This window comes from Bacteroidales bacterium (assembly GCA_035647615.1).
In the GTDB taxonomy this organism is placed as follows: domain Bacteria; phylum Bacteroidota; class Bacteroidia; order Bacteroidales; family 4484-276; genus SABY01.
This window is the reverse complement of sequence record DASRND010000026.1, coordinates 1-51,619: the sequence shown is the minus strand read 5'-3', so window position 1 is coordinate 51,619 and position 51,619 is coordinate 1. Positions and strand designations below refer to the sequence as shown.

At 43.6% G+C, this 51,619-nt stretch carries 29 protein-coding genes; 15 read left to right on the top strand and 14 right to left on the bottom strand.

The window, feature by feature from the left end; translation table 11 throughout:
- The 9 genes from VFC92_08625 to VFC92_08585 form a co-directional block, all read right to left on the bottom strand.
- The coding region (locus VFC92_08625; GenBank protein HZK08252.1) for a hypothetical protein at window positions 1–2,939 on the bottom strand (2,939 nt) is incomplete at its 3' end.
- A 434-nt stretch (window positions 2,940–3,373) separates the two neighbouring features.
- Complete coding sequence (locus VFC92_08620) at window positions 3,374–4,210, bottom strand: hypothetical protein (GenBank protein HZK08251.1); 837 nt, start codon at window positions 4,208–4,210, stop codon at window positions 3,374–3,376.
- A 608-nt stretch (window positions 4,211–4,818) separates the two neighbouring features.
- Complete coding sequence (locus tag VFC92_08615) at window positions 4,819–6,090, bottom strand: M23 family metallopeptidase (protein HZK08250.1); 1,272 nt, start codon at window positions 6,088–6,090, stop codon at window positions 4,819–4,821.
- Between the two features lie 230 nt (window positions 6,091–6,320).
- Window positions 6,321–7,775 (bottom strand): cardiolipin synthase, encoded by a 1,455-nt coding sequence (cls, locus tag VFC92_08610; protein ID HZK08249.1) that lies wholly within the window; start codon window positions 7,773–7,775, stop codon window positions 6,321–6,323.
- A gap of 241 nt (window positions 7,776–8,016) precedes the next feature.
- The gene (locus tag VFC92_08605; protein HZK08248.1) at window positions 8,017–8,787 is read right to left on the bottom strand and encodes a glucose 1-dehydrogenase; all 771 of its coding nucleotides are present in this window, start codon (window positions 8,785–8,787) and stop codon (window positions 8,017–8,019) included.
- Window positions 8,788–8,829: 42 nt separating this feature from the next.
- On the bottom strand, window positions 8,830–10,194 hold the full coding sequence (locus tag VFC92_08600; GenBank protein ID HZK08247.1) for an FAD-dependent oxidoreductase: 1,365 nt from the start codon (window positions 10,192–10,194) through the stop codon (window positions 8,830–8,832).
- A gap of 407 nt (window positions 10,195–10,601) precedes the next feature.
- On the bottom strand, window positions 10,602–11,240 hold the full coding sequence (locus tag VFC92_08595) for a DUF308 domain-containing protein (GenBank protein HZK08246.1): 639 nt from the start codon (window positions 11,238–11,240) through the stop codon (window positions 10,602–10,604).
- A gap of 179 nt (window positions 11,241–11,419) precedes the next feature.
- Window positions 11,420–12,010 carry an indolepyruvate oxidoreductase subunit beta gene (locus tag VFC92_08590; GenBank protein HZK08245.1) on the bottom strand — a complete coding sequence of 197 codons (591 nt, stop codon included), beginning with the start codon at window positions 12,008–12,010 and terminating at the stop codon, window positions 11,420–11,422.
- A gap of 12 nt (window positions 12,011–12,022) precedes the next feature.
- Complete coding sequence (locus tag VFC92_08585) at window positions 12,023–13,663, bottom strand: indolepyruvate ferredoxin oxidoreductase subunit alpha (protein HZK08244.1); 1,641 nt, start codon at window positions 13,661–13,663, stop codon at window positions 12,023–12,025.
- A gap of 264 nt (window positions 13,664–13,927) precedes the next feature.
- Between VFC92_08585 and VFC92_08580 the strand changes: the two genes are divergently transcribed.
- From VFC92_08580 to VFC92_08560, 5 genes are all read left to right on the top strand, one after another.
- Entirely contained in the window at window positions 13,928–15,430 is a 1,503-nt protein-coding gene (locus tag VFC92_08580; GenBank protein ID HZK08243.1) for a glutamine synthetase family protein, read from the top strand.
- 391 nt (window positions 15,431–15,821) lie between these two features.
- Window positions 15,822–19,406, top strand: a complete 3,585-nt coding sequence (locus VFC92_08575) for a M14 family zinc carboxypeptidase (protein HZK08242.1) — start codon at window positions 15,822–15,824, stop codon at window positions 19,404–19,406.
- Between the two features lie 99 nt (window positions 19,407–19,505).
- Complete coding sequence (locus VFC92_08570) at window positions 19,506–22,460, top strand: M14 family zinc carboxypeptidase (GenBank protein HZK08241.1); 2,955 nt, start codon at window positions 19,506–19,508, stop codon at window positions 22,458–22,460.
- A gap of 50 nt (window positions 22,461–22,510) precedes the next feature.
- A complete protein-coding gene (locus VFC92_08565; GenBank protein ID HZK08240.1) occupies window positions 22,511–26,047 on the top strand; it encodes a GEVED domain-containing protein in 3,537 nt (1,178 codons plus the stop codon).
- A gap of 242 nt (window positions 26,048–26,289) precedes the next feature.
- The gene (locus VFC92_08560) at window positions 26,290–28,491 is read left to right on the top strand and encodes a T9SS type A sorting domain-containing protein (protein HZK08239.1); all 2,202 of its coding nucleotides are present in this window, start codon (window positions 26,290–26,292) and stop codon (window positions 28,489–28,491) included.
- 96 nt (window positions 28,492–28,587) lie between these two features.
- On the opposite strand, the gene VFC92_08555 is transcribed toward VFC92_08560, so the two are convergent.
- From VFC92_08555 to tgt, 4 genes are all read right to left on the bottom strand, one after another.
- Entirely contained in the window at window positions 28,588–29,643 is a 1,056-nt protein-coding gene (locus VFC92_08555; protein HZK08238.1) for a linear amide C-N hydrolase, read from the bottom strand.
- 58 nt (window positions 29,644–29,701) lie between these two features.
- Window positions 29,702–30,823 carry an ROK family protein gene (locus VFC92_08550; protein ID HZK08237.1) on the bottom strand — a complete coding sequence of 374 codons (1,122 nt, stop codon included), beginning with the start codon at window positions 30,821–30,823 and terminating at the stop codon, window positions 29,702–29,704.
- Between the two features lie 224 nt (window positions 30,824–31,047).
- Complete coding sequence (gene polA / locus VFC92_08545; protein ID HZK08236.1) at window positions 31,048–33,834, bottom strand: DNA polymerase I; 2,787 nt, start codon at window positions 33,832–33,834, stop codon at window positions 31,048–31,050.
- 443 nt (window positions 33,835–34,277) lie between these two features.
- Window positions 34,278–35,408 (bottom strand): tRNA guanosine(34) transglycosylase Tgt, encoded by a 1,131-nt coding sequence (tgt, locus tag VFC92_08540; protein HZK08235.1) that lies wholly within the window; start codon window positions 35,406–35,408, stop codon window positions 34,278–34,280.
- Between the two features lie 383 nt (window positions 35,409–35,791).
- Here tgt and VFC92_08535 point away from each other — a divergent pair, with 383 nt between their 5' ends.
- From VFC92_08535 to VFC92_08490, 10 genes are all read left to right on the top strand, one after another.
- Window positions 35,792–36,271: a hypothetical protein gene (locus VFC92_08535; GenBank protein ID HZK08234.1), complete on the top strand. Its 480-nt coding sequence runs from the start codon at window positions 35,792–35,794 to the stop codon at window positions 36,269–36,271.
- A gap of 168 nt (window positions 36,272–36,439) precedes the next feature.
- Window positions 36,440–36,649 (top strand): hypothetical protein, encoded by a 210-nt coding sequence (locus tag VFC92_08530; GenBank protein ID HZK08233.1) that lies wholly within the window; start codon window positions 36,440–36,442, stop codon window positions 36,647–36,649.
- 89 nt (window positions 36,650–36,738) lie between these two features.
- Window positions 36,739–37,536 carry a hypothetical protein gene (locus tag VFC92_08525; protein HZK08232.1) on the top strand — a complete coding sequence of 266 codons (798 nt, stop codon included), beginning with the start codon at window positions 36,739–36,741 and terminating at the stop codon, window positions 37,534–37,536.
- Window positions 37,537–38,262: 726 nt separating this feature from the next.
- Window positions 38,263–40,974, top strand: coding sequence for a DNA methyltransferase (locus tag VFC92_08520; protein HZK08231.1), 2,712 nt, complete (start codon window positions 38,263–38,265; stop codon window positions 40,972–40,974).
- Window positions 40,975–41,001: 27 nt separating this feature from the next.
- Complete coding sequence (locus VFC92_08515; protein ID HZK08230.1) at window positions 41,002–42,960, top strand: DEAD/DEAH box helicase family protein; 1,959 nt, start codon at window positions 41,002–41,004, stop codon at window positions 42,958–42,960.
- Entirely contained in the window at window positions 42,953–44,191 is a 1,239-nt protein-coding gene (locus VFC92_08510) for a GIY-YIG nuclease family protein (GenBank protein ID HZK08229.1), read from the top strand. The genes VFC92_08515 and VFC92_08510 overlap by 8 nt, the downstream gene beginning before the upstream one ends.
- A 22-nt stretch (window positions 44,192–44,213) precedes the next feature.
- Window positions 44,214–44,504 carry a hypothetical protein gene (locus tag VFC92_08505; protein ID HZK08228.1) on the top strand — a complete coding sequence of 97 codons (291 nt, stop codon included), beginning with the start codon at window positions 44,214–44,216 and terminating at the stop codon, window positions 44,502–44,504.
- Between the two features lie 4 nt (window positions 44,505–44,508).
- Window positions 44,509–44,751 (top strand): DUF2442 domain-containing protein, encoded by a 243-nt coding sequence (locus VFC92_08500; protein HZK08227.1) that lies wholly within the window; start codon window positions 44,509–44,511, stop codon window positions 44,749–44,751.
- A 560-nt stretch (window positions 44,752–45,311) separates the two neighbouring features.
- The gene (locus VFC92_08495; protein ID HZK08226.1) at window positions 45,312–46,268 is read left to right on the top strand and encodes a hypothetical protein; all 957 of its coding nucleotides are present in this window, start codon (window positions 45,312–45,314) and stop codon (window positions 46,266–46,268) included.
- A 185-nt stretch (window positions 46,269–46,453) separates the two neighbouring features.
- Window positions 46,454–48,421: a hypothetical protein gene (locus VFC92_08490; GenBank protein HZK08225.1), complete on the top strand. Its 1,968-nt coding sequence runs from the start codon at window positions 46,454–46,456 to the stop codon at window positions 48,419–48,421.
- Window positions 48,422–48,663: 242 nt separating this feature from the next.
- Here the strand turns inward: VFC92_08490 and VFC92_08485 are convergent, their stop codons facing one another.
- A complete protein-coding gene (locus VFC92_08485) occupies window positions 48,664–51,180 on the bottom strand; it encodes a T9SS type A sorting domain-containing protein (protein HZK08224.1) in 2,517 nt (838 codons plus the stop codon).
- Between the last annotated feature and the right edge of the window lie 439 nt (window positions 51,181–51,619).

The window sequence follows — 51,619 nt, the reverse complement described above, 5'->3', positions numbered from 1 at the left end:
ATCGGCGTGGTTCCAATTCCCGGTTCTACGCAAAGGTCGATGGTTTCGTCGTAGCAATATTCATTTACTGCCAGAGGAGTAGCGTCATCCAGAGTAACAATAACGGTAGGCTCAGGATTTACCTGAATTTGGAAATTGTATTCTGATGGATTGTCATTTTCACAGAGTTTTCCATCTGTAATGCTTATCATTCTGAATTCATAGATACCTGCATCATAACCAATTAGTGAAATAGGAGGAGTTTGACAGTCCACGCCCACAAGATCAGTGATTGTTTTGGTATGAATCATAGCAGGATTGTTGCCAAGCTGCCATACTTCATAAGTTATTGTAAGCGGCGTGGTCCCAATTCCCGGTTCAACGCAAAGTTCGATGGTTGCGTCGTAGCAATATTCATTTACAGCCAAAGGAGTGGCACCATCCAATGTAACAATTACTGTAGGCTCCGGATTTACCTGAATTTGGAAATTGTATCCTGAAGGGTTGGCATTTTCACACTCATTTGCGTCCATAATGCTGATCATTCTGAATTCATAGAGACCTGCACCATAAGTATCGAATGAAATAGCAGGATCTACACATTCCTTAGCGGTAAGGGAAATGTTCTCTTTTTCAAAAAGCATCACATCAGGTGTATCAAGCCTCCATATTTGATAATGCATTACAATCGGCGTAGTCCCAATTTCCGGTTCAACGCAAAGTTCGATGGTTTCGTTGTAACAATATTCATTTAGAGCCAAAGGAGCGATATCATCCAATGTAACAATTACTGTAGGCTCCGGATTTACCTGAATGGTAAAACCATAATCGCTAAGATCAAGAGCTTCACATCCGTTGGCATCAACAAGTTTAGTAAGCTCGAAATCGTATTTTCCTGCTCCGTGAATATCATAGAAACCTTGGATTTCGATATTCATGTAGCAATCCTTTTCTGTCAATGTGCGATTAGTTTCGGGAAGTACAATGACACCGTCTTTTGTTACTTTATAGCTGACTTCCCATGGGGTTGCACCTTTAACCGGTTCAAGACACAGATCAAACTTACCATTGTAACAATAGGTTGGGATATGAGTATAAGGACTTCCATCATCAACAGTTACAATTACTGTTGGCGCTTCAGTAATGGTCAACGTTACCGTGGTTCTTTCTGTACTTACACAACCATCAGGAGTTTTGGACTCTGCATAATAAGTTACAGTTCCAACATTTTTCAAGTTGGGTGATTCAACCACAGTTCCGCCTGTTGGTGCAGAATACCAAATAACAATAGTATTTGCAGGTGCAGCAGGAGGAGTTGCTGTTGCGGTTAATTCCTGAATTGGATAATTCTCACATTCAATTTGATCACCACCACTAGTTGGTGCATCTGGTGTTGGAAGTTTTTCTCCTACCGTGAATCCAACTGATGCTGCTGAAACACAACCATCTTTTGTTGCCGTTACAGTGTATTCCTGAGTTAAGGTCAAACCAAGAATTTTGTATTCGGTACCAGTTACCAATTCATAGGTTACAGTAGCTGTTGGAGTATAAGTATAGGTGTTTGTAATATCGTAATTTGTCATGGTAGCAAATCCATCGATAAAACAATCCGGATTTGTTACTTCTACAGTTGGAATAGCAGGAGTTTGCGTAATGGTTAGCTCAACTGCGGTTCTGGTTAAACTTACACAGCCATCACCAGATACAGCCTCTGCATAATAAGTTACAGTACCAATAGCATTCAAAGTGGGTGATTCAACCACGCTTCCATCTACTAGGGCATCATACCAAACTATAGTACCTGCAGGAACTGTTGCTGTTGCAGTTAAGGTCTGAAGTGGAACAATAGAACATTCAGTTTGATTACCACCACTAACTGGTGCATCTGGTGTTAAAAGTTTTTTACCAACTGTGAATCCAACTGATGCTGCTGAACTACAACCATCTTTTGTTGCCGTTACAGTGTATTCCTGAGTTAAGGTCAAACCAAGAATTTTGTATTCGGTACCAGCTACCAATTCATAGGTTACAGTAGCTGTTGGAGTATAAGTATAGGTGTTTGTAATATCGTAATTTGTCATGGCAGCAAATCCATCGATAAAACAATCCGGATTTGTTACTTTTACAGTTGGAATAGCAGGAGTTTGCGTAATGGTCAATGTTACCTCAGTTCTACTGGTGCTATTACAGTTTGTCGTACCATTTACTGATTCTGCCCATGCGGTATAGACTCCCACAGCGGTTCCTGTAGGAGCGATTGCCGTAGTTGATCCTGTTTCAGCAGCAAACCAAGCGACAGTAGAACCAGCAGGTGCTGTTGCACTTGCTGAATGTGAACTTCCATCGTAGCAAACGGTTAAATCGTCAGCTGTAGGTGCAGCAGGTGCAGGATGCCACACATAATCTGTAACTAAAGCTGTTGTTGACTGAATCCAAAATTTTATCCTGTATGTACCCGCAACAGTAACGGTTGCTGGCAACACGAAATCTTTCAAAGTATTAGGCGGGGTAAGATCAAAATTAACAGTACCAGGTCCAGATATTTGTTGCCATCCAATTCCTGTTACACCGCAAGGCCCTGTTCCTGATGATTCTATAACTTCAAGGGTTATAGGGGAGCCAGACCCACAGGCTTCTAGATCTGAGGTAATAGAATATTTACATCCGGCATCTGTAGGTACATATCCGCCGCCTTTTTCGGAAACGAAATAGTAAACGGTTTCTCCTTTTGCAACATTCATTTGCAGATGTTCGTAGTATCCCTCCTGAAGAAGGATAATTGGGGCTTCACTGTTGTCAATTGCTCTAATCAAACTCTGATTATCGCTAACCTTAACAACGTCATAGCTCTGAGCCCAGACTGTTGAGAATCCAAAAAGCATCATCACCAGAAGTAGTGAGAGCTTTTGCAAGCCGCTGATGTAGCGACCATGATTTTGTTTTTTGTACATAATTTTCATAAAGTCTTGATTTTTAAATTAAAAATATGATGCGTTAAAAAATTTCTTGTTGTGCACCAGGCACGCAATGAGAAAAACCATCGCCACCCTAGGCAGCAACGATCGTGATTCGGGTTCCGCCTGCTGGCAGATCCCTGGTTTTAGGCTAAGGAATGTGTTTCATAGGCAGGTAGATTTTTTGTTTTTATGTCGATTAACTTTCATAATTTCAAAACTAAACAGATTAATAAAACTGCAATGAGCCGGGTTGATGCACCAGGAAGGGATTGCTCCTTTTGAATCTCATACTGTTACAGAACTCTCTCATTCTTTTTGGCTACTACGCCAAAATGCATCGTCAAAAATAGGTAAATACAAATGATAAGGATGATAGAACTTGATTATTTAACAAATCTTAACGGGAATGTCTTGCTTGTCAAATCTTTCAGTCGACGTTAAATCGGATGCCCGATGTTGAATATCAGCACATAGGCTATAATTGCCCCTACACTCAGCAGCACCGGCACCCACCGCACCCGAAAGCTGTCGTGGTGCCGCGTAAACCTGATCGACTGCTGTTTACCGATAGCAAAGATCACCCCGACCAGTATCAATCCCATGGTGAGCAGCACAAGGGTATCCAAATATTGGAACTTAGCCTGCAAGGGCCATTTAAGGAAAAAGATGATCGCATTGCCCACCACGAAAGGCACGAGCAACTGCGCCATCACATAAGGCCTGATCTGCGAGATGCTTGCTTTGCGCAGATAGATATTCAGGGAGATCACCACATTTTTGGCCGACACCCAGCCTACCACAAAAAGCATCACCAGCCCCCCTATACCAATGACAAGCCGCAAGAACATGGGTATAGCCATAAAATTGAAGAAAGCGCCCGGCATGTAGTTGAAGAAAGCGCCAAACACCAGATCGCCAAAAAAGATGGTGTAAGCAATCATGTAGCTCCACATGAAAAATATTTTCAGATGGCCGTTACCTTTGCGGGTTTTGATGTAGATCATCTGAAACCACACACCGAAAAGCATGGCTACCATCACGCCGATAAAAAATATCAGCACCACCGATTCGAGCGTCCAATGGAAGTTGGTTTTATCGATATCAAAGCCGTTTTGGGTCATTGTGCTGCCCACACCATAGAAAATTTTAGCCATCAGCATCGACACAAAGTTGATGAGGAGGATGATAAACAGATAGGCCAGCATGAAGTAAGCCAGCGAGTTGGCAGAAATAACGAGGTATTTCCGCAGGGTTGATGTTTCTTTTTCGGGCATAGCTCTCTGGAATTTTACAGGATTAATTGACAGGCAAATATAAAATGTTTTTGTAACGTAGCGCCAAAGCCAGGGAATTTTCTTTTTGGAACACCGTACTTCGACTTGGTTCGGCTCCGCTCACCAGCCTTCGCTCTGCACAAGTGACACGGATTAAACAGATTTACACGGATCCGCCAGTAGTCGGACAAGTTTTTTTTATCTGTGAGTATCCGTAAAATCTGTGTTATCAGCGTTCATGTCGTGTTAGAACACAGATGACACGGATTAAACAGATTTACACGGATCCGCCAGTTGTCGGACAAGTTTTTTTTATCTGTGAGTATCCGTAAAATCTGTGTTATCAGCGTTCATGTCGTATTAGAACACAGATGCTTCGACTTCGCTCTGCACAAGTGACACGGATCGGACAGATTAACGCGGATCCGCCAGTAGTCGGACGAGTTTTTTTATCTGTGATTATCCGTAAAATCTGTGTTATCAGCGTTCATGTCGGGTTAGAACACGGATGCTTCGACTTCGCTCTGCACAAGTGACACGGATCGAACGGATTAACACGGATTTTTTTTGGTTTTTATCTCAGCCTACACCTTATTAAATAGTAACATCTACAAAGCCGTCAGGAGGCTGTCGGATTCAGCAAACGGAATGTTGTGGAGTATGTGCATCCATTTTTCGCACTCGGCATAAAACTGCTGGCGATAGGCAGTATCGACGGGATGTGCCGGCGGCGATTCCATTTTTGTCGGGTCGATGGGCTTGCCATTGCGATAAACCCTAAAGTCGAGGTGCGGCCCCGTAGCCATCCCCGAAGAGCCAACGTAGCCAACTATCTGTCCCTGCTTTACACGGGTGCCCGCCTGTATGCCGGCACCATATTTAGAAAGGTGCATGTAAAGTGTGGTGTAGGTGCTGTTGTGTTTTATCTTTACGGCACGACCGCCACCGCCATTGTCCCATTTGGCAAACTCTACCACACCATCACCGATAGCAACTACGGGCGTTCCGTGGTCGGCAGCATAATCGACGCCGTGGTGCGGGCGCCGGATTTTCAGAATCGGATGCATCCGGCTATTCGAAAAACCAGAGCTGATGCGCTTGAATTTCAATGGCGCCTTCAGGAAAGCACGCCGCAAGCTGTTGGCCTTTTCATCAAAATAATCGCCTTGTTCGTTTTGCACGAAATAAAAAGCATGAATGTCTTTGCCATAATGGTTCATGTTGGCGGCAAGCACTCTGCCGATACCAATATTTTCGCCATCCACCAGCCGCCGCTCATAAATCGCCTTGTAGCTATCGCCTTTCTGGATTCCAAAAAAGTCGATAGTCCAGGCATAAATCTCCGAGAGTTCGTTGGCCAGGTTGGGATCGTCGCCATTAGCTATCAAAGCATTCCACAGCGAACTATTGATGATGCCACTGGCGGTGTCGATAACTACGGCCACCTCTTTGGCGCCAAGCCTTGCATGAATGGTGTCGCCCAGATCGTAGATGACAAAATCTACCGGCGAAATCTCATAGATAAAATAACGTGCCCTTGCCAGCGAGTCGTGGTTGAGCAAAAGCGTGTATTTGTTGCCATAGCGGATTTTGCGCACGTCGAACACCTCGCGCGTAGAATGCGCCAGACGGGTGATGGTGGGATAATCGACATGATGTTTCAAAAGGATATCAGCCAAAAACTCATTGTTGCCAATTTTGTCCTGCACCACATCAAACGAATCCACCGGAAGGCCGTACATGAAAAGCGGAGCAGCCACAGCTTCCGCTTTCATCAGCTTGCCGTTGCCAGAGGTAAAGCTGTCGGATAAGAAGTAAAAAATGCCTGCCGCTAAAACTGCAGCAGCAATAAGTAAAATGAGTATGGTACGCTTTTTCATAAAAAAAATGTCTTCTCCGGACTTTTCGTAAAAAACCCGGCCTGTTATTCTAAAAAGCTGCAAAGTTAAAAACGCTTTCGACAACGGGCAGGAAAGAAAGAAGAAGTTGTCGGGTTCGCGGAGGTTTTTGGGACCGTAAGCCAAGTGTAGCTTTTGTCACTTATAACAAACGGATTTTGGTTTTTTTGGAGATTTGTCACTTACAGATGACAAATTTAAAGTGGCGCACTTTACAACAACGGAGAGAGCAGACGCACCAGCTTTTCCCACAGAAAAACGTAAGCCGGCCTGTTCAGCCAGTCGATGGCATTAATCTCTGTCGAAAACTTTAGGTCATCGTCGAAGGCTTCCTGCAATTGCCGGGCGATGTCTTCGCTGTACAACATGGCATTCACCTCGAAGTTGAGGTCGAAACTCCGATAGTCCATATTGGCGGTGCCTACCACGGCCAGATGATGATCGACGATCATGGTCTTGGCATGCACAAAACCTTTTTGATAGGTAAATATCCGCACCCCGTGCCGCAGCAGCTCCGTATAATACGAACGGGCAGCAGCATTCACCATTTTGGAATCAGAAATGCCCGGAACCAGAATCTTTATCCCAACACCGCTTTTGGCGGAAATAATCAGGGCATCCATGAGGCTGTCGCCCGGGATAAAATAGGGGCTGGTAATAGATATACTTTGCCGCGCCGAAGCGATGGACTGCATCAAAGAGTAGAAAATGACCGGCAAGGTAGAATCGGGGCCTGAAGGTACAATCTGCAAGAGCGTGAGGGGTGTTTCTTTTAGACGGGGGGGCAAGTTGAAATAGGCTGCTCCGAAATTTAGTTTCCGTTCACTACAAAAATTCCAGTCGCAAATAAAAAGATATTGCAGATAAAAGGTCGCCGGACCATCAATCATCAGGTGGGTGTCACGCCAATAGAGGCCGTCTTTGGCTTTTGTATCGTTCCTATATTTATCGCTTATATTTATGCCGCCAATGAAGGATCTCCTACCATCGATAACGATAATTTTCCGGTGGTTGCGATAGTTGAGGCGGCTGGCCAGGGCGTACCATTTTATTTTATAAAAAGGCGCCGTCTCCACGCCGGCATCCTCCAGCCTTTTGATAAACTTCTTGCCCAGTCCATGGCTACCAAAATCATCGTACATGAAACGCACTTCTACACCCTGCCTGGCTTTATCTATCAAAACATCTGCAATGGAATTTCCGGTTTCATCATTTTCATAAATATAATATTCGAGATGGATGTGCGACGTTGCGCCCTGCAGCGCTCTCAACACTTCCGGAAATTTCTCCTCTCCATTCAAAAGCAACTTAACGGAACCGTTGCCGGTGAGCGGACTATTGGTTGAATTGGAAATAAAACGTGCCAATGTGTTGTGATCAGCAGAAATGCGTTCTGACTGCAACATCTGCTCTGTATGATTACGAAGGTATGTCCTGATTTTTTGTAGCGACACCTCATTTTCTACTATTTTCTTGCTGTACAATTTATGCTTTCGGTAATTAACACCAAAAGAAAAATAGAATAACATGCCGATCCCCGGCAACAGGATAATAAAAAGAATGTAGGCCAGAGCTTTGGCACCGCTTCGCGTATCGTAGAGCACCCGCATAATGACCAGGAGCACGATGGCAAAATAAATAATTTCGATGGTTAATAACCAATTCATGCTTTACCTAAAACCCTCCTAATTTTTTTTGTCCATAAAGTCGATACTTCTACAAGAGAAAAATAAATTCCAAAGGTCAAATGACAAATAAATTCCAAAAAAACAAAATTAAAACATTCGTAACGATTTTACTCATTGAGATTTATCTGTGATGATTACTCCGACTTCCGGCGGATGTTTTATTGTCGTATGATATTTATTAGTAAAGTACGGTAGTAAAGTAAAAAAAGGTAGATAATATTTATAAGGTTTGTTCGCCGCCACCGTTTACAAATAAGGTTTGGCCACTCACCCACTCTGAGACCGGCGAAGCAAAATATAGCATTGCGCCGGCGATATCATCGGGCGTACCCAAACGTCTGATGGGTGTGTTGGCCAGCATTTTAGCTTCAATCTCCGACGTTAAAACGCTTTCCAAAGCAGCAGTTCGGGTTGCCCCCGGACCTACGGCATTTATCCTCACTTCAGGACCAAAATCATGGGCAAGATTTGCTACCATGTGATTAACCGATGCCTTGGAGGCCGCATAAGCGCTCATGTTTGGGCTTTTATCGATGCTCGCCATCGAAGTGGTAATTACGATGGAGCCGTAGCCCGCTTTCTTCATGTGGGGCACACATAGCTGGCATAAGCGCCATGCACTAAAAACGTTTAAATTAAAAACCCGCATAAATTCCTCTACAGAAATTTTAAACGGGTTTTCACTATTGCCACCGCCGCCACCGGCATTGCTTATCAAAATATGTATGCTACCAAGTTCTGCAACGGTGGTCTCCACCAGATTAACCAAATCTTCATCTTTCAACACATTACAGCGAACTGCAATGGCTTTCACGCCCAGCTCCCGGATTTCCCGGGCGGCCGTTTCAGCGTCTTCCGGTTTAAAATCAGCTATGGCAATATTGGCACCGGCTTTGGCTAAAAGCATCGCAGCAGCCTTGCCTATCCCGTTGGCACCACCGGTAACGATAGCGGTTTTTCCTGCAAGGTCAAATAATGCATCAAATTTCATAGTGCTTGCCTTTTAAAACCGCTATCGTTCAGTGGATTGAATTTAGAACCGGCGTTTTAATTTTTTTGCTACAATTTCAGCGGCTTTAATCAACGGATAAGCTGCTGGAGAACCCGTAAGCAACGGATGAGTACCAATTTGTGCCGTTAGCAACGACTTTATGTTCGTGTGGCTTTGAATTAAAAAACCAATAGAGTTGGTTAATTCCCCAACACTACAGCCGCCGTAAACTTCACCACCGATGATCATACCGCAATCGGAAGCCACGATTAATTTTACAGTTTGTTCGTGCATGCCCTCGAGGGTGCCGGGATGCCTGTCCATTCCTGTAAAGCTCCCAACAATTACACTGAAGTCGTCCTCGTTGGCTTTCGTTTCGGTAACACCTGCAGTACCAAATGCAGTATCGCCGATGGCAGTATCATAAATTGCAATGGTTCCGCCAAATGATTTACAAGGACTTAATCCGTATAAACTCATGCCGGCTACTCTGGCTTCGGCACAGGCGGTAGATGCGAGCATTGTAGTGTTTAGTTTTCCTGTTAAGAAATCTCTTTTTTCGGCGCAATCGCCAACAGCAAAGAAATCGCTGGAGCAATTATGAACACGCATGTATTCACACGTTTTGATAAATCCGTATTCGTTTAATTCGATACCGGATTTTTTGGCCAATTCAGTATTTGGAACATAGCCCATCGAAAGAACAACTGCATCAGCTTCGAGCTCTTCACCGGTGGTCAAGATGATCTTTTTAACTTTTCCTTCTTTACCAACAATTTCTTTTACCCCTTTGCCAGTAATAACTTTCACACCACGCGATTTTAACAAGTCTTCGGCTTTGTCGCCAAATTCCTTATCAAAAGCTCTGGCTAATATAGAAGGCGCGATTTCTATCAGCGTAACATCCCACCCTGCCTTGTTCATTTCATCCGACATCTCTACGCCAATAAAGCCGGCACCGATGGTGATGACTTTTTTCAAAGGCTTCAATCGGGTGTACATCTCATCGAGATACTTTTTATTTTTTGGAATCGTGAAAACGTTTTCCAAATCAGCACCTTTGAGCCATTTTGGTTTTGTAGGGATTGAACCAGTTGCGAAAATTATTTTTTCAAAGTAAATCTTCTCGTTATTTGATAAAGTAACAATGTTGTTTTCTTTATCAACAAGCTCCACTTCTGCAATCTTTATTTCCACTCCAATATCGGTCAGCATTTTGTCGGGCATAACATTTTTGTCGCTTGTATGCAACGAACCGAAGATGTAGGGAATTCCGCAAGGAACCAAAACTTTTTCCTCTTTTCTTACCACCACCACTGATTTGTCAGGGTAGTTCGTTTTTGCGGTTATAGCGGCCTGGAGTCCGGATGCTCCGCCTCCAATAATTAAAACATTGATTTTTTCCATAATTATGTGATTATTTATTAAAAAGAACCTGCAAAAGTATCTTGTTAGGGTTATAAAAGCAAGACATCAAATGCAGAAATGTAGATACTTTAAAGATTATCAAAAATTGTAAGATTTCGATAACGAAAAATCAGGCCTGCTAACCTGATAGTTTTTTCGAAAAAGTTATAGATGCTTAGTGATAAATCGCATTGTTGCAGAATAATTTCTTACCAAATGTGCGGCATCGAAATGACACGACCAGCATAAACAAAAAGGTGTGGGAGGTTTGGACGCTGCGCCCAAACCTCCCACACCTAATCCCTAATATCTTGTGTTATTTCTACTGGAAAATTTGCGTAGTAAATTTGTATGAGGAAATCTACAAATCGCGACATGATAATTACGCTGGATCAAGAGCTCTGAAATTAATCACTCCACTCTTCGCGGATAGCTTCCTGGAGTTCCTCGAACCGCGTCTGTAATTTTGCCGAAAGCACTTTCGATTTTTTGTGCAGCTTGCGCAACTGAAATGAGAAACAAATGCTAAAAAGCCCTGTAAATAAAAAGCTCAGCGCAATGAGAATAACCACACTCAATCCGGCAAAAAGAGGGTTCCAAATGAGAATGAAAGAGGCTATGGTACCAAGAATACCAAATGCCAACAACCAACCCCAATTGGGACCGCCATATTTTTTTACGTCCATCGAAAAGCTGATGGCTCCTATGGAACGGAACAGGATAACAAACCCTACATAAAAAGCCAGCACATCTAAAGAAAGACCCGGGTTTAGAAACAACAAAACACCCACTACTAGAGTAACGATACCAAAAGCCAGAGACCAGCCCCAGTTCTCTATCTGGTCGCGGTTAGCCACTGAAAATATAATTTCGGAAAGGCCTCCAAACAATAAAGAAAGGCTGAAGAAAATGGCCAGTGCAAGAAGCGAACTTGCCGGAGAGACAAAGACTACTACACTTACTATTATAAATAGCAATCCTACTATTAAGGGAATGTACCAGTGCCGAATGGCTTTTTTCAACGATTTTAAAAAGATAGGTTCCATAAGTTTTTAAATTAAGATGTGAATATTTAGTTATGAATGTTTTCACGAAAAATCATACCCCACAAACATAGCTTAAGTTTTCGACAATCCTGGCATTATAGCCACCAGAGCTAACCAAATCAGCAGTTTCCCGCTCACCGCTCATCTCTCACTACTCACCGCTTATCTCTTACCGCTCACTACACTTTTGCCAACTCGCGGTTGGTAAACTCGAAGCCGGCTTTCATTGCCTGTTGGTTAAGCTCAACAACTGCTGCACCTTTGTTTCCAAAGAGTTTGGTGATGGCTTTTTCGATTTGTTCGAATGGTAATTCAAGAAATGGAACTGCTGCACCCAGCATCACCATATTTGCCGATCTTATGGAGCCCAGCTCTTTGGCGATGGCTTCAGCGTCGATGAAGATATGGTTTTTTATCCTTCTAATTTCAGCTTCAACAGCTTCCTTCTCGGGATAGTTGGGAATATTAACAAAGGCGTTGGAGCTGGTGATGACCCAACCGTCGCGGTGGAGCCACGGCAGATAACGCAACGACTCGAGTGGTTCTATCGAGATGATCAGGTCGGCCTGTCCATAAGGGATCAGATCGGAGGCTATTACCTTATCGCTCAGGCGCAGGTTGGATTGCACGGCGCCGCCACGTTGGCTCATGCCGTGTACTTCGGCCTGTTTTAGAAACAAACCATTATCCACTGCAGCAAGTCCGATACAAGCTGCTATCGATAAAATTCCTTGTCCACCGACACCTGCCAGAATAATGTCTTTTTTCATGTTCTGTTTATTTTATTGTTGTGATGCCTTTTGTTGTTCGGCTTCTTTGGCTTTTTCTGCGGCCTTTTGACGCATGCGCTTGTTTAGTGTTTGAATGCACTCACGCCGTGATATTATCACCGAAGGACCTTCGTACTGCAGCTCTTCGAGAAGTACCTGCACGTTTTCGTCGTGGTTCTTTCTCAGCGGCGTAATCAAACGGAGATGTTCGTCAGGAATACCGATACCACGACAGATATCTTCAATTTTTCCGGTGGCAGCCGATTTCTGTCCGCCGGTCATGCCGGTAGTGGAGTTATCGTTGATAATAACGGTAACGTTGGAGTTGTTGTTGACAACATCGAGCAAGCCGGTCATGCCGGAATGGGTAAAAGTAGAATCGCCGATGACAGCAATGGACGGCGAAAAGCCAACATCAGCAGCTCCTTTGGCCATGGTGATGGAAGCACCCATATCCACACAGGAGTTGATGGCGTTGAAAGGTGCCAACGCTCCGAGGGTATAGCAACCAATATCTGAAAAGACGCGCCCTTTGCTATAATTTTCCATTGCACCATTCAGTGCGTTGTAGGTATCAATATGGCCACAACCTGCACACATCGAAGGCGGGCGACCCACGACAAGCTCGGGGACATCCTGACCGTAAGTATCTTCACGACCTAGTGCACGTGCCACCACGTTTGGATTTAGTTCACCATCGCGCGGAACTGTTCCATCGAGCCGGCCTTTTACATTTAGGTTTTTTGAAAGATATCCTTTCAGCATCTCCTCGATAACCGGCGCCCCTTCTTCGAGCACCAGAATAGTCTTGCAGGCGGCCTCAAGTTTTGCTATTAATGTGCGCGAAACAGGATATTGGTTAATCTTCAGCACAGGATAAGGAACCTCCTGGCCAGCAAAATTTTCGAGTAAATAATTGTAGGCAATGCCGCTGGCAATAATGCCCAACGAATGATCGGAACCATCGATGTAACGGTTGTAACCGGATGTTTCGGACTCATTGATAAAGTGTGCCTGATTTGCCAGCAGACCTTTGTAACGCTTGCGGGCAATGGCCGGCAACAGGATAAACTGCTTCGGGTCGCTGGGCAAACGTATTTCGTTTTGTTCGCGGGAAGCTTTACGAACCACGCCGGCACGCGAATGCGCCAGGCGCGTAGTGATGCGCAACAACACAGGCGTATGCAGCTTTTCGGATAAATCCAAACCATAAAAAACCATGTCGTATGCTTCCTGTTGGTTGGAAGGTTCCAGGGTAGGAATCATGGCAAACTTGCCGAAAAAACGCGAGTCTTGTTCGTTTTGCGAGGAGTGCATCGACGGGTCGTCGGCAGAAACCACAAGCAGACCGCCGTTGGCTCCGGTAACACCGGCATTTACAAAGGCGTCGGCAGCTACATTCAAGCCCACATGCTTCATGCACGTCATGGTACGCTTGCCAACATAGGAAACGCCCAAAGCAGCTTCCATAGCTGTCTTTTCGTTGGCTGTCCAGGATGCAACAACTTTATTATCGCGGGCTTCACGGGAAGCCTGAACGTATTCTGTAATTTCAGTGGACGGCGTGCCCGGATAGGAAAACACCGCCGATATTCCGGCGTCGATGGCTGCTTGCGCAATGGCCTCAGCACCTAATAATAACATCTTTTGCATAACGTTTAATTTTTTTCTATTCGTGATAATCATCCCTCTCGACTTCAAGTCAGATGGAATGAGCTGCAAAATTATTCATTTTTGAGGTTTTTGATCTTTCAACTCCTAACAGAAAGCCTTATTGAAAACCCTTTCCTATCTGTAACCTAACAAAACCCTTCGCTGTATTTTATCCGTATCGATATTTTCGCTGGTACCAGAAAGTAATTTATTTACTTTTGACGCCCGCCTAAAAAGTTATTCATAATAATAATTTGAGAAGTAATGAAAAATAAGATCCTGATGAATCCCAACCCTTTGGTGGAGTATCTGAGCAAGCTACCCGAAGAGTTTACCCGCGAAGATTTGGTTTTGTACATCGAAGACCACCACATAGAGATGCTCAACCTGCGCTATGCCGGTGAAGACGGACGCCTGAAAACCCTCACTTTTGTCATCAACAACCGCGACCACCTGCTGGATGTGCTCACCATGGGCGAACGCATCGACGGCAGCAGCCTCTTCTCTCATATCGAACCAGGATCCAGCGATCTTTATGTGATCCCACAATACAAGACTGCTTTTGTAAATCCTTTCAACGAGATTCCTACACTCGACATATTATGTGGTTATTACGATAAAAATGGTAACCCACTCGAAAGCGCTCCGGAATATATCCTGAAAAAAGCGCACGACCTGCTCAAAGAAAAAACCGGCTATGAATTCCATGCCATGGGCGAGCTCGAGTTTTATATCATCTCCGACAACGACCCTTTGTATGAAGCCGTCGATCAGCGTGGCTATCACGAGTCGTCGCCTTTCAACAAATCGGATGCTTTCAGGCATGAGGTAATGCTTGCTATTGCGCAAGCTGGCGGAATGCTAAAATATGGCCACAGCGAAGTGGGCAATTTTACGATTGGCAATAAACTTTACGAGCAAAATGAGCTGGAGTTTTTGCCGTGCCCCGTGATAGAAGCAGCCCATCAGTTGCTGGTGGCAAAGTGGATTATCCGAACGCTGGCACATCATTACGGCCTAATGGTGACTTTTTCTCCCAAGATTACGATTGGCAAAGCCGGCAGCGGTATGCACATCCATACCAAACTGATGAAGGATGGCGTAAGCCAGATGATAGAAAATGGAAAGCTAAGCGACGCTGCCAAAAAAGCCATCGCCGGCTATCTTGATCTTGCTCCTTCGCTCACTGCTTTTGGCAACATGAACCCTACATCTTATTTCAGGCTTGTGCCGCACCAGGAAGCACCTACCAACATTTGCTGGGGCGACCGCAACCGCTCGGTACTGGTGCGTGTGCCGCTGGGATGGACAGGAAATAACGACATGTATCTGCATGCCAACCCGCAGCAGAAAAACACCGATCATCTGAACAAAGACAGGCAAACTGTTGAGTTTCGCTGCCCCGACGGCTCTGCCGATGTATTCCTTTTGCTGGCCGGACTGGTAGTAGCAGCACGACATGGTTTCGAAATGGAAAACAATCTGGAATATGCAGCCAAAACTTATGTGGATGTCAACATTTTCCACGAAGAACACCAGGATTTGGTGAAAAAGCTAAAACAGCTTCCCGTGTCGTGCGCCGAATCGGCCAACATGCTGCAGCAGCAGGCGGCGATTTATACCGAAGGAAACGTGTTCCCTGAGTCGCTGCTCAATAGCCTCATCGCCCGCTTGCGCAAATACGCCGACGCCCACCTGAGGGAGCAAATTGCCGGCGATCCGCAAGCCATACTCGATCTGGTTGAGAAATTTTTTCATTGCGGATAAGCTGGAGCAAAAGACAAAGGACAAATCACAGTTAGCAAATCACAATTAGTAAATCGCAACTAAATTTTTAAAATAATCGAATCTATTTGAGTTTTGGGATTTTTTTGGATTTTGGAATTTAGACCTGAAAGGACATACATCAATATTCGAAACCTCCTTGCCGCATCACCCGGCAGGAGGTTTTTTTCGTTATAAAAATAAATTTTTCCCACTCCATTACATTCATTTCTATCCATCCCGAAAACTCCGGATTTCGCTCATTGTCGGGTAATAATCCACATCATGGCTTTTATTGATTGTCTAAAATAATAATACTTTAGCAACCGTTAAAAAAGGTTAACAAAAAAGCATTGAAGAAACGGATCACCTGATTTTAAAAACAATAAATACAATGAAACATTTTTTACTTGGATTACTTGCTGTCATGCTCCTCACTCCTGGTTACGCCCAATGGCGCAAGGGTGAGATGGAAATAAAAGTAGAATTATCATCGCCTGCAGAAGCTGCCCGATTACAGGCGCTTCAACTCAACGGCGATGTTTATCGCGATCACGCCCGTCTGTATGTTACCCCCGAAGAACGCTTGCAGCTTGAGCAGGCTGGATTTACACCGGAGATACTCATCGGAAACCTGAGTGAGTACTACGCCCATTTCTGGGAAACCGACGAAGCCTATCACAGCTACCAGGAAATCATCGACCTGGCGGATAGCCTGGCTGCAAATTTTCCAGACATTTGTACCAAACACATTTTTGGAACTTCGCTGGGTGGCCGCCAACTGGCAGCGCTCAAAATCAGCGACAACTCCGCCATCGACGAAGGCCAACCTGAGATTATGTTCGACGCCGGCATCCACGGCGACGAAATCGGCGGGCCTGAAAACGTCATTCGCTTTGCGCGCGACCTATGCCTGGCTTACGGCAACGATCCTTACATCACCGGACTTGTCGACACACGCGAGATCTGGCTTTATCTGATGGTAAATCCCGATGGACGCGTGGGTATGACGCGATACAACAACAATGGTATAGACCTGAACCGCGACTGGGGCTACATGTGGAATGCAGAGGGCGGCAGCACCGGCGCCTTCTCGCAGGTGGAATCGAAATCGCTAAGAGATTGCTCGTATAGCAACCAGTTTGTGGTACACACCACCTATCACAGCGGCACCGAATATGTTTCCTACCCCTGGAGCTATCGCGCCAGCCAGCCACCGGATTATACCCACATCGATCATCTTGCAGCGTTGTATTCCACCGAATCGGGCTATGCCAATATGGAATATGGACAAGGAAACACAGGCATGTATCCCATAAACGGAAGCACCAAAGATGGCAACTACGGAGCTATGGGAAGCATTAGCTGGTCGATGGAAATATCGTACAGCAAACAACCTCCTGTATCGCAGATCATGACTTATTACAACTACAACAAACCTGCTATGCTTGCAATTATAGAGCATGCCGGCTATGGCATGAGCGGTACTATTACCGACGCTATTACCGGCGAACCGGTGACGGCCACTGTTTTTGTTAATAATTTGCTTCCCGCATACACCGGCCCCGGAGTAGGCGATTTTCATAAATATGTGCTGGCAGGCACCTACAATATTTTGGTGAAAGCCAATGGCTATGCCGACAAGCTCGTTACCGGAATCAGCGTAAGCGCAATGAATACTACTGTAGTGGATATCGAAATGGATGCGCTACAGCACCAAAGCATTTACAAAGTTATCAGCTCGCGCATCCCCAACAACAACTCCGCTGACCCGGGGCTCACATGGAATGTAATCGGACAACCCGACAACTTGTACTATTCGCTGGGCAAAGCAGGTTGGATTGTGCTTGATATGCAGAGTGTAATCTTTGATGGCCCCGGCCCTGATATCATGGTTTTTGAAGGCGACGCTACCCCCGAGGGTTTCACTTTATATGCCGGCGAAAGCATGGACGGTCCGTGGCACAGCATGGGAACAGGCACCGGAACTTCAGAATTCGACTTTGCCAACTGCAACATTTCTGAAGCACGTTATTTTAAAATACTCGACGATGGCGATGGCACCGCTAACCAAAACGGCGCCGGCTTCGACCTGGATGCCATGCAGGCGCTTAGCTCAATTACCGGCCCTTATATCATTATGGAAGGATACGTGATAAACGATTCCGGCGGCAACAACAACGGGATCCTTGAACCCGGCGAGACAGCCGATTTTATTGTAACCATTAAGAATGTGGGAACCGAGGCAGGCATTGACCTCACCGGAACTTTTACAACCGGAGATCAATACCTGACCATTCTCACCACCGCGCCACAGTCGTTTGGCACCCTCGCCATAAACGAGAGCGCTACCGCGACCTACAGCGTGTCAGCAGCAGCATCGGCTCCTGCAGGCCACGTTTCCACCATCAACTTCAACTATCAGGGCGCCAACGTGGATCCCAACACAAAATATATCACAATTGAATTTCCCGATTACTGCGAGGCTTCCACCAGCAACCAGGACGAATACATCTCCAAAGTGGTGTGCGGCGAAATCAACAACACCAGCGGATGGCAGGGTGGCGTGGCCAACTTTACAGATATCACCACCACCATTGACGCGGGTGACTCCGAAGCCATTACCGTTACCAATGGCAACGCCTGGTCGTCGGATAAAGTTACCTGCTGGGTGGATTGGAATATGAACTTTGAGTTTGACGGTGGTGACGAAAAGTTTGTTCTTACCAGTAGTGGTGGCGGTGCTTCATTCACTGGCACTATTTCGGTACCCGAAGCTACTCCTCCGGGCAACTATCGCATGCGCATAAGGATGAGCTATAGCAGCGATCCGGTTCCTTGCGGCTCGATGAGCTATGGTGAAGTAGAAGATTACACCATTATAGTAGGCGGAGAAATACCAGAACCATTGGAGGCGGGATTTACCTGCGACGAAACCATTGTTTGCCACGGCACCGAAGTTCATTTTTCTGATATTTCAATTGGCAATCCAACCAGTTGGGATTGGAGTTTTCCGGGTGGAACTCCCGCCACTTCCACCGACGAAAATCCTGTTGTAGTTTATAATAGTGGTGGATTTTATGACGTTACGCTCATAGTAAGTAACGGCACCAACAGCGACAGCTTCACAGCTCTGGACTATATCTGGGTTTTTGATGACCCACAAGTTCCGGTTACTCCCGATGGCCTCGCCCTCATGTGCCAGGACGCTCCCGACTGCATCTATTTTACCAACCCCGAAAACAGCACTGACTGGGAATGGCAAATGGTACCCGCCGCTGCCGGAACGTTTACACAAAATGGCCCGGAAATAACAGTGGACTGGAACGCCAGTTTTGCCGGCATGGTCGAAATTATGGTAGCCGGTATTAATTTGTGTGGCCAAAGCGCTATGAGCACACCGCTGCAGGTGGAGATAGAACCGCTGCCCGCCGCTGCCGGCAACATTATCGGGCCTGACATAGTTTGCCAAAACCACATTTATGAATTTACTGCAGAAGAGATAGCTGCTGCTGATTTTTACGAATGGACAATTGTACCTGCCGAAGCCGGTACAATTATTAATAACGAACAGATGAATCCCACTGTGATTATGTTTAGCGAAACCTATAATGGCAACGCTACACTAAATGTGAGAGGCGGCAACCCTTGTGGTGAAGGCGAATGGTCGGAGGATTTTGTGGTGTATGTGGATGTGTGCGAAGGTATTTATAATCCGGCTATAGCCGAAAAAATACAAATCAGACCCAACCCTGCCAAAGGAGCTTTTACGCTATCGTTGCCTGCCATCAATGAGCAGGAGATTTCGCTAAAGATGATGGATGTAAATGGAAATATTGTGTTTGAAAACAGAGCAGCTTTGCGCAATGAAGACACCGACCTCACCATCGATCCTGGCCTGCTTCCGGCAGGGGTTTATTATTTGCACATCACAGCTAACACATTGAATGTCATTAAAAAAATAGTAATCCATCAGTAAACCTTTTGGATAATAACAGGTTATTTCAAAGGAAGACATTTGGCGTAAGCCGATGTTTTCCTTTTATCTTTTGTAAACTCAACTTTAAACTTTACGAAAATGAAATATCTTTTCTCACTGCTCTTTGCGCTCACGCTTACGCTTTTCGTTCAGGCTCAGCAACACGTGGTCATCCGATTCAACAATCCTGACCCGATGACGGTTAAAACTTTTAATAATGCAGATTACGATGTGGCGTCATTTGTACCCGGAAAATATCTTGACCTGGTAGTTTGGGAAACTGAAGTGGAAACATTTCTACAACAAGGTTATGATGTGAAGGTGGTAAGCACCGAAGCTGAAATGGCTGCCAACCTGGGAAATGTTGACGACATCGCCGGATATCGTACGTATGCCGAAACGCTTCAGGAGCTGCAGCAAATTGCTGCCGACCATCCCGACATCTGCAAGTTGATCGACATCGGCGACAGCCACGGCAAAGTTTACTACAACGAAGGCTATGGCAACTACAGCGCATACCAGCACGACATTTGGGCCATGAAGGTGTCGGACAACGTGGAGCTGGACGAAGACGAGCCTGCCGTTTATTATTTTGGAGCGCACCATGCCCGCGAACCACTGAGCACCGAAGTAGCCATGTATGTTTTAAATCATATTATCGATAATTACGGCACCGACCCGGAGATTACCGCAAATGTGAACAGCAAAGAGATTTGGTTTGTACCCATCGTTAATCCCGATGGCCATGAAATAGTGCTGAATCAAATAGACATGAACTGGCGCAAGAACATTCGCGACAACGACGGCAATGGAACCGTGACACAAGGCAATTGGAATAGTTATCCTGACGGTGTAGACCCCAACCGCAACTACGGCTGGCAATGGGGCACCGAAGGTACATCTTTTGATCCGGGCAATGAAACCTACTGCGGCCCGGAAGCTTTCTCTGAGCCAGAGCTACAGGCAATTCGCGACCTGATGGCTGAGCGTCATTTTGTAGCAGGCATCTCTTACCATACCTACAGCGAACTGGTGTTGTGGCCTTACGGATATACTACCGGAGCAGCAGGTCCCGACGATGCTGCAATTGGTAATCTGGCCACCATGATAGGTAATGCAATTCCTGGCATCTCGGGCGGACATTATACACCACAGTCCTCCTGGCAGCTTTATCCAGCCGCCGGCGGAACCGACGACTGGGCGTATGGGCAACACGGAATATTTGGCTATACCGTCGAACTGGGAACACAATTTATCCCGCCAGCCAATCAGGTGTATCAGATTACCCAGGACAATATAAACGCTGCTATGATCCTGCTCAACCGCATCAACTATTCTACGTTGACAGGACATATAACCAATGCTACCACTGGTGATCCCGTAGAGGCAGAAGTGTTTATTACAGAAATCGACAACACTGGTTTGTTCCGTATGCCCTACATGAGCAATGCTGCTTTTGGCGCCTATTACCGCATGTTGATGAATAATAGCTATACCGTGACCTTTTCGGCTTTCGGATATATCTCGCAAACTTTTAATAATGTTGCCATCACCAGCAACGGGCAAACCATCCTGGATGTGCAACTGGTGCCCGCACAAGTTATTTCTTTATCAGGAACAGTTACCGACACCGACAATGGCGAACCCATCGAGGGTGCTACCATTACTATCTTCAACACACCTTTGGAACCTGTAATTACAGGTTCGGATGGATCCTACAGCATTCCGGAAGTTTTCGAAAATACCTACACCATCAAAGTTTGGGCGCAGGATTATGCCACCGTCATACAGGAAGTGACAATCACTCCCGACAACAATATTGTAAACTTCGAACTGACAGAAAGCTTTGCCATTAGTTTTGAAGAAGGCAGCTTTGGACCGAACTGGACTTTTGGAGGAAACGCCAACTGGGTTATTGATAATAACGTTTCGTGGGATGGCCAAAATTCAGCACGCTCAGGGAGCATTGGCAACAACAGCTCTTCACAGATGATTTACACCATGGATGTGGCCACCGGAGGCACCGTTTCTTTTTATCGCAAAGTATCTTCGGAGTCGGGATATGATTTACTGAAGTTTTATATCGATAATCAATTGAAAGATTCGTGGTCGGGACAGCAGGATTGGGCACCGTATTCTTATAATGTAACGGCCGGAACACACACTTTTAAATGGTCTTACGAAAAAGACATGTATGTAGCTTCGGGCAGCGATTGCGGGTGGATCGATTACATCGAGTTTCCACCTGCGGCCACCGTTAATGCCAATGCAGGCGCCAACGGCGAAATCTGCGAAAGCGAAACTTACCAATGCAACGGTACAGCCAGCTATTACGAAACCATAATCTGGACTACTTCCGGCGACGGAACCTTTAACAACATTCAAAGCCTGCAGGCTATCTATACGCCGGGTACTGCGGATATTAACACAGGAAATGTTACGCTTACCCTTACGGCTGCCGATAGCCAGGGCAACAGCGATGCTGACAATCTGCTGCTCACCATACTCCCGTTGCCTGCTATGGCCGATGGCCTGAGCGGCGAAACGCCAGTTTGCGCCGGATATCTCTACCCCTACAGCTGCCAACCCATTGCCGATGCCTTGAGCTATGAATGGGTACTCACTCCTGCCGAAGCCGGAACAATAGAAGAAGTGGCAGATAACGAAATTACCATACACTGGTCGACTGAATATTTTGCTACGGCAACCCTGAAAGTGCGCGGCTTGAACGATTGTGGCTATGGCGATTTCTCGGATGAATTTGTGGTTACAGTAGAAGATTGTACCTCGATAAATGAGGCCTCTGCCGGCAGCTTTAGCATTACGCCAAATCCCGCTTCCGATCATTTGATGATTACTATGCCGACGATGACATCGGGAATAGCAACCATCAAGATTTTCTCCGTCACCGGAAAACTAATGTTACAACAGGAACATTCAAACAACAGCGAAAGCATCACCCTTGATGTCGCTTCATTGAAAAATGGAATGTATTTGCTGGAATTTTACAATGATAATCTCTCAGAGGTTCGCAAATTGATCATCAGCAAATAATTATATAAATCAATTCACAAGTAAACTCACCACAAACACTCGTATTCAAAATGAAAAAAACTACAACGATCCTATTTATTATTTCGCTATTTGTATTGTCGATAGCCAGCTATGGACAGGACAAGGGAGAGAAAACAGGAAGCGGACTCTACAAGGATGGAAAATACTATCCTTACGACGTCCTCGACACACGTGTTGATAATATGCGCTATTGGCGCAAAGTCGCCGAACTGGGTCTGACGCCGGTAGAACCACACCGGGAAGTGCCGCGCGGTATCTACAAAGGCAGCCGCATTGCTGCTAAAAGTGTTTGGCGCGACGATTCACCAGACGTGCCTGTAACAACCGAAAACTCCACCCAAAGTGAGAACTCTGTATTCGTAAACCCTACCGATCCTGAACACGTATTACAATCGAACAACTCCACGCAGAATCCTGTAGGCCAATTGTATGGCGCCAACTATTTCTTTTCTTACGACTTTGGCGCTACCTGGGGTGGCTCATTACTCGGAGCCGGCGGAGCCAACTCCGGCGACCCGACTACAGCCATCAGCCTCACCGGACGCCAATATGTGGGATATATCCACAGCAATGGCGGGCAGGGGGTTTCTTACTCCGATGATGGCGAGACCTGGACTGCTGTGCTGGTAGATGCCGGCGCCGGCTCCTCACTACTCGACAAAAACCACATGTGGATCGACAACAGTCCCACCAGCCCTTACCAGGGATATCTTTATTCGGCATGGACCGACTTTGGCGGCTCCAACGATTCGGAAATTGAGATTGCACGCTCGACAAATCACGGTATCAGCTACTCGGGTGCCATTAACATCAGTTCGCAGGTAAACGCCGGAAGTCATAACCAGGGTGTCAATATCCAGACAGGGCCTGACGGGCAAGTGTATGTGTTATGGGCAATCTATGATGGCTGGCCCACCGACGAAAAATCCATGGGCTTTGCCAAATCCCTCGACGGAGGAGCAACCTATCTGCCCGCTACCCGCATCATCAGCAACATTCGCGGCATCCGTATCTCCGAAACCAGCAAGAACCACCGCGTTAACTCATTCCCATCCATGGCCTGCGACATCAGCGGTGACGGCGCCCTTTATATCGTATGGACAAACATTGGCGTCCCCGGCGTTAACACGGGCAATGATATCGATATTTACATGATCCGCTCTACCGACGAAGGAGCAACCTGGTCGGAACCAATCCGTGTGAATCAGGATGCAATGGGCCAGGGATATGAGCATTATTTCCCCTGGATTACCTGCGACCCGATAACCGGTGCACTAAGTGTAATTTTTTATGACGACCGCAATGTGGGTGGCAATAAATGTGAAGTGTGGTGTGCCAACTCTTTTGATGGTGGCGACACCTGGGAAGATTTCCGCGTAAGCGACACCGACTTTACTCCTTCACCCATCCCTGGCCTGGCCGGTGGATACATGGGTGATTATCTGGGCATTTCTGCCCGCGATGGCCGTGTATATCCGGTATGGACCGACAACCGCAACGGCGTCACCATGTCCTACACCTCGCCATACGAAACCAACAGCCTGGCACGTCCGGCCAACCTTACTGCAGCAGTGACTTTTGAAAGCGGCGCGGTAGATCTGCAATGGACTTTTGAACCCATTTCTACATTCGAATATTTTATCGTTTACCGCAATGGTTTTGAAGTAGGAACAACCGAAGATTTCACTTTTACCGACAACTTGCCTGACTATGGCATTTTTAAATACAAAGTTACCGCCATGCACTCTGAAGGCGAATCATCAGGACCGTCGGCAACGGCACAATGGGGCGATGCACACATTGCTGTGGAACCAGCCGCAATCGTCGAGAACCTCCCGCTGCTGGGCACTTCTACCAGATATATCACAGTAGAAAATACCGGCCAATTGAATTTGATTTACGATGTATCCTCCTCCACCGAGCCCATCCGCGGACGCGATTATTGTCCGGCTTCAACCACCTACCAGGATGAGTACATTTCCAAAGTAAGCTTTGGCGAAATCGACAACAGCAGCAGCTGGCAGGCAGGTGTAGCTGACTACACCGATCAAAGTACCGACCTCGAAGTGGGTGCCAGCGAGAGCATCGTAGTTACCAACGGCAATGCCTGGTCGAGCGATAAGGTCACCGTATGGGTTGACTGGAACAGCAATCTTGAGTTTGAAACGGGTAGTGACGAAGAGTTCGTATTGACGAGCAATGGAGGGGGACAAACCTTTACCGGCCAAATTACCGTTCCACAGGGAACCCAGAGTGGCGAAAAGCGGATGCGCGTCAGGATGACCTATTCTTCAGCTCCTAACCCTTGCGGCAACTCAAGCTATGGCGAAGTAGAAGACTATACCATAAATGTTTCGGGATGGATGCTCGTTGAAAGAATTACTGATACCATTGCTCCGGGCAACACGCAGACAATAGCAGTGCTGTTTGACGCAACAGACCTGGAACAGGGAACCTATTACGGTAACGTAAAAATTGAAAGCAACGACCCCGATGTACTTGAACTTGATGTTCCGGTAACGTTGAACGTTGGCGAAGGATTTCCGATGGCACTCAATGTGGCTGCAAATCCATCAACCATTTGCGAAGGCGAAACCAGTGAACTCGATGCCAATGTAACCGGCGGAACAGGCACTTACAGCTACCTGTGGACCTCACAGCCCGCAGGATTTACTTCGACGCTTGAGAACCCCGTTGTTTCTCCCTCCGAAACCACCACCTATTTTGTGGAAGTATCCGATGGCACATCCAACATCGATGGACAGGTAATGGTAGTTGTGAACTTTGCTCCCAGCGCACCGGCCACTCCGGTGGGAGCTACCTCGGCATGTATGGGCGAAGTACAAACTGTTTTTGCCACCACTGGTATTATTGGCGCCACAGACTACATTTGGGACATGTATCCTGCTGAAGCAGGAGCGCTCGAAAACAATGGCCTTACCGCTATACTAACCTGGGACGAAAATTTCAGCGGTGATGTTACCCTGATGGTATCTGCCATAAACAACTGCGGTGAAGGTGAAATGTCTGAGCCGCTGAACGTGACTATGCACGAACTCCCCACAGTAGATCTGGGACCAAACGATACCATCTGCGCCAACCATTTCATTATTCTCGATGCTGGCAACCCCGGTGCCACATATCTTTGGTCGACCGGAGAAACCACACAAACCATTCAGGTCGACAGCACCGGCGTAGGATTGGGTGAAAAAGAAATCTGGGTAGAAGTTACTGATGTCTTTACCTGTGTCAACAGCGACGCCATAACGATTACCTTCGATGCCTGCATTGGTATTTCTGAACTCGAAGACCAATGGTCAGTGAGCGTTTTCCCCAATCCATCCGCAGGTAACTTTCAGGTTGTTATCAAATCGCGCAACAGCCAGCCGGTAGATTTGCGCATGTTCAGCACACTGGGAAGTGAAATTTACGCGCTCAACAACGTGGTGGTGAATGGTAGTAAGACAATTGATATAAACTTAAACAGCAAGCCTGAAGGCATTTATTTTATCAGCGTTCAGGGCGACGCCATCAATCTAATTCGGAAAGTCGTTATCCGAAAATAAATCGGAAACGTTAATTTTTTAACAAAAAAAACTGTCCGTAGGAAATTTTTTTGGCTGCGGGCAGTTTTTTTATTTCTACCGTAAAGCTTACCAATAGTAACTTCACGCACCAAAGGGATTAATTATGAGTGGAATCCATTGTTTTATTTCTTAATAATCCTTCCATTTCTTTGGAAATGTTTTTAAATTTGTACTCAAAATTAACAAACTTGCCTCTAGTAAATATTTAAAAAAATCTTATTATGACAAGGAAACCAATTACCATACTTCTGCACGTTCTGTTTACTCTGGCTTTTATAACTGCAGCACTCGAATTGTCGGCGGCACCGGAAGGCGATGCTGCCACCGTTACCGATCCTACCATTCTACAAAAGGAGCGCTTCGAGCTAACCATTTCAGGAAAGGTGTTTCGAAATGCCTGGAACTCCCCATTTAAAGGAGTTACCGTAATTTTTGAGCCTCAAGGTGGCGCCGTTGTTACCAATGACACCGGCTACTATTCCATTACATTGCCCCGCAACTGGTCGGGTACAGTTACTCCGGTGTATTGTGAGGGTTTCGAATCTTATGACCCACCCCAACGCAGCTATACCAACATCACCTCTAATTACTTTAACCAGGATTTTATTCACACCTACACCGAGGTGTTCACGATTTCAGGAACCTTTACCTACACCGACGGCACACCCATAGCCAACAAATCCATCGACCTGGGCGAGGCCAAAAAAGTGGTCACCAATGAATTTGGTGAGTACAGCATAACGAAGAAACCTTGCTGGACGAACAGCATATCACCAACTTTGAATAATCACTATTTTATCCCTGATAAAATCGATTTTAACAGTCTTAACTCCAGCCATGAAAATGTAGATTTTCAGGGTGTAGATTATTATAAACCGGTACCTCCCGATTTTGAATTTATTAATACCGGCAACCCAGCCTTTATATCTATTGAGGTTACAGCACAACCCAACATTTGCGGAGACGTCATTCAGGCCGGTGATTACATTGGTGTTTTTTATCTCGATGATAACGGAAAAGAGAAATGTGGCGGCTGTGGTATATGGTCTAACCATTCCAACGCATTTATGTCCGCCATGGGCATCGACACCTACACCCCCGAAAAAGATGGCTTTGCTTGGGGAGAAACCATGCGATGGAAAGTTTACTCTTATGCTTTGGGAGGCATAGTATTTCCGGCAACGCCAACGTTTATATCGGGCCCTGGATTACAAACGAATAATAAATGGATGCCTTTGGGAATGCACATTGCCAAGGGACTACAAGGAAAAATGGATAACCAGATTTTGATTCCACAAGGCTGGAGTGGCCTGTCGAGTTATACGGTTCCCAAATCATCAATTATTACCAATGTGATGAGTCCCATCCTGGATCATTTAGTGATATTGCAGGACATGACCAAGATGTATTACCCGGGTGCCGGCATCAACAACATGCTGGTATGGACGCCAACCAAAGGCTATAAAATTAAAGTAGATCAGGATGTGTATCTGCCGATGTTGGGCTGCCCGCTCACCAATCCAACCGTCAACCTGGCCGCGGGATGGAACATCGTTCCGGTGCTCAGCGGAACCAATGTATTGTTGTCGGAAGTGTTTTCGCCGGTAATGAATAAACTTACCATCGTAAAAGAAGTTGCAGGCAGTAGGGTCTATTGGCCGGCAGCAGGTGTACAATCGCTGCAGGTACTCGAACCCGGAAAGGCTTATTTTGTGTTGATGACATCGGCAGCAAGCATTACCTACAGCGATGGCGAAAACTTCAAACAAACTGCAAATGTGCAACAACATTATGTACACGATTTTGAAAATATTCCGTGGGAAAATCCTGTTAACACAGCCACAACACATACCATCGCTATTAGCACAGAAGCGATGGAACTACTGCCCGCCGAAAGCATCGTAGGCATATTTGCGGCCAACGGTACTTGCGCCGGATTGAGCAGCATTGGCGATAAACAGCACAGTGTTGCCATTACTGCTTTTGGCGATGAGCCTTCTTCCACAGAAATCGAAGGATTTGCAGCGGGAGAAGAGATGCAGTATAAATTATTTGATATGCAAACGGGAAATATTTCGACCCTGCTGGTAGAATACGATCAGCAGATGCCTTGCGCTGACGGTTATTTTACTGATGATGGGCTTTCGATGCTGAAAACCATGAAGATGTCTTCGACCGGAGTGGCAGACTACGGGCAAGAGCTGGTGCAGATTCATCCCAATCCTTCCACCGGAATTGTTAACTTTAGAGGGAATAACGAAAGTTACCAGGTGCAGGTAGTCAATGCGCAGGGCGAAATAAAAACCGAGCAAATCATCTCCGGAAACGCTCAGCTCGATCTGAGCCATCTGCCTCGCGGAATCTATATTGTGAAAATAAAAGACGAGAAAACTTCCTACATCAAAAAGCTTATCCTGAAATAGAAATTTAAAAGTAAACTGATTCAAAGCAGATATGATAAATAAGCCTTTGCAGACGATGCAAGGGCTTTTTTATTTGGGGTGAAATACCCTCGAAAACTATTGATCGCAAATCACGCTTTCCGGATAACCAGCCATGGCATGAATCGCCTCACCGGGTATTTGCTGTAGAAATTCCACTTTTGATACGAGTTGCTGTATCAGTTTTAGGTTTTCTCTTACGCTAAAAGTTTTAAAAACAGGATGGTTTTGCACATCAGAATTGATATCAGCTACAAGCCAATTATTGCCACACGCGAAGTCGATATTTACCAATTCTAAATTACGGATGTTGCGATTGTCCATTGTACGGAAATGGATTTCACCTTTTGTAATATCATACACAATACTCCACTGTGTGCTACCCTCTTGTGACACACTGTCCAGGATAGAAAAGCTGTAAGCAACAGGGTTTTGGTTTTTATAATCCCAAAGCATGGTTGCGGCGGTAGAAAAACGTCCTGATGAATTTTGAACCATGGGCGGATATTCCTTATCAGTATCCTTATTCTTTTTATAATCCAACGATACCTCGTAAGGGCAATTGGCCAGTACCGGGAAGGGTAGCTCCCTCCCCTGATGCACTGTCATAGTGCCATTCAGATACTCGATGGTGGCCATACTTCCGGACTTATCAGCAACCAGAAAATGCAATGTTGCGGCAGAAGTATATGATATGCGCAGGAAACTATCACTCTGGATAACCTGTTGCACCGTGGCCGCATTATCAAGCTGATATTGTACCCATTGCAACTCGGCAAGCCCGTAACGGGCATCGGGCTCCGGATACTGGGCTTTCTCCAGCCACATCTGTTCTATCACAAGACCCGCCTCATTCATTCCACCATACGGAAATTCCCGACCCATCTGGTTAAATGTAACACTGCCATATTTCGAAACCCATTGAAGGGGTTTTTCGGGCGGCCGCACAAAAGCTACTTTTTGTAAACCACGCGGGTTGATCTCGATATGTCCCATACCTGCCGGAAAGTCGAAATTACGCCCAAAAACCAAGGTGCCGTTATCAGCTTTGAGTACAAAGGTGGTGCAGGCAAACACTGAAGCGTATCCGAAAGAGGATACCAACAGCAACAACAACAGCTTTTTCACAATCATTTTTATCGTTTTTGTATTAAAAAAGAAAATGATCAATTTCTCAATCAACTTACCATTGTCATAAAGCAGCCTTATCGAGCTGGCTAAGGGCAAAGGCGTAGGCTCCGATGGAGGTAGCGCGTGAAGTTCCCAGCCGGCTTACTCCCACCCCGATACGCTTAAGCGGGTCGTAGGTAATCTTTTTGTCGCTGAATGGAACCTGTATCTCCTGCTTGTCGCCGGTAAGGAATTTCTGGAGATCTTTTTTATTTTCGAGGTTAAACACCCGTATTTCCAGGCGAGAGAGATGACCGCCGCCAGGGGTATCGAACTTACGGTTCATCTCACTAACAAGATGCTGCAAGAACAAAGGATGAGCACCGGAGATTCCGCCACCCAAAACGATGATGCCATCCACCATTGTCGCTGCATTGGCCAGTGAATCACCGGCAGCGATGGCAAATTTCTGGTACGCCGTGACGGCAGCTTTGCGGTTGCCTTCTACCTTTCCCATTCCTATATCAAAAATCGATTGCGGCGTAGGCACTATCACCTCGTCGAGCCGTGCAGCGCGGGCATAGGCTTTGCGAATGCCGCGAATGCTCACACTTTCTTCCGCGCTGTAAAAAGGATGCACTTTATTACGGATGCGGTTGATCTCGCCTTGTGCCGAGTTATCTCCACAAAATAACTGTCCGTTGCTCACAATGCCGCCGCCAAAGCCGGTTCCAAAAGTGGCACCCAAAAGGTTGTGATAACGTTTGGGGTTTTTGTTCTCCTCAAGCATGGCATTCACTTCGGGCAGCAAGCCGCTGATGGCCTCACCGTATGTAAACAGGTCACCGTCGTTGTTGATGAAAACAGGAATTTCAAATTTCTCTTCGAGCATGGGGCCCAAGGCTACGCCGCCACGAAACAGTGGCAGATTCGCCAGATCTCCGATAATTCCCAGCAGATAATCGGCTGGCCCCGGAAAAGCAAAACTGATGGCCACCGGCGGAGTATCAAGAAGGTTTTTTACCTCCTCAAAACCCTGAATGATGCGCTGCAGGATCGTGTTCAAAGCGTCGGCATGTGCTGAAAGTGTGATGGGTGCTACCACTTCGGCACCGCCCTGTATGGCCGAAAAAACCAAATTCGTTCCGCCGGCATCCAGCGTCATCACTATTCTTTTCTCGTCGTGTAGGTTGGATTGTATCATCTTTTCTAAATTTTTCAGGAATATCATTTTATTTTAAATCACCTCCCCACAGTATGGTTTAGGCGATTTCAGACGGACAAAGATAGCTGAAAATCCTTTCCGGCTTCACATGTATGCCAATCTCTCTAAATCTCAAAACCCAGGAAAACCAAATCCAAATAAATCTCAATTTCAAATAATTGATTTTTGTTTTTAAAATTTGTTTGAGATTTGGAATTTCACCATCAATGTGCTTCGAGCCAGTTGTTGCCGGTATTCATATCTACCACAATGGGCACGCTAAGCGGGATTGCGTTTTTCATGCCCTGCTCAACGATCGTTTTCAGTGACTCCACCTCGCTTTTCACTGCATCAAACACAAGCTCATCATGCACCTGCAGGATCATGCGCGAGGCAAGGTTTTGTTTTTTCATCTCATCAAAAATCCTAATCATGGCCACTTTGATCATATCTGCCGAAGAGCCTTGCACCGGTGCGTTGATGGCGTTTCGTTCGGCAAAGCCGCGAACGGTAGCGTTGCCCGACCGGATATCGGGCAGATAACGACGGCGCCCCATGATGGTTTCCACGTAGCCATTTTGCCTGGCAAAACGAATGGTTTTTTCCATGTAATCTTTGATACCGGGATATTTTGCAAAATAATTGTCGATGATTTCACGTGCCTCTGATCGCGGAATATTGAGGCGGTCGGCCAGTCCAAAGGCCGATATTCCGTAGATAATGCCAAAGTTGACCATCTTGGCGTTGCTACGCATCTCACGACTAACCACATCCAGATTTACATCATAAACGCGCGCTGCCGTAGCGGTGTGGATATCCAGTCCCTGGCTGAAAGCTTCCTGCATGGCTTCGTCGCCGCTCAGGTGTGCGATGATGCGTAATTCTATCTGCGAATAGTCGGCAGCCAGCAAGGTATAATCTGGGCTGCCCGGAACAAAAGCCTTACGAATCTCGCGTCCCCTCTCGGTGCGGATGGGAATATTCTGCAGGTTAGGATTGGTCGACGAGAGACGCCCGGTGGCTGTCACTGCCTGGTTGTAGCTCGTGTGCAGACGGCCATCACGTGGGCTAAGCATCTGCGGCAGCGGATCCACATAAGTAGATTTCAATTTGGTAAGCGATCGATAATCGAGAATATCGGCAACTATAGGATGACTTTTTTCCAGCCGCGAAAGCACATCCTCGCCGGTAGCATATTGCTTGGTTTTGGTGAGCTTAGGCTTATCGCTAATTTTCAGTTTTTCGAAGAGGACGATGCCGAGTTGTTTGGGCGAACCCACATTGAATTTTTCACCGGCAAGGGAAAAGATATTCTCCTCCACCCCGGCAATCTCCTCCTCAAGCTGCAGCGAAAAGGCCTTTAGTGCCTCCGTGTCGAGCGCTACTCCGGAGGCTTCCATGTCGCCAAGGACATACATGAGCGGAATTTCTATCTCATCAAAAAGCCGGCGCACCTTGTTGGTTTCGAGCAGTGGCTCCAACACCTGCCGCAACTGCAGCGTGATGTCGGCATCTTCGGCAGCATAATCAACCACCCGCTTCAGATTGGTTTTATGCAACTGGCGCAGATTGAGCTGCTTGCTGCCCTTCTTTTCGGTAAGCTCGTCGTAAGTAATGGTTTTATAATTGAGCAGATGACGCGCCAGGAAGTCCATACCGTGTTGCTGGTCGGGTTCGATGAGGTAATGCGCCAGCATGGTATCGAATAATTTTCCGCGTATTTGCACATCGTACAACCGCAGTACGGCGATGTCGAACTTTAGATTCTGGCCGGTTTTTTCGATGGCTTCATCCGCGAAAAGCGATTTGAATTCATTTACAATTTCCTGTGTCTTCTGCTCATCGTCGGGCATGGGCACATAATAAGCCTCGCCTGGTTTGGTGGCAAAAGAAATCCCGAGCAGTTCGCAGTTGTTGGCATCCACGTCGGTGGTTTCGGTATCAAAACAAAAACTCCCGCTACTTTTCAGCTCATCGATAAGTTGACGGCGTTTTTCGGGTGTGTCGGCAAGTTTATATTTTGCTTTTTGATTATCAATCGTTTTAAGCGACTCCACCTCCACCCCAGCCTGACTGAACAGGTCTTGCTGTTGCGCAGCTATTTTTGCAGTAGCGTTATCGCCGGTTTCTTTAAAATGATCAAAAATACGCTGTGCAAAAGTTTTGAATTCGAGTTCAACAAAAAGCTCCTGTAAAGCATCAAAGTCGGGCGCTGAAAGTTTCAACTGATCCGCTTTGAAATATATGGGCACATCCAGATCGATTGTCGCCAGCATCTTGCTTTCCTTGCCCTGGGCAGCAAACTCTTTTACGTTCTCGGCCATTTTCCCTTTTAGCTCGTGGGCGTGCTCAATCACGTTTTCGAGTGAGTCATATTTCTTCAGCAAAGTTTTCGCCCATTTCTCGCCTATGCCAGGGATACCGGGAATGTTGTCGCTGGCGTCGCCCCACAGCCCCAACATATCTATCACCTGCTCGGGGCGTTCTATCTCGTATTTATCACAAACTTCTTTCACACCCAGCACTTGTGCTTTGTTACCCATGTATGCAGGTTTGTAAATGAAAATATTGTCGGAAACCAGTTGCCCGAAATCTTTATCAGGCGTCATCATATAGGTGGTAAAACCTTCCTTTTCGGCCTTTTTGGCCAGCGTTCCAATCACATCGTCGGCCTCGTAGCCATCCACAAAAAGCAACGGAATATTAAAACTTTCGACGAGCCGATAGATGTAAGGGATGGCTGTGGCAATATCTTCGGGCATCTTCTGGCGGTTAGCTTTGTATTCCACAAAACCCTCGCTGCGCAAGGTAGGTGCCTGCGTATCGAAAGCCACGCCGATATGGGTAGGTTTTTCGTTTCGGATGATCTCGAACAACGAATTTGCAAAACCAAGAATTGCAGAGGTGTTAAGGCCGGTGGAGGTAATGCGCGGATTTTTGTTGAGCGCGTAATAGGCGCGGTAGATCAGCGCCATGGCATCGAGCAGGAAGAGCTTTTTATTTTCGGGCATATTTATTTAGTTGCTAATATTTGTGATAACGTATTCAGCAAAAGTAGGTAAAAAATATGCGAAGAGTGGAGGGCATAGGGTGAAGGGAAAAGTTAACGTGCAAGTTAGAAAGAAATTCAATCAGGACTGTTTTTATTAAAAAGTTTCTTTTGGCCTAAAAATAAAACCATGAACAGACTATAGCAACACCTCAGCAATTTATTTTTTTTCACTTTTCCTCCGCGCCTCTCCGTCTCTGCGGTTTATTTCTTATTTTTCATTTTCCCTCCGCGTCTCTCCGTCTCTGCGGTTTATTACATTTTTTTCATTTTCCCTCCGCGTCTCTCCGCCTCAGCGGTTTGTTTCTTCTTCTTCTTTTCCCTCTGTGTCTCCGTGCCTCAGTGGTTTGCTCTTTTCGTTTTTACGACTAAAAGTTCACAATCTTTAATCCCCTGAAATAGCTCTTACAGCCGCGTCTCAAGTTTTTTAACCATCACAGCTTTCCAGGTAGCAAAGGTGCCGTCGAAGATTTTTTCGCGGGCTGTACTTACCAGCCACAGATAAAAAGCGATGTTGTGCAGGCTGGCGATCATCGGCGCCAGATATTCGTTGGCGATAAACAGGTGCCGCAGGTAAGCCCGGCTATACTGGCTATCGACAAAGGAGAGGCCGTTGGGGTCGAGCGGTGAGAAGTCGTTTTTCCACTTTTCGTTTTTCATATTCATAATTCCCTCGCTGGTAAAAAGCATGCCGTTGCGGCCATTGCGCGTAGGCATCACACAGTCGAACATATCAATTCCTGCCGCTATTCCCTCCAGAATATTCACCGGAGTACCCACGCCCATCAGGTAACGCGGCTTGTCTTTGGGCAGAATGCCACAAACCAGTTCGGTCATCTCGTACATCATCTCGGCGGGTTCGCCTACCGACAATCCACCGATGGCATTTCCTTCAGCGTTGCGCGAAGCGATGTATTCAGCCGACTGCCGGCGAAGGTTGGCAAAAGTGCTGCCCTGCACTATCGGGAAAAGTGACTGGTTGTAGTCGTAACGCGGCGGCGTGTTGTCGAAGCGATCGATACAGCGGTCGAGCCAGCGGTGCGTGCGTTCCAGCGAGTTGCGGGCATAGTCGTAATCGCACGGCCAGGGCGTACATTCGTCGAAAGCCATGATGATGTCGCCGCCAATGGTGCGTTGCGTGTCCATCACATTTTCGGGTGTAAAAAGATGCTTCGAGCCGTCGATGTGCGAACGAAACTGAGCGCCTTCCTCGGTAAGCTTGCGTTGTGCTGCCAGCGAAAAAACCTGATAGCCACCGCTGTCGGTGAGGATGGGTCGGTTCCATCCATTGAATTTGTGCAGTCCGCCGGCTTCCTCCAGCACTTCCAGCCCCGGGCGTAAATAGAGATGATAGGTATTGCCCAGGATAATCTGTGCCTGCGCATCTTCGTGCACATCGCGGATATGAATGGCTTTCACGGTGCCTGCCGTTCCCACGGGCATAAAAATCGGCGTCTGTATCTTGCCGTGGTCGGTGGTAATGGTTCCGGCGCGCGCCGAAGATTGGGTGTCGGTAGCTTCTAAAGTAAACTGCATGAGGGTGCCTTGAAAATTATTTTTAAAAATGGCGGCAAAGATAACCATCTAAAAAAAGGCGCTGGCGGAGAAAGGTATTGTCGCTGCTGGAAGCACGCGTATTGGGTGTTGTGTTTTTTGTTTTTAAAAATCATCTGAAAGAAAGTATTACTTAGCTTTGCCGCCTAAATTAATGAGCGCAAAGCAATGAGGAATCCTGTAATCACATTGGCCTTTGACAATCGCCGCGAGAAGCCCGTGGCGAGCCTGATTTTTGAGAAGGATTACAGTCACTTTGGCCATCAATCCCCGGGATACGAAAGTTCAAAAACCAAAGAGATTAATACGCAAAGTTTCAAAGGAATTGTTGTGAAGTTTAAAAAACCATTTAAATTTGAAATATTATGAAGCAGCTACTTCTCATTTTATTGACGCTCGTATCAGTAAATCTTATTTCTCAAAATGCCACCCAGATATATAATTTCGGAGGCAAAGACCTGAAGGTTAATAGTAAATATGATTGCTCTGAAAAGCATATTTTGGAAGCAAGTGATTTTAGTATTGTAAATGTAAAGATCCCTAAATGGATATTTAAGATGAGTGACCCCGATGAGCTGAACGAAGTATTTGATGAAAGTATAACAGAAAAATTCACTGTTCTTAAAAAAAGAAAAGTTGAGTTTAAATCATTCGGAAACAAATTTAGTGGCTTTTTATACAAAATAGAAAAAGACGGGAAGATTAAATATCTTATCACTTCGTTTGGGATTATTGAAGACGCCATTAATCTCTCACTTAAAATTAGCGATAAGGATTTCGATTTCGACAAGTGTAATTTACCAAGCGAACTGGTTAACTTAATCAAGATAACAGAACTGCATTAACTTGTGGTGGTAAATTAGGCTTCTTGCTTGACGATGGGATAGAGTCCACGGAAGCGCGTCCCGGCGAATTACCCCGAAATTCAATGTCTCTTGCTGACCCCCCGAAAAAATAGAAGATTTTTAATTTTCTTAATTTTTAAACCCTTCGATAGGAAATAATTCTTAGTTTTGGCATCTCAAATTAATGAGCGCAAAGCAATGAGGAAACCTTTAATCACATTGGCTAATGACACCCACCGCGAGAAGTCCTTGGTAAGCCTGATTTTTGAGAAGGACTGCGGAGGTTCAAAAACAACTGAGTTTTTCAATTGGGTTCAAACCGATTTTTCAAAAGATGAACTGAGAAACATTATCAATCCATTGGGTGATTTCGGCTAAGTTTTGCAAAAGGTAATGAAGAAATAAACGTGATATTACGTTTACATAGATGTTATGTGCCAATTATAAACCATACTAAAATGAACTAAATGAGAACATTTAATGAACGAGAAAAACAATTTATTGAAATTCTCAGTGGCATTGATTATAATAATATTGATTTTTTAAGCTACCACCTTCAAAATGAATATTTTTTGAAAGATGATAATAAGGCATTAATCGTACATAAAAAAGAAAAAATAGCAGCTCTTTATGTTAAAAAAAAAGAATTTGACAACTTAGAATTAAGAAAAAAAGAATATTACCTTTTTATAGAATTAATCTCATTAATCGAATATTTAAAGACGAACAGATACATCACTATCTTTCCAATGGATGATGGAAATGACTCTGGGCTAATGGTTATGAAAGAATCTTTTAACGCCTGGACTGACCCCAAAAGCAATATTTTGTATTTTAATAAACACGGTCTACATCTAAATACTTCAGCGCAAATTGTTGATAAAACTGGTAAGATAATTTATGAAGGTTTTATACTTACGCCCGGAATGTATAACTGGATTTTAGAGAATATGCAAGGTCTCGTTGTTGTTTCTGAAGAATTAAGAGATTTAAAGTCAAATGGTTTTAAAACAAAGGAAGATAGAAAATTCAAAAAAAGTCAAAATGTAGCTTGGGTAAGTATATTTCTTGCTTTTTTTATCGGGTTTAGTAGTCTAATAATTCAAGGATTTCAAATTTTTTCAACAAGTACTAAAGAAACAAAAGTCATATTAAATCCGACACAATTTCAAACATTAATAAAAAATCAAGATAGCCTTTTTAGTATGGAGTCAAATATAGAATTAGAGCTTCAAAAATTAAAAAATGATACAATAAAAAAATAACAGGCATTAACAAGCGCTATGTAAAATTGCCTAGTTTTTAGTAACTTGCAAGTGAATTTCTCGTTTGCATCCTTGTCCTGGTGGACAGGACGCGAACAACGAAATCGACAACTAGCCATACCGAAAAAAGTAAAAACGCGCATCCCGTACCCACGGGATGCGCGTCTTTAAATCTTCAAATTTCTAAGCACGAATTACCGAATCACCAGTTTCTCCGTCTTAATTCCATCGCTGGTGGTTACCGTGAGTATGTACATCCCTTTGGGGTGGCCGCTTAGGTTGTTGTTTGTTTTCGCCGTTCCAGGCAAATTTGTAAACCATTGTTCCGGTGAGGTCGTAGATTTTCACGTCCGCCTTTTCGATGTTGTTTCTGCCGGAATACATTGCTCCTTGCTGACCCCGAAAATAGAAACATTTTCAATTTTCTTGATTTTTAAACCCTTCGATAGGAAATAATTCTTAGTTTTGGCATCTCAAAATGAATGAGCGCAAAGCAATGAGGAAACCTGTATTCATATTGGCTAATGACACCCACCGCGAGAAGTTCGTGGCGAGCTTGATTTTTGAGAAGGATTGCGGGCTCATGGGTCAGCAACTCCAAGGGCACGTAGGTGTAATAACTACTTAACATACATAGACATAGTTTACCAAGTGAAAAAAAAGAGCCAATGCACAAATAGCACATTTGGTCTTTGCCAACGCATTACTAAAGGACTGACATAAATAATGAACATAACACAAATAGAAATAAACCTGCAAGTACTGATTGCAACCTTTAATAAAGAGACCTTTATTTATGAGCTGCTCTTATCTTATGGTTTACCCAAAGCATCGATTACAAGACTGAGAAAAGGGAACCTCAATTTATCGAAAGTTGAAGATGAAATATCCTGGAAGAAGAAACTGTTTTTTAGAGAGGAGCAGAAAGAGGATTTGCATTTAACCATATCTGAAATAGCAAAAGAGCTGAAACGCAACGAACGATTTGTAATAGTAACCGATTACGAAACTCTTTTGGCTATTGACACCAAAACAGATGATAAGCTGGACATTGCTCTAAAAGATTTACCAGAGCATTACGATTTCTTTTTGCCGTGGGCTGGTATGGAAAAGGCACAACACGCCAACGAAAACCCAGCCGATGTAAAAGCTGCCGAAAAAATGGCAAAACTTTTCGACGAAATCAAAAAGGACAACCCCAATGATTCGCCTGAATTTATTCACGGATTGAATGTTTTCCTATCTCGGCTGTTGTTCTGCTTTTTTGCAGAGGATACCCACATTTTTGAAGACAGTCAATTTACCAACGCCATTGACTCACATACACAAACGGATGGGAGTGATTTAAATACTTATTTAGATACTCTCTTTACGGTGCTAAACACTCCCAAAGGCGATAGACGAGCACTGAGCGGAGCCGAAGTTCCCGAATATTTAAAAGCATTTCCTTTTGTAAATGGTGGTTTGTTTGAGAAAGAACACAAAACACCAAAATTCTCCCGTAGTTCCCGAGCGGCAATATTAAATAGTGGAGATCAGGATTGGTCTGCCATTAATCCTGATATTTTTGGATCAATGTTTCAGGCGGTTATTGGAGCGGCTCAACGAGGAAGTTTAGGACAGCACTATACTTCTGTTCCAAACATTATGAAAGTGATTAAACCACTTTTCTTGAATGAGCTGTACGAAGAGTTTGAAGATTCAACAAACTCAGCACTCACAGAAGCAACGAAACAAAAGAAACTAAACGCCCTACTAAATCGAATTCATAACCTTAAAATATTTGACCCCGCCTGTGGATCCGGCAACTTTTTAATTATTGCCTACAAAGAACTCCGCATTTTAGAAATGAAGATTTTTAAGGCTGGCAATATGATGGCACTTTCGGGCATACAACTCTCACATTTTTACGGAATTGAGATAGACGATTTCGCTGGAGAAATTGCCAAGCTTGCACTTTGGCTTGCAGAACACCAAATGAATGTGGAATTCTTTAAAGAGTTCGGAAGAACCAACCCAACATTACCATTAAAAGAAGCAGGAAAAATTGTGCAAGGCAATGCAACTCGTTTGGATTGGGAAATGGTTTGCCCAAAGGAAAAAGGTGATGAAATTTATATTTTGGGAAATCCGCCTTATGTTGGAGCTAAATTGCAAGAGAAATCCCAAAGAGATGATTTAGCATTTGTTTTCAAAGGGGTTAATGGATTTAAAAATTTAGATTATATAGGTATCTGGTTTTTCAAAGGAGCAAAATATATAAAGAATACAAATTTTGAATTAGCTTTTGTTTCAACAAAATCAGTTGTTCAGGGGAATCAAGTTGGATTACTTTGGCCAAGTTTATTTGAGCATAATATTGAAATTGGTTTTGGTTATGCCCCTTTCAAATGGACAAATAATGCCAAAGACAAAGCTGGCGTACAGGTAATTATTCTATCTATCAGAAATAAACAATCAACAAAGAAAAAATATTTATTTACTGATTTTAAAAAGGAAGTTTCCAATATTGGTCCTTATTTAAATGACGGTCCTTCAATAATAGTACTAAGTAGAAGAACTAATTTATCCAAACTACCAGAAATGGTTTTTGGAAATATGCCATTGGAAGGTAATTTTCTAAAACTATCAAGTACTGAGAAGGAATCCTTTGAAGCTGAAGACAGCAGGACAAAGAAATTTATTAAACCTCTAATTGGGGGTGCTGAATTTTTAAAAGGAATTGACCGGTATTGTTTATGGATTGAGGATGATAACCTGAAAGAAGCTTTAAGTATAGACTCTATAAAAGAACGAATTATACAGGTAAAAGAATTTAGACAAAATAGTGGTGAAGTAGCCAGAACTTTGGTAAATCGTTCTCATCAGTTTCGATATAGAAGAATTGCTACAAATAATTTTTTGCTCATCCCTTGCACTACATCAGAACGAAGAGATTTTATGCAATGTGGTTTTTTTGACAATAAATTTATTGTAATGCATTCTGCTCAAGCAATATATGATAGTGACCCATATATTTTGGGAATATTATCTTCTAAACTTCAAATGCTATGGGTTAAAGCTGTTGGAGGTTACTTAGGAACAAGCATTAGATATTCAACGGAAATATGTTACAACACCTTTCCATTCCCCCAAATCTCAACGCAACGCAAAAACGAAATTACCCAAGCTGTATTTCGCATTTTAGAAGAGCGAGAAAAGCACCCCGAAAAAACATTGGCACAACTTTACGATCCCGATAAAATGCCAAAGGGTTTGCGTGAAGCACACCGACAAAATGATGAAATCATTGAAAAATGTTATCGTAGTACCCCATTTAACAGCGATGAAGAACGTTTGGAGTATCTGTTCAAACTCTATGAGAAAATGATTGAGGAAGAAAAAGAGGAAGGAACTCTGTTTGCGAAAGAGAAATCCAAACGTAAAAAGGGAAAATGATGAATAATAAAAATAAAAAAAGAAAATATGCCAGACATAGTAAAAGTACATTACAATCAAACAGGGGAGAGTGTTAATATAGATGAAACCGGGATGCGGCCAATGGCAGCAAGGGCTTATGAGTCACGCGATGCTCAATATTTATTAATAAAAGCTCCACCTGCCTCAGGAAAGTCCAGGGCATTAATGTTTATTGCATTGGATAAATTGAAAAACCAAGGACTGAAAAAAGTCATTGTTGCAGTTCCCGAACGTTCAATTGGTAGTTCTTTTGCGAAAACTAATTTAATAAAACAAAATCATTTTTTTGCGAATTGGGAGCCAAACGATAAATTCAACCTTTGTACGCCGGGAGGTGATTGGAGTAAAAGTAAAGTTCAGGCTTTCCATGCTTTTATGGATAGTGATAATGAGCAAATCCTTATTTGCACACACGCCACTTTGCGCTTTGCCTGTGAAGAATTAGACGAAACGAGGTTTGACAATACCCTATTGGCAATTGATGAATTTCATCATGTGTCGGCCGATGCTGAAAGCAGATTGGGAGATTTGCTGCGTGAAATTATGCGTAAATCGAAGGCCCATATTGTGGCCATGACGGGTACGTTTTTCAGAGGAGATAGTGTTCCTATTCTGCTTCCTGAGGATGAGGAGAAGTTTACCAAAGTAACTTACAACTACTACGAGCAGCTAAATGGTTATCAATATTTAAAATCATTGGGGATTGGTTATCATTTCTATCAAGGGAAATACACCAATGCCATAATGGAAGTTTTGAATACCGACCAAAAAACTATTCTGCATATTCCTAATGTAAATTCGGGCGAATCGACCAAAGACAAACACAATGAAGTTGATTTTATAATAGATGCCATTGGCGATGTAACAAAGCAAGATGCAGACACAGGCGTAATATATGTAAAAAGGTATTCGGATGGTAAAACCATAAAAGTTGCCGATTTGGTGGAAGACAACCAAAAGGAACGCGATAAAATTGTGAACTACCTTAGAAAAATGGATTCCTTAGATGATATGGATTTGATTATCGCTTTGGGAATGGCAAAAGAAGGTTTTGACTGGCCATATTGTGAACATGCTTTAACGGTCGGTTACAGAGGTTCGTTAACCGAGATTATCCAAATTATTGGCAGAGCAACAAGAGATAGCGATAATAAAACTCATGCACAGTTTACCAACTTAATCGCGCAGCCCGATGCCGCAGATGATTTGGTGAAACTTTCTGTAAACAATATGCTTAAAGCTATTACTGCCTCATTACTAATGGAACAGGTTTTAGCTCCAAACTGGAAATTCAAAACAAAAGTAAATGACGATGACAAAGCGAAACCTGGCGAAATTCTTATTGGACCAAGTCGTAATGGTAAAATCTTTAGAGAGCCCAGTTCTAAAAGAGTTAGAGATATTCTTGAACAAGACTTAATCGATTTAAAAGCCAAAATTTTACAGGATGATACAATGCTAAAAGCAATGCCCGGAAATGTAGACCCTGAAGTAATTAACAAAGTTCTGATTCCAAAAATCATCAGAATAAAATATCCCGATTTGTCAGATATAGAAGTTGAGGAGGTTCGACAACACGTAGTAGTTGATTCAGTTATCAAGAATGGAGAAATTAAGGAGATTGGCGACAAACGATTTATCCGAATGGCTGGTTCGTTTGTCGACATCGACGATATTCATATTGATTTGATAGATAGAATTAATCCATTTCAAAAAGCATTTGAAATCTTGTCAAAATCGGTAACAACAAAGGTTCTGAAAGTTATTCAAGACCATATTGAAGCCACAAGAATTAATATGGATTTTGAGGAAGCAAAAATACTTTGGCCTAAAATTAATGAGTTTATTCAAATGTACAATCGAGAGCCAAGTCTAAGTTCATACGACCCTTTGGAGAAGCGAATGGCTGAATGCATTATTTATCTGAAAGAAGAAAAACGAAAAAGAGCTGAAGCAAATGGATAAGGAAAAGGTTTTAAACGATATTTTCAAAAATGATCCTTTAGGCTTGCTTAATTTTAAGCATAAACAATCTAATGTCCGAACCGCGGATGAGCGTTTATTATCTTCATTTCAAGAAATAAATGATTTTGTAGAAATTAATGGAAAAGAACCAAAGCCTAACCCAAGTAATATTTCAGAGTTTCAATTGTATTCCCGTCTTAAAAACTTGAAAGAAGATGAAACCAAAATTGGCTTATTAAAGGAACATGATATTCATAATTTATTACCTGTTTTAGAATCGAATCAAGTAAACGAGCCAAAGTCAGAATATAGAAAACCAAAAGAGATAAATTCTATTGATGATTTATTAAGTGATGATTCGATGGATATTTTGGGCGGTGATTCAGAAGGCTTATTTGATTTCAATCACACTCCGAAGGATTATGAAAGAGCCCAAGCTGATTTTGTAGCACGAAGAAAACCTTGCAAAGATTTTGACAAGTATAAATCAATATTTATTGAGGTTCAGAAGGACTTGGCGAACGGAAAGCGTAAACTTATAGATTTTAAAGAAGATAATTTGAGAGAGGGTGATTTTTACGTTCATAACGGTGTTTTGCTGCTTCTTGAAAAAGTGGATATCTCCCAGGAAGAGCAAACCTTTACAAGTGGCAAAAGGATCAGAAAAGACGGTAGAACCTTATGTATTTTTGAGAATGGTACAGAATCAAATATGTTGTATCGTTCTTTGGCTAAAATCCTTTATGTAAACGGTAGAGTTGTTACACAAAACATTGACAAAATAAATGAAGAGTTCATCGGGAAGTTTAGCAATGTTACAAGTGAAGATGAAGAAGCCGGATATATTTATGTTCTGAAATCAAAAAGCCAGGATGAGCAAATTACATCCATACAGAATCTTTATAAAATTGGCTATTCTAAAACAGAAGTTGAAGAAAGAATAAAAAATGCTGAAAAAGAACCGACCTACTTAATGGCTCCCGTAAACATTCAGGGAGCCTGGAAATGTTTCAATATGAATCCACAGAAATTAGAACAATTACTTCATAATTTTTTTGGAACCTCCTGTTTAGACGTGGACGTATTTGACGGAAAAGGCAAAAGATATGCACCAAGGGAATGGTTCATTGCGCCAATAGAAGTTATTGAACAAGCGATAGAATTGATAATAAATGGAAAGATTGTGAACTATAAATTTGATGCTGAGAATATGATGATAATTAGGAAATAGCCAATCCAAAAGCCATACACATTTGCAATTCGCACAAGTCATCGCTCAGACCAAAAATTACAAAAGAGCTTGCCTACCCCCATCAGACGACGGAAGGAAAAGATGCAGCAAAAATAAAATATTCTTTAAAAACGGTAAGTTCAAAAAGATTGTGATAAAAGATGTTCAAGGCAAAGAACCTCTGGATGTTCAAAACTTGAAAAAGTTCAAGAAAATAATAGAACTTTACCGAGATGATATTGTAAGAAAGTGGATAGATTTCTTTGTTTACAATATTGAAATTTCTCCGGAAAAAATAACAAAAAAAATATAGGATTATGGTAATCTCCATTACAAAAGCAGATTACATTGGAGGGTATAAAATTAAATTTTCATTCTCCGATGGAGTTGAGAGATTGATTGATTTCTCACGATTTTTAAAGAATGCAAAAAATCCAATGACCAGGAAATTTCTTGATGAGAAACGATTTAGAAACTATTCGATTGATTACGGAGACATAATTTGGAATGATTACGAAATGTGCTTTCCGATTTGGGATTTACACGAAGGGAAAATATAAACGCCAGCTAACCACGGTCATAAAACATTGTGATTTAAGGCCACGCATAAAGTTCCGTGTAACTTGACAGGAAAGTGCCCCGAAAACGGCAACTAACCATACCGTCAGCATTAATGATAAAAAAAAGCGCATCTCATGGGTACGGGATGCACGTCCGAATTATCTCGAAAATTAGAAACTTTCAATTCCCTTGACTTTTAAAACCATTTGAAAAGAAGTATTGCTTAGCTTTGCCGTGTAAATTAATGAGCGCAAAGCGAATGAGAAACCCTGTAATCACATTGGCTAATGACACACACCGCGAGAAGTCCGCGGTAAGCCTGATTTTTGAGAGGGACTGCGGAAGTTTAAAAACAACTGAGTTTTTCAATTGTGCTCAACACGATTTTTCAAAAGATGAGCTGAGAAACATTATCAATCCGTTGGGTGATTTCGGCTAAGTTGTGTAAAAGGTACACATGCAAGCCCAAATGTGTAAGTGTACCTTTTGCAAGTTGTAATGAAGAAATAAACGCGATATTACATTTACACAGACGTTACCACACATATAAAAGAGACCGATGACAACAGAAGAAATTATAGAATTACTTAAAGAAAGAGAATCTGATTTTTTGAAAACCAAGACATTTTCACAGCTTCCTGGAATTTATGCGTTTTTTTATATTGGCAACGACTTTCCATTATTAGGTGATTCAGTTTCTAAACATCAAATAATATACATTGGGAAAACTGAATCAAGCCAAGAAAATAGAGATTCAAAAACGCATTTTACAACTGGGAAAACTGGAAGTTCGACAGTCAGAAAGTCTATCGGTTCAATATTATGCTTTCAAGAGAATTTAATGCCAATTCCAAGGAATGACAGTGACTATGCAAAAAGGAGATTTAGCCATTTCAAATTTGACAACCCAAGTGAAATAAAAATTACAGACTGGATGAAAAAGAATATGGCTTTGTCATTTTACGAATATCCTGAAAGCAAAGAGAAAATTGACAAATTAGAGACAGAAATAATAAAACAATTAAAACCGATTTTAAATATTGACCATAAAAATCCTGAGAATCCATATCTAAATCAAATAAAGCAATTAAGAAAAAATTGTGCTTCGATTGCAATTAAAAGTTCAGACTTTAAAAATCAAAATCCTGAAAAAATGAAAACAAACAAAACAGAAATTACAAAAAAGCCTCTTGGCATTTCTACTTCTGGAATTGTATACATTGATAACATCTCGGAAAGTGATGTTAAAAGCCGTAACATAAGAATTAAAGTTGAAAACAAACACTTATTCCCAGCGGAGAAATCAGGACAACCAATTTCTTATTCTTTGGACTTCAAAGCCGGAAATACGGACTTTATTGCAAAATATACGATTGGGTCAAAGGACAGAAAATCAAGAAGTGGAGTTCTGAAACTTGGAGATAGTATTTATCAAGAGACTTTGAAAATACAAAATGGAACAAATCTAAAAGTCAGCAAATCAAAGGATAATAAATACATTATTGAAAGATTATAATGAAATACATGTGGTAACAAAAAATATAGTGCATTTGGCAGATAGTGCTATAAATGAAGATGGTAGCAATAAATGAACATAGTAGTAAACTGAAAGTTTGGAGCGTTGAAATGCCAAGCTTGCCATATTCAAACCGATATTCTTCATTTGTATTCTGAAAAAAGCAACTAATAAATCATCTAAAAATGGAATCCAAATCACTTTCAATACAATCAAGTAATAACTTGCTATTATCCGAAGGAATTTCTAAATATCATAGCGCGCGTCAGGTAATCGTTGAGTACACTTCAATTAATTCAATTGAAAATAAACGGGATATCCAAAATAGAACAATTGATTTACTAGAAGATTTTCTTGCCTACAGCTATTCAACACCAGAAATCGAATTTATCAATTCTATCCTTGAAGACAACGCGAGGATTGTTAAGACCTCTGACTACAGTTCATTACGCTTAAAATCAATTCTTGAGAAGGCCGATCCCCAAGGCATCAAATTATTAAAAATAGAAGATGATATTGACCTTGCTAAGCTGAAAGTGCTTTACAAAAGAGCTGCTAAAGAACATCACCCTGACAAGGGAGGGAACCTTAAGACAATGCAAGCGGTAAATCGCACTTACGATCTTTTTATAGAGCTGATTTCCCAAAGTTCATATTTCGACTCAGGTGCTGACAGTGCTGGTTCATTCGTTGTTTCCCCGAAAAACATTGAGGACTTTATTTTCAGTGCCCACTATAATTTAGCAGTGATCTATGCAGATGCATTTGCAACTGATAGATTATTTCTTCACCTTAAGGAAATTCAAAGACTTCTAGGTGAAAATAGTAGCCCTTATGTCGGGCATTCCATTAGGGTGCATGTCGAGCGTAGCAATGAGATATACAAAATATGTAAGTCACTTGCTCGATTTGAAATGCGAGATGAACTAAAAGAAGCTACCCAAATCACTTTAAAACTTATCGAAAGATGTGTTCAGGATTGGGTTGTCCTTAACGAATCTGATTCTAAACCTAAATTAAAACACATATTAGATTTGGATTTGCTTAAAAGTAAGTTCGGAGGTTCGATAACCCTTCGCCATTTGAATCAGGCTGAAAATGCATTTCGACTTGGCAAAATTTCCAGGGAACGATATGAAAAAGCAAGAAAAAAATTCCTTGGAGAGAATGATTTGAAAATTGTCTGTGCCAATAAAGTAAACAGCTTCATATCAGAATACGGCTTTGCTAGCATCATCTCTAATTCAAACTATTCAACTGAAACAAATACCTCTAGCGATAGCTTGACTATTGCACCGTATTCATCAGATCGATTTGAGCTACTTCAAGAAAATCAAAAAGCTGAATACTTGAGCGCATTCAGTAAACCAAATGAAGGCCACTTGTTCGAAAAATACTACGATATCCGTGTAAACGAAATTCTGATTGGTCTTATCAAGAATTTTAGTGGAATTCCTATAGAGAAAATAATCTTTGAGGTAAATTATTTTAAAGATAATTTCAACCGTCAATTCAAGAAGTACGAAATAATACACGAGTTCATAGTCCATCTCAATAACCTCCCAGATGAATTGCGAGAAGAAAAGTTGAATATCTTATCCAGCTTAGATAGCACTAAAAGGAAAGAGAACGGTTATATTTTTGCTTTTCTAATGGAACCCCAATCTCAAGAAAAAGAAATGAGAATTGAGGTGACCAATCAGTACATCAATTTTGCTCTACAAGATTTACACAAAATAAGAGAATATAAAGATGGTGCGTCAAGTGAAACTGAGTTTGATATTGCTTGGAGAAGAGATATAACTCTGCTTAGGAAATTTAAAGAAACATCTGTGTCTAAAGAAAGAGAATTGGTCTGGTTTTCTATTGGGCGTTCTCCTGAAGACGTAGTAAGAACATCTGAAAATTATTTGAAAGAAATATTGAAACTAGGTGAACAGTTTCATCCAAAAAACACTGGTGAATTACAAATCGGATATGAGATAAATCGAATAACTACGGCCCTGGTCAAGCTGAATAAATGGGAGTCGGCACTTCATTGGTCTAAGTTGTTCTTTGAACTCCCATTAAGCTATCGTGATAGATCAACTAATAGTGAGCTGAAGGCGATTCAAAAAAGAATGAATCGATGCTTGAAAAAAACGAAAGGCTAAAACCATGTTTTACTACATGCCAGCTTTAAGCCTAACGCCCCAATGCGCTATCGCGTTAAATGGCAGGTATGAATATTTACAAATTTTCAATTTTCGTAATTTTTCGAAGACGTTCCTAATCCTCGGATTCCTATATCCAGAAACAAAACGAAGCTCTGCAGTAATTTCTAATTAATAACAAAAACGCGCATCCCGTAACCACGGAATGCGCGTCTCTACAATTCCATATTTCTACAAGCTGACTATCGAATCACCAGTTTCTCTGTTTTGATCCCATCGCTGGTAGTTACCGTTAGTATGTACATTCCTTTGGGGTGTCCGGCTAAATCTATGTTTGTTTTTTCGCCGTTCCAGCTAAATTTGTAAACCATTGTTCCGGTCAGGTCGTAGATTTTCACGTCCGCTTTTTGGATGGTGTTTCTGCCGGAAGTGGAAAATGCAAACTGTCCGTCGGAAGGATTGGGTTCGATGTTTATTTTTAAATCCTGAAACGACACCACCTCTTTGATGGATGTCAGGATCAAATCGTTGCTAAAGGTCACCAGGCCGCCGGCCACGTCGATCTCGGGGTTCCAGGTGTCGTTGCAGTTGGAACAGGTGACGCCGGTTACGCAGTCGGGATGGTTGGGATGGCAGTAGTCGATGTAGCCGGGAAAGAATTCATACATCAGATTTACATCCGAAAACGATAGCCAGGGCGTGAGATCGTACTGCCACAAAATCGGGATGCTTCCCGGGCACCAGCCATGGCGGTTGTGAAACCAGGTGCCGCTTTGGGGCTGGCATCCGCTGGGGCTTGGATTGCAGGTTTGCCACAGGTGCTGCTGGAATTCTACCGCCCCGTTGATCTTGATATTATGGGTGGCTTCGTAAAATTCGGCTGCGTTGGAAGTGTTTGTTTCGCCCCACGAAAACCCGCCACACATCAGGCGGAGATGCACCTTTTCGATGCCGGTGCTAAAGTTTAAGGTGTAAGGCTCCACCGGCTGCAGGTTGGCATAATCGCCAAAGGGATATAAATCCTGCCAAAGGTTATCCATCCAACTGTATTTATATTCGGGCGTGCCGGCCTGGTAATGGAAGGTGATGGAGGTGACGGATTGCGGGAAATTAATCCTGAAATCGACCCTGCCCTGCAACTGCGACACAAAATCAGTGATGTCGATCTCGTCGTCGCAGGCCACGCCATAAGGCGATACATATTTGAACAACTCCATCCATTCGCCATTGGCTCCGCGAATCTCGCACCGCCCTATCCGATCCCAGGGATCGCAGGGGCAGCCATAATTTAAAATTGCAGTTACCTGCGAATAGGTTCCTGCAAAAGCGGGCAGGACAAAGCTGGTGTCAAGACTGTTTTCTCCGGTAAAGATGTACGAATCTATCACACTAAAATCCATGGTTGGCGCGCTCGAAACCACTTCAAAATTAACGGCATCAGAAACCGAGACACCCCCGGAACTCGTGGCAGAAACGTTTACGGTGTAGGTTCCGTAAGAAGGCGGCGTCCAGTTGCCGATAAAAAAGCCATTGTTGGTCTCAAAACCATTCACCGCAAAGCCATCCACTACAAATTGCACGTCTGCTACACGCAGTATTTCGGGGTGTTCTATTTGGGTGGAAACCACAAACGACATGGCCATCAGCTCGGGCATCCGCACCACTTCGCCTTCCACGGCATTGCGTATCTGCATTTGCGGAATAACGGTGAGCGGGTCGATAACTTCAAACGATTGAATCACATCTGCCGCCGGAGCCACCGTGCTATTTCCCGGCTGGCTGGCGGTAATTTCGACCATTCCTGGTTCGCCGGTAAGCGTAACCACATTTCCACTGACGGTAGCAGGCCCAGCCGTAACGGCAAAACTTACAGGAAGTCCCTGGTTGGTCGTTGCTGTGAGCGCAAATGGCGCGTCGGTGGTGAGATGGTCGCCGATAGGATTGAAAGTAATGTATTGATAAAGCAACCCTCCTGTTTCGGGCTGGCGGAGTATAATATTGTCGAATCCGCTGGTATGCCCCAGGGCATGGATAAACATCTTGGTCCATTTGGCAGGGTCGGTTTTTGTTCCCGAGCCGGGCGTTAACCCCAGGTTAAGATCAGTGACTTCCTGCACCGGAACAAAGGCGCCGTTCATTTCTGCCACAAAATAAGTGATGCTGCCTGCGCCATCGTTGGCGTCGAGGTCGAGAAACAGTTTGTGGCGAAACCATCCTTCCAGCGAAGCGTAAGGCCAGGTAAACGGAAATATTGAGCCATTGGGCATAAAAAAGCTGACAATCTGTGGCAAAGCCTTGTTGCCCACATGAAAGCCGAAGCCGCCTTCGTTGGGTTCTATATTAATAACCGTTTCGATGCCCGGAAGCAAAAAGCCGTTGTTGTTGGCATCGTAGCCAAAGCCAAACAAAGTACCCCACCATCCGTTGAAAACCGTTATTTCTATTTCAACCGGGCCGCCCTTCGAAAAGTCAAACGGGAAGTCCTCCTGCGATAATCGCGATGCTGTACGCCCAACATTAGGGCCGCCATTCCCATAAAACAAGGCTTGTGTTCCATCGGGTGCTACTGCGCCAAGCATGGAGTAGGCCACTTCGAGGTCGAATTCGGCACCAACATTATTGGCAACGGTAGTCCAGTGGTCCACGCCATTTAAGTTGCCGATTTCAAGATCGTTGAAATCATAAATGTGCTCGATAACCTGCGCCTGAAGGCCAAGCGCAAGAAGCAGCGATAAGAAAAGGGTAGTTAGTTTTCTCATAGGATTTAATTTTTTAGTTCTGGTATCATACTTTTCAAAACGCTCATTAGAAAATACTATCAGCAAAAGTAGCATGATTTTTTTTTAGTGATTTATAATTTTCTTGATTTTAAGATGCGCAATTTACTTTATGATTTAGGAATTTAATTACTTTTGATGGATGAAACAAAAACACATAATAAATGGCACCCTCAGTAAAAAGGCAAAATGTCTTCATAATGCACCGGATATGGGACATTTAAAAAACGGGGAGGGGTCATAAAAACAAGTTGTCGGCAATCACCGAACACCCTAGTAAATGTTGACTGCAAACTCAAAAAATGAATAATACAAGTAACAAAAATATGAAAGACGTAATTCTATTAAACAATTTATTCAATGGAGAATATATTAAGGAAAAGGTTGGCGGAGAAATAATTAATATGTACCAATCAGACAA

Bases quoted from the DNA above. Each gene is read 5' to 3' on its own strand.
- VFC92_08485 (HZK08224.1), bottom strand. From the start codon at position 51,180: ATGAGAAAACTAACTACCCTTTTCTTATCGCTGCTTCTTGCGCTTGGC.
- VFC92_08600 (HZK08247.1), bottom strand. From the start codon at position 10,194: ATGGAAAAAATCAATGTTTTAATTATTGGAGGCGGAGCATCCGGACTC.
- VFC92_08565 (HZK08240.1), top strand. From the start codon at position 22,511: ATGAAAAAAACTACAACGATCCTATTTATTATTTCGCTATTTGTATTG.
- cls (HZK08249.1), bottom strand. From the start codon at position 7,775: ATGAATTGGTTATTAACCATCGAAATTATTTATTTTGCCATCGTGCTC.
- polA (HZK08236.1), bottom strand. From the start codon at position 33,834: ATGCCCGAAAATAAAAAGCTCTTCCTGCTCGATGCCATGGCGCTGATC.
- VFC92_08520 (HZK08231.1), top strand. From the start codon at position 38,263: ATGAACATAACACAAATAGAAATAAACCTGCAAGTACTGATTGCAACC.
- VFC92_08495 (HZK08226.1), top strand. From the start codon at position 45,312: ATGACAACAGAAGAAATTATAGAATTACTTAAAGAAAGAGAATCTGAT.
- tgt (HZK08235.1), bottom strand. From the start codon at position 35,408: ATGCAGTTTACTTTAGAAGCTACCGACACCCAATCTTCGGCGCGCGCC.
- VFC92_08590 (HZK08245.1), bottom strand. From the start codon at position 12,010: ATGAAAAAAGACATTATTCTGGCAGGTGTCGGTGGACAAGGAATTTTA.
- VFC92_08580 (HZK08243.1), top strand. From the start codon at position 13,928: ATGAAAAATAAGATCCTGATGAATCCCAACCCTTTGGTGGAGTATCTG.
- VFC92_08595 (HZK08246.1), bottom strand. From the start codon at position 11,240: ATGGAACCTATCTTTTTAAAATCGTTGAAAAAAGCCATTCGGCACTGG.
- VFC92_08490 (HZK08225.1), top strand. From the start codon at position 46,454: ATGGAATCCAAATCACTTTCAATACAATCAAGTAATAACTTGCTATTA.
- VFC92_08515 (HZK08230.1), top strand. From the start codon at position 41,002: ATGCCAGACATAGTAAAAGTACATTACAATCAAACAGGGGAGAGTGTT.
- VFC92_08555 (HZK08238.1), bottom strand. From the start codon at position 29,643: ATGATTGTGAAAAAGCTGTTGTTGTTGCTGTTGGTATCCTCTTTCGGA.
- VFC92_08585 (HZK08244.1), bottom strand. From the start codon at position 13,663: ATGCAAAAGATGTTATTATTAGGTGCTGAGGCCATTGCGCAAGCAGCC.
- VFC92_08615 (HZK08250.1), bottom strand. From the start codon at position 6,090: ATGAAAAAGCGTACCATACTCATTTTACTTATTGCTGCTGCAGTTTTA.
- VFC92_08605 (HZK08248.1), bottom strand. From the start codon at position 8,787: ATGAAATTTGATGCATTATTTGACCTTGCAGGAAAAACCGCTATCGTT.
- VFC92_08500 (HZK08227.1), top strand. From the start codon at position 44,509: ATGGTAATCTCCATTACAAAAGCAGATTACATTGGAGGGTATAAAATT.
- VFC92_08570 (HZK08241.1), top strand. From the start codon at position 19,506: ATGAAATATCTTTTCTCACTGCTCTTTGCGCTCACGCTTACGCTTTTC.
- VFC92_08575 (HZK08242.1), top strand. From the start codon at position 15,822: ATGAAACATTTTTTACTTGGATTACTTGCTGTCATGCTCCTCACTCCT.
- VFC92_08550 (HZK08237.1), bottom strand. From the start codon at position 30,823: ATGATACAATCCAACCTACACGACGAGAAAAGAATAGTGATGACGCTG.
- VFC92_08525 (HZK08232.1), top strand. From the start codon at position 36,739: ATGAGAACATTTAATGAACGAGAAAAACAATTTATTGAAATTCTCAGT.
- VFC92_08535 (HZK08234.1), top strand. From the start codon at position 35,792: ATGAAGCAGCTACTTCTCATTTTATTGACGCTCGTATCAGTAAATCTT.
- VFC92_08560 (HZK08239.1), top strand. From the start codon at position 26,290: ATGACAAGGAAACCAATTACCATACTTCTGCACGTTCTGTTTACTCTG.
- VFC92_08620 (HZK08251.1), bottom strand. From the start codon at position 4,210: ATGCCCGAAAAAGAAACATCAACCCTGCGGAAATACCTCGTTATTTCT.
- VFC92_08510 (HZK08229.1), top strand. From the start codon at position 42,953: ATGGATAAGGAAAAGGTTTTAAACGATATTTTCAAAAATGATCCTTTA.